At 66.9% G+C, this 56,749-nt stretch carries 54 protein-coding genes (1 of these 54 cut by a window edge); 23 read left to right on the plus strand and 31 right to left on the minus strand.

Translation table 11 applies throughout. The annotated features are described in order from the left end of the window. Together VGK27_01335 and VGK27_01340 are read left to right on the plus strand one after the other, a co-directional pair. Positions 1–180 (plus strand): hypothetical protein (locus VGK27_01335; GenBank protein ID HEY3488744.1); only part of this gene is annotated, 180 nt, incomplete at its 5' end. A gap of 19 nt (positions 181–199) precedes the next feature. Beyond that, a complete protein-coding gene (locus VGK27_01340; protein ID HEY3488745.1) occupies positions 200–2,596 on the plus strand; it encodes a multiheme c-type cytochrome in 2,397 nt (798 codons plus the stop codon). A gap of 128 nt (positions 2,597–2,724) precedes the next feature. Here the strand turns inward: VGK27_01340 and VGK27_01345 are convergent, their stop codons facing one another. Further along, positions 2,725–3,513 carry an enoyl-CoA hydratase-related protein gene (locus VGK27_01345; GenBank protein ID HEY3488746.1) on the minus strand — a complete coding sequence of 263 codons (789 nt, stop codon included), beginning with the start codon at positions 3,511–3,513 and terminating at the stop codon, positions 2,725–2,727. Continuing rightward, complete coding sequence (locus VGK27_01350; protein HEY3488747.1) at positions 3,510–4,394, minus strand: Mrp/NBP35 family ATP-binding protein; 885 nt, start codon at positions 4,392–4,394, stop codon at positions 3,510–3,512. The genes VGK27_01345 and VGK27_01350 overlap by 4 nt, the downstream gene beginning before the upstream one ends. Before the next feature lie 150 nt (positions 4,395–4,544). Between VGK27_01350 and VGK27_01355 the strand changes: the two genes are divergently transcribed. From VGK27_01355 to murJ, 5 genes are read left to right on the plus strand one after another with little or no spacing between them, the layout of a single operon-like run. Beyond that, the gene (locus tag VGK27_01355) at positions 4,545–6,089 is read left to right on the plus strand and encodes a PDZ domain-containing protein (GenBank protein HEY3488748.1); all 1,545 of its coding nucleotides are present in this window, start codon (positions 4,545–4,547) and stop codon (positions 6,087–6,089) included. Then, entirely contained in the window at positions 6,086–7,408 is a 1,323-nt protein-coding gene (locus tag VGK27_01360; protein ID HEY3488749.1) for a tetratricopeptide repeat protein, read from the plus strand. The genes VGK27_01355 and VGK27_01360 overlap by 4 nt, the downstream gene beginning before the upstream one ends. Continuing rightward, the gene (locus tag VGK27_01365; GenBank protein HEY3488750.1) at positions 7,405–8,724 is read left to right on the plus strand and encodes a tetratricopeptide repeat protein; all 1,320 of its coding nucleotides are present in this window, start codon (positions 7,405–7,407) and stop codon (positions 8,722–8,724) included. The genes VGK27_01360 and VGK27_01365 overlap by 4 nt, the downstream gene beginning before the upstream one ends. 16 nt (positions 8,725–8,740) lie before the next feature. Beyond that, positions 8,741–10,054 (plus strand): hypothetical protein, encoded by a 1,314-nt coding sequence (locus VGK27_01370; GenBank protein HEY3488751.1) that lies wholly within the window; start codon positions 8,741–8,743, stop codon positions 10,052–10,054. Positions 10,055–10,084: 30 nt separating this feature from the next. Next, positions 10,085–11,668, plus strand: a complete 1,584-nt coding sequence (murJ, locus tag VGK27_01375; protein HEY3488752.1) for a murein biosynthesis integral membrane protein MurJ — start codon at positions 10,085–10,087, stop codon at positions 11,666–11,668. A gap of 9 nt (positions 11,669–11,677) precedes the next feature. On the opposite strand, the gene VGK27_01380 is transcribed toward murJ, so the two are convergent. The 5 genes from VGK27_01380 to VGK27_01400 all read right to left on the minus strand — a co-directional run bounded on the left by VGK27_01380 (position 11,678) and on the right by VGK27_01400 (position 17,687). After that, on the minus strand, positions 11,678–12,409 hold the full coding sequence (locus tag VGK27_01380; GenBank protein ID HEY3488753.1) for a SprT family zinc-dependent metalloprotease: 732 nt from the start codon (positions 12,407–12,409) through the stop codon (positions 11,678–11,680). A gap of 35 nt (positions 12,410–12,444) precedes the next feature. After that, a complete protein-coding gene (locus VGK27_01385; protein ID HEY3488754.1) occupies positions 12,445–12,861 on the minus strand; it encodes a hypothetical protein in 417 nt (138 codons plus the stop codon). Between the two features lie 7 nt (positions 12,862–12,868). Continuing rightward, the gene (locus VGK27_01390; protein ID HEY3488755.1) at positions 12,869–13,084 is read right to left on the minus strand and encodes a hypothetical protein; all 216 of its coding nucleotides are present in this window, start codon (positions 13,082–13,084) and stop codon (positions 12,869–12,871) included. Positions 13,085–13,168: 84 nt separating this feature from the next. Then, a complete protein-coding gene (gene fusA / locus VGK27_01395; GenBank protein HEY3488756.1) occupies positions 13,169–15,193 on the minus strand; it encodes an elongation factor G in 2,025 nt (674 codons plus the stop codon). Positions 15,194–15,197: 4 nt separating this feature from the next. Beyond that, positions 15,198–17,687, minus strand: coding sequence for a U32 family peptidase (locus VGK27_01400; GenBank protein ID HEY3488757.1), 2,490 nt, complete (start codon positions 17,685–17,687; stop codon positions 15,198–15,200). A 121-nt stretch (positions 17,688–17,808) separates the two neighbouring features. On the opposite strand from VGK27_01400, the gene VGK27_01405 reads away from it, so the two are divergent. From VGK27_01405 to VGK27_01415, 3 genes are all read left to right on the plus strand, one after another. After that, complete coding sequence (locus VGK27_01405; protein HEY3488758.1) at positions 17,809–18,348, plus strand: LemA family protein; 540 nt, start codon at positions 17,809–17,811, stop codon at positions 18,346–18,348. Positions 18,349–18,363: 15 nt separating this feature from the next. Beyond that, entirely contained in the window at positions 18,364–19,494 is a 1,131-nt protein-coding gene (locus tag VGK27_01410; protein HEY3488759.1) for a M48 family metalloprotease, read from the plus strand. An 86-nt stretch (positions 19,495–19,580) separates the two neighbouring features. After that, positions 19,581–20,060 (plus strand): ferritin family protein, encoded by a 480-nt coding sequence (locus VGK27_01415; GenBank protein HEY3488760.1) that lies wholly within the window; start codon positions 19,581–19,583, stop codon positions 20,058–20,060. A 122-nt stretch (positions 20,061–20,182) separates the two neighbouring features. On the opposite strand, the gene VGK27_01420 is transcribed toward VGK27_01415, so the two are convergent. From VGK27_01420 to VGK27_01495, 16 genes are all read right to left on the minus strand, one after another. Next, entirely contained in the window at positions 20,183–20,566 is a 384-nt protein-coding gene (locus VGK27_01420; protein ID HEY3488761.1) for a hypothetical protein, read from the minus strand. 4 nt (positions 20,567–20,570) lie between these two features. Continuing rightward, the gene (locus VGK27_01425; protein HEY3488762.1) at positions 20,571–20,885 is read right to left on the minus strand and encodes a hypothetical protein; all 315 of its coding nucleotides are present in this window, start codon (positions 20,883–20,885) and stop codon (positions 20,571–20,573) included. Then, the gene (locus VGK27_01430) at positions 20,875–21,435 is read right to left on the minus strand and encodes an RNA polymerase sigma factor (GenBank protein ID HEY3488763.1); all 561 of its coding nucleotides are present in this window, start codon (positions 21,433–21,435) and stop codon (positions 20,875–20,877) included. The genes VGK27_01425 and VGK27_01430 overlap by 11 nt, the downstream gene beginning before the upstream one ends. A 28-nt stretch (positions 21,436–21,463) precedes the next feature. Further along, positions 21,464–22,942, minus strand: coding sequence for an efflux transporter outer membrane subunit (locus VGK27_01435; GenBank protein ID HEY3488764.1), 1,479 nt, complete (start codon positions 22,940–22,942; stop codon positions 21,464–21,466). Between the two features lie 26 nt (positions 22,943–22,968). After that, the gene (locus VGK27_01440) at positions 22,969–26,094 is read right to left on the minus strand and encodes a multidrug efflux RND transporter permease subunit (GenBank protein ID HEY3488765.1); all 3,126 of its coding nucleotides are present in this window, start codon (positions 26,092–26,094) and stop codon (positions 22,969–22,971) included. Continuing rightward, a complete protein-coding gene (locus VGK27_01445) occupies positions 26,091–29,198 on the minus strand; it encodes a multidrug efflux RND transporter permease subunit (GenBank protein HEY3488766.1) in 3,108 nt (1,035 codons plus the stop codon). Before VGK27_01445 ends, VGK27_01440 begins: the two co-directional genes overlap by 4 nt. Beyond that, positions 29,195–30,493, minus strand: a complete 1,299-nt coding sequence (locus VGK27_01450; GenBank protein HEY3488767.1) for an MdtA/MuxA family multidrug efflux RND transporter periplasmic adaptor subunit — start codon at positions 30,491–30,493, stop codon at positions 29,195–29,197. The genes VGK27_01445 and VGK27_01450 overlap by 4 nt, the downstream gene beginning before the upstream one ends. 197 nt (positions 30,494–30,690) lie before the next feature. Further along, positions 30,691–31,179 carry a retropepsin-like aspartic protease gene (locus VGK27_01455; GenBank protein HEY3488768.1) on the minus strand — a complete coding sequence of 163 codons (489 nt, stop codon included), beginning with the start codon at positions 31,177–31,179 and terminating at the stop codon, positions 30,691–30,693. 248 nt (positions 31,180–31,427) lie between these two features. Continuing rightward, entirely contained in the window at positions 31,428–31,871 is a 444-nt protein-coding gene (locus tag VGK27_01460) for a hypothetical protein (GenBank protein HEY3488769.1), read from the minus strand. A 10-nt stretch (positions 31,872–31,881) separates the two neighbouring features. After that, positions 31,882–33,162, minus strand: coding sequence for an OmpP1/FadL family transporter (locus tag VGK27_01465; GenBank protein ID HEY3488770.1), 1,281 nt, complete (start codon positions 33,160–33,162; stop codon positions 31,882–31,884). Beyond that, entirely contained in the window at positions 33,162–35,306 is a 2,145-nt protein-coding gene (locus tag VGK27_01470) for an alpha-amylase/4-alpha-glucanotransferase domain-containing protein (protein ID HEY3488771.1), read from the minus strand. The genes VGK27_01465 and VGK27_01470 overlap by 1 nt, the downstream gene beginning before the upstream one ends. Further along, positions 35,306–35,719 (minus strand): methylmalonyl-CoA epimerase, encoded by a 414-nt coding sequence (gene mce / locus VGK27_01475; GenBank protein HEY3488772.1) that lies wholly within the window; start codon positions 35,717–35,719, stop codon positions 35,306–35,308. The genes VGK27_01470 and mce overlap by 1 nt, the downstream gene beginning before the upstream one ends. Positions 35,720–35,766: 47 nt before the next feature. Continuing rightward, positions 35,767–37,392 (minus strand): tetratricopeptide repeat protein, encoded by a 1,626-nt coding sequence (locus VGK27_01480; protein ID HEY3488773.1) that lies wholly within the window; start codon positions 37,390–37,392, stop codon positions 35,767–35,769. Then, positions 37,361–38,422 (minus strand): inorganic phosphate transporter, encoded by a 1,062-nt coding sequence (locus VGK27_01485; GenBank protein HEY3488774.1) that lies wholly within the window; start codon positions 38,420–38,422, stop codon positions 37,361–37,363. The genes VGK27_01480 and VGK27_01485 overlap by 32 nt, the downstream gene beginning before the upstream one ends. After that, the gene (locus tag VGK27_01490) at positions 38,415–39,032 is read right to left on the minus strand and encodes a DUF47 domain-containing protein (GenBank protein ID HEY3488775.1); all 618 of its coding nucleotides are present in this window, start codon (positions 39,030–39,032) and stop codon (positions 38,415–38,417) included. Before VGK27_01490 ends, VGK27_01485 begins: the two co-directional genes overlap by 8 nt. 4 nt (positions 39,033–39,036) lie before the next feature. Further along, on the minus strand, positions 39,037–40,065 hold the full coding sequence (locus VGK27_01495; protein ID HEY3488776.1) for a nitronate monooxygenase family protein: 1,029 nt from the start codon (positions 40,063–40,065) through the stop codon (positions 39,037–39,039). Positions 40,066–40,183: 118 nt separating this feature from the next. Here VGK27_01495 and VGK27_01500 point away from each other — a divergent pair, with 118 nt between their 5' ends. The 4 genes from VGK27_01500 to VGK27_01515 are packed head-to-tail and all read left to right on the plus strand — an operon-like array spanning position 40,184 to position 45,279. Continuing rightward, positions 40,184–41,155, plus strand: a complete 972-nt coding sequence (locus tag VGK27_01500) for an NAD(P)/FAD-dependent oxidoreductase (protein HEY3488777.1) — start codon at positions 40,184–40,186, stop codon at positions 41,153–41,155. A gap of 34 nt (positions 41,156–41,189) precedes the next feature. Beyond that, a complete protein-coding gene (locus VGK27_01505; GenBank protein ID HEY3488778.1) occupies positions 41,190–42,095 on the plus strand; it encodes a diacylglycerol kinase family protein in 906 nt (301 codons plus the stop codon). 58 nt (positions 42,096–42,153) lie between these two features. Beyond that, on the plus strand, positions 42,154–42,939 hold the full coding sequence (locus VGK27_01510) for a substrate-binding domain-containing protein (GenBank protein ID HEY3488779.1): 786 nt from the start codon (positions 42,154–42,156) through the stop codon (positions 42,937–42,939). Between the two features lie 30 nt (positions 42,940–42,969). Next, entirely contained in the window at positions 42,970–45,279 is a 2,310-nt protein-coding gene (locus VGK27_01515; protein HEY3488780.1) for a methyl-accepting chemotaxis protein, read from the plus strand. 21 nt (positions 45,280–45,300) lie between these two features. Here the strand turns inward: VGK27_01515 and VGK27_01520 are convergent, their stop codons facing one another. Then, positions 45,301–45,603, minus strand: a complete 303-nt coding sequence (locus VGK27_01520) for a cupin domain-containing protein (protein HEY3488781.1) — start codon at positions 45,601–45,603, stop codon at positions 45,301–45,303. A gap of 29 nt (positions 45,604–45,632) precedes the next feature. Further along, complete coding sequence (locus VGK27_01525) at positions 45,633–46,679, minus strand: permease (protein HEY3488782.1); 1,047 nt, start codon at positions 46,677–46,679, stop codon at positions 45,633–45,635. Between the two features lie 128 nt (positions 46,680–46,807). Here VGK27_01525 and arsB point away from each other — a divergent pair, with 128 nt between their 5' ends. From arsB to VGK27_01540, 3 genes are read left to right on the plus strand one after another with little or no spacing between them, the layout of a single operon-like run. Further along, positions 46,808–47,881 carry an ACR3 family arsenite efflux transporter gene (arsB, locus tag VGK27_01530; GenBank protein HEY3488783.1) on the plus strand — a complete coding sequence of 358 codons (1,074 nt, stop codon included), beginning with the start codon at positions 46,808–46,810 and terminating at the stop codon, positions 47,879–47,881. 16 nt (positions 47,882–47,897) lie between these two features. Next, complete coding sequence (locus VGK27_01535; protein HEY3488784.1) at positions 47,898–48,179, plus strand: hypothetical protein; 282 nt, start codon at positions 47,898–47,900, stop codon at positions 48,177–48,179. Positions 48,180–48,189: 10 nt separating this feature from the next. Further along, on the plus strand, positions 48,190–48,885 hold the full coding sequence (locus VGK27_01540; protein ID HEY3488785.1) for a cytochrome c biogenesis protein CcdA: 696 nt from the start codon (positions 48,190–48,192) through the stop codon (positions 48,883–48,885). A 17-nt stretch (positions 48,886–48,902) separates the two neighbouring features. Here the strand turns inward: VGK27_01540 and VGK27_01545 are convergent, their stop codons facing one another. The 4 genes from VGK27_01545 to VGK27_01560 are packed head-to-tail and all read right to left on the minus strand — an operon-like array spanning position 48,903 to position 50,737. Continuing rightward, positions 48,903–49,595 (minus strand): aromatic aminobenezylarsenical efflux permease ArsG family transporter, encoded by a 693-nt coding sequence (locus VGK27_01545; protein ID HEY3488786.1) that lies wholly within the window; start codon positions 49,593–49,595, stop codon positions 48,903–48,905. Continuing rightward, the gene (locus VGK27_01550; protein HEY3488787.1) at positions 49,595–50,086 is read right to left on the minus strand and encodes a nitrophenyl compound nitroreductase subunit ArsF family protein; all 492 of its coding nucleotides are present in this window, start codon (positions 50,084–50,086) and stop codon (positions 49,595–49,597) included. The genes VGK27_01545 and VGK27_01550 overlap by 1 nt, the downstream gene beginning before the upstream one ends. Before the next feature lie 4 nt (positions 50,087–50,090). Further along, positions 50,091–50,327 (minus strand): thioredoxin family protein, encoded by a 237-nt coding sequence (locus VGK27_01555; GenBank protein ID HEY3488788.1) that lies wholly within the window; start codon positions 50,325–50,327, stop codon positions 50,091–50,093. Next, positions 50,324–50,737, minus strand: coding sequence for a thioredoxin family protein (locus tag VGK27_01560; protein HEY3488789.1), 414 nt, complete (start codon positions 50,735–50,737; stop codon positions 50,324–50,326). Before VGK27_01560 ends, VGK27_01555 begins: the two co-directional genes overlap by 4 nt. A 155-nt stretch (positions 50,738–50,892) precedes the next feature. Here VGK27_01560 and VGK27_01565 point away from each other — a divergent pair, with 155 nt between their 5' ends. Further along, complete coding sequence (locus VGK27_01565) at positions 50,893–51,309, plus strand: metalloregulator ArsR/SmtB family transcription factor (GenBank protein HEY3488790.1); 417 nt, start codon at positions 50,893–50,895, stop codon at positions 51,307–51,309. Between the two features lie 19 nt (positions 51,310–51,328). Here the strand turns inward: VGK27_01565 and VGK27_01570 are convergent, their stop codons facing one another. Continuing rightward, a complete protein-coding gene (locus VGK27_01570; protein ID HEY3488791.1) occupies positions 51,329–51,493 on the minus strand; it encodes a hypothetical protein in 165 nt (54 codons plus the stop codon). Between the two features lie 54 nt (positions 51,494–51,547). Then, positions 51,548–51,946 (minus strand): methylglyoxal synthase, encoded by a 399-nt coding sequence (locus tag VGK27_01575; GenBank protein ID HEY3488792.1) that lies wholly within the window; start codon positions 51,944–51,946, stop codon positions 51,548–51,550. A 96-nt stretch (positions 51,947–52,042) separates the two neighbouring features. Here VGK27_01575 and VGK27_01580 point away from each other — a divergent pair, with 96 nt between their 5' ends. The 5 genes from VGK27_01580 to VGK27_01600 form a co-directional block, all read left to right on the plus strand. Further along, positions 52,043–52,735, plus strand: a complete 693-nt coding sequence (locus VGK27_01580) for a response regulator transcription factor (GenBank protein HEY3488793.1) — start codon at positions 52,043–52,045, stop codon at positions 52,733–52,735. Between the two features lie 7 nt (positions 52,736–52,742). Further along, the gene (locus tag VGK27_01585) at positions 52,743–54,527 is read left to right on the plus strand and encodes an ATP-binding protein (GenBank protein ID HEY3488794.1); all 1,785 of its coding nucleotides are present in this window, start codon (positions 52,743–52,745) and stop codon (positions 54,525–54,527) included. 65 nt (positions 54,528–54,592) lie between these two features. After that, the gene (locus VGK27_01590) at positions 54,593–55,054 is read left to right on the plus strand and encodes a chemotaxis protein CheW (protein HEY3488795.1); all 462 of its coding nucleotides are present in this window, start codon (positions 54,593–54,595) and stop codon (positions 55,052–55,054) included. After that, the gene (locus VGK27_01595; GenBank protein HEY3488796.1) at positions 55,044–56,438 is read left to right on the plus strand and encodes a CheR family methyltransferase; all 1,395 of its coding nucleotides are present in this window, start codon (positions 55,044–55,046) and stop codon (positions 56,436–56,438) included. Before VGK27_01590 ends, VGK27_01595 begins: the two co-directional genes overlap by 11 nt. Further along, positions 56,435–56,749, plus strand: partial view of a chemotaxis protein CheW gene (locus tag VGK27_01600; protein ID HEY3488797.1) — the 5' portion only. Its footprint extends 252 nt past the window's final position; only the first 315 of its 567 coding nucleotides appear in the window; its start codon is at positions 56,435–56,437; the stop codon falls past the right edge of the window. The genes VGK27_01595 and VGK27_01600 overlap by 4 nt, the downstream gene beginning before the upstream one ends.

The following is a 56,749-nucleotide window of genomic DNA, read 5'->3' on the forward strand; positions in this document are numbered from 1 at the left end:
CGAGAGGCCCGACGCGACCTGGCCTCCTGCCAGGCGTGCCACGCCGACGGAGACACCTGCCTCAAGTGCCACAGCTCCAGGACCGGGCTCAAGATCAACCCGCATCCCGACAACTGGGGGTCCATCCAGGGCAAGCTGAACCGCGCCGCAGGCAAACGCACCTGCGTCAAGTGTCATTAACCGAAGGAGGCCAAATTCCATGAACCGATATCGGATATCCGCCTTGTTCATGATGCTCGCCGCAACCGTGCTGCTGGCCGGTTGCTGGGGATCGAGCAAAAGCACATCGCTTGGCCTCACCGGCGCGCCGCAGCCAGGCCTGGTCGGCTCTGCGGTCTGCATCAACTGTCACACCACGACGTTGGCGACCGACCCCAGCGGACAACTCATCGTCGCCCGCTGGCAGTCGACCACCCATACCACCGTTCAGGGCGTCGAATGCGAAGCGTGCCACGGCGGCGGGCAGGACCACTGGGGCGTGGGGCCGATCCCGTTCCCGATCCCGGGCGGCCCCCAGTGCCAGCGGTGCCACGGAAAGAGCGGCTTCGACAACACCGCCCACGCGAACCTGCACTTGGCCAGCGGCCCCTTCGGCCCCGACAAGTTCTTCTTCCAGGGCGATGCCGGGACGGGGCAGGCAAACAACCGGGGCGCCCTGGAATTCCGCCCCGACAACGTCACCCCGGTGACCAAGGCCCAACACATCGAGCAGTGCTCGGTCTGCCACAATCCGAACCAGCCATTCGTTTATAACGCGGGCGGCGTACTCGGCAAGCCCGATCCCAACAACATGCCGAATCCTGCCCCCTCGTGCGCCGGCTGCCACGACGCGCACCACACGCAGGAGTTGACGACCATCCCGCAGCGCACAACCGCGGCCGGGGTTCCGGCCAAGGTCGGAATCCAGGTGTTCCGGCCGTACCTGCTGGACAACGTCACGGGCGCGCAAACGGACTGCGCCGCTCTGGGCGCCTACGTCCGCGGCGCGTTGTACCAGCCGAATGGAGCGGTCACATCGACCGGCGCCGTAAACCTGGCGAACGTGTCCGGGACCAACAACGAGCTCAACTTCGAGCGGTTGTGCGAAGCCTGCCACACGGCCGGCAAGTATAAATACGCGCAGACGACCACCCACCAGAGCAACGTCTATCCCCAGTGGCTCCTGTCGGGCCACGCCGACCGCCAGGCCCCCGCCTTCGGCGAATTCGCGGCGAACCCGGCGGCCTACGGGCCGGCGCCGGGCTTCCCCGTCGGGGCGGGCTCGCACCAGTCGCTCTACCCGTACGATATCGGGATCGGCAGCACGACGGGCGGCGCCGGCGCAATCGCGGCGACGGCCGACAACACGCACAATGCCGCGGTTGCGGGATCCTCGGCCGGCAGCTTCAACGACAACTACCAGTGCTACAAGTGCCACAGCGGCATCGGTGCGACCGCCTACATGTCCGATTCACAGGGCAAGCCGGGCGCCGAGCTCATCTTCGGCGACGAGCCGATCATGTGCTATACCTGCCACTCCCCGCACAGCCAGCCGACGGGCACGCAGTTCAACCTGCGCGTGCCGCGGGTGATGAGCAAGTACACCGGGAACACCCCGTCCAACAAGAGCCCCCGCGTGCCCTTCTCGTTCTCCGGCAACGTGTTCTTCGACAACACGCCGGTCCCCGGCGTCGCCGTCTCGAGCAACGCCACGGTCTGCATCTTCTGCCACCAGGGCCGCGAATCGGGCTTCACGCTGTACAAGTCGAGGCTGTTCGACAACCTATACGTGGACAACAACAGCTTCCAGAATCCGCATTACCTCGGCACCGGCGCCATGCTCTGGGCGAAAAACGGCTACGAGTTCATCGGTGCCGGCTTCGACAACGCCTACGGCTTCAACGCGGCGCACCAGGGGGCGAACTGCACCACCTGCCACATGGACAACGCGACCACGCCGGCGGCCAACGGCGGCCATACCTGGAAGCCGAACGTCGCCAGTTGCAACGCCACCGGATGCCACGGCGCAGCCGGAATCGCACCGGCGATCGCGGTGGACAACGCCGATCCCCTCGCGCCCTTCCTGCCGCTCGTTGACAGCTATCGGGCCACCTTCGACAACAACAACTACACCGGCGACGTCGGGGGAAACACCGTGTCGATCGCCGCATCGATCCAGACGCTCGCGCAGAAGCTGATCCTGCTGCTCGCCAGCCAGGCGACGCCGATCTACTACGACGACATCGCCTATCCGTATTTCTTCACGACCCAAGACCCGGCCACCCACACGAACGCCAACGCGTTCAAGGCCTGGACCCCGGCCACGCTCAAGGCCGCTTTCAACCTGCAGTATGTGATCAAGGGGCTCCCGTCGGCCGGAGCCGGGACCAGCGTGGTCTATCTGATCGGCGGCGCGGCGCCGGCGAGCGTCAACGACGTCGGGCTCCCGAACACCTCGAGCGTTCTGGCGCCCAACGCCTCGGCGGCCGTCCACAACCACAAGTACACGATCCAGCTGCTGCAGGATTCCTACTTCGCGGTCGCCGGAGCGCGGATCACCGGCGCTTTCCGCCCCTCGACCAACCGCGCGGCGACGGTCTACGGCGCCAACCAGTAACCCCCCCCCTGAACCCGCCAAAGGGGCGGGACGCGTAAAAAAACCGGGGGACGGGCATCACGCCCGTCCCCCGGTTTCCATTCCACCTTCACCTGACCGGGTAACCGCCCCGAAAGCGCGGCCCGTGGCTATCGTCCGCGAAATTCGGGCTTCCGCTTCTCCTTGAACGCCGCCTTGCCCTCGGCGAGATCCGCGCTGTCCATGCACAGACGGATGAGCGCCTCGGCCTCCTCCGCCTCGTCGGGCGGCAGGCCGCGGAATTCCATGCACATCGCGAGGATCCGCTTGGTGCCGCGGATCGAAAGGGGTGCGTTCGCGGCGATCTCGCGCGCCACCTCCCCCACGACCTGGGACAGTTCCTCGGGCGGGCAGGTGCGGTTGACCAAGCCGATCTCCTTCGCACGGAGGCTGCCGATGCGGCGGGCGGTGTAGAAAAGCATCTTCGTCGCCGGGAGGCCGATCGCGTTCACGAAGCGCATGAGCCCCGCCGGGCGGTAGATGATGCCCAGTTTCGCGGGCGTCATCCCGAACGAGGCGTCCTCCGACGCGATCCGGAGATCGCAGGCGATCGCGAGCTCGAGACCGCCGCCGAAGGCAAAACCGTTGAGCATCGCGATGACCGGGGCGGGAAACGACTCGACCGTGCGGATCATGTCGTCGAACGGGTTGGATGAAAGAAGCACCTGCGCCTCTCCCGAACCGCCGGCGGGGATCTGGGTGATGTCGTAGCCGGCGCAGAACGCCTCGTCGCCCTCCCCGCGCAGGATGACGCACCGGACGTCTCTGGCCGGGAGATCGTCGAAGGCGCCCGACAGCTCCGCAAGCAACCTCGGGTTGAGCGCGTTCTTCTTCGACGGGTTCGACAGGGTGACGGTCGCGACCGGGCCGTCGAGCGTGACGGTGACTTTCCCGCTCATTCCGCCGTTCCCCCGCCGATCGCGTCGAGCGCGGCCATCGTCGCCGCAGCCGTCGTCGCCACCGTCTCGATCGCCTTGGTCACCGGCGAGTCCGGATGGGCCAGGACGATCGGGGTGCCGGCATCGGACGCCTCGCGCAGCTCAATCTGCAACGGCACCTCGCCGATGAAGCGGAGCCCCATCTCGACGCACGCCTTCGCCGCGCCGCCGTGCCCGAAGATCTCGCTTCGCCCCGCGCAATGGGGGCAGATGAAATAGCTCATGTTCTCGACGACGCCGATGACGGGCACGCCGACCTTCTCGAACATCTTGACGGCCTTGCGCGCGTCGATCAGCGCGAGATCCTGCGGCGTGGTCACGATGATCGCGCCGGAGACGGGCGTCATCTGCACCAGCGAGATCTGCACGTCTCCCGTCCCCGGCGGCAGGTCGATGACGAGATAGTCGAGTTCCCCCCACTTCGCCCCGTGGATCAGCTGTTCGAGCGCCTTCATCAGCATCGGCCCGCGCCAGATGACCGGCGTGTCCTCCTCGAGCAGGAAGCCGACGGACAACAGCTTGATGCCGTCCTTCTCGACGGGGAGGATCAGATCCCCTTCCGCCTCGAGCCGGTGCCCCTTCAACCCGAACAGCGTCGGCACCGACGGCCCGTAGATGTCGGCGTCGAGCAGGCCGACCCGCGCGCCCGATTTGTGCAGCGCCACCGCGAGGTTCGCGGCGATCGTCGACTTGCCCACACCGCCCTTGCCGGAGGCAACCGCCAAGAGGTTCCGCACGCCGGGAACCGTGCGGCGGTGGTCGGTCATCGCCTTGTGCTGCGGGGGTGCCGCGGCCTCGCCGCCCGTCTCCCCCTTCTTGTCCCTCTTTCCGAAAAAACCCATCTCGCTCTCCTTTGCGGGTACTTCCCGCAGGATACCACCGCCCGGGAAAGCGGGACGCCCCCTGATTTTTTTCGGCCATTCTGCCGATACGGTGTTATGTATTTCAATGTTTACCGCCGATCCGAACTTTCGAATATTGAGGAGATCCTCGTGACCAGGTCGCCGAAGAAGCAGGGAATCCGAAACCGTCTCGCCTTCCTGCTGGCAGCAGGGCTTGCACTCCAGGGATGCGTCCCATACACCAGCAACTACATGCCGGACCCACGAACCCGGAATACGACGACGGGGATCGACCGGGCCACGGCAAATGAGGGACCGGCCCACCTGACCCTTTTGACCCAGCCGGGCCCCGCCGATCCGTTCGTCCCGTTTTCCGCGAGGCTGAGCCGGACGCTCACCGGCCCCGAAGCGACGATCACGACCTTCCGCGAAAACAGCTACAAGTACCATTGGACGCCGTTCCTGATCCCGGTGGGACTGATCATCGTCCCGTCCGCCCCGTTCGCGTTCCTCGGCGGGATCCTTTCCGGCGACGGCGACAAGGCCGTCAAGCTGATCTTCGGGGGCGACCCCGATCCGTGCAGGCACGGCATGTTCGCGTTCGGACTGCATGCGATCGTCGGCATCGATACAAGCTGCGCCGTCGTGGACAGCCGCACGGGCGAGGAAAAAACGCCGACCGGGAAGACCGTCACGCAGGAAGTTTCCCTGGGAGGCAAGCCGGTCGAGATCCGACTGGCGGCCCGGGGGGAAGCTCCGATTGTCCGGACGATCGTCACGGATCCCGAGGGCAACGCTTCCCTGGCGCTGAATCCGCTGTTCGTCAAATATCGGGACACCCCGACCGAACTCGAGGTGGTCCTCCGGGCCGCCGGCGAAGCAGGTTCTACCCAGACGATCCGGATCGACGATGCGACCTCCCGACGGATCTACCAGCCCGTCGCCGAGGAGCGGGAAGGCGATCGGACGCTGTCCGAGGGCAAGGGGCTGGTCGCGCTCGACCATTTCAGCCGGGCTCATGAGCTCTTGTCGTCCGCTCGCGGAAATGAGGAAAGCCGGGCTTTCGTCTGGCAGAAGATCGCCGCAACCTACCGCTCGTTGCCCGTGAAACCGCCGGTCCCTGAGGACGCGCGACGCCTGCTCGTCCAGGCCCAGACGCTTTCGAACAACAACGACGCCGCGGGCGGGATCGCGAAACTGAACGAAATCCTCTGGAAGACGCCGTGGCTCCCCATCGCCTGGTACAACCTCGCGATGGCCGAATCGATGGAAAAACATTATCCGGCCGCCATTAACGCGATGAACGGCTACCTCAAGCTGACGCCCGAATCTCCGGATGCGCGCATGGCGAAAGACAAGATCTACGAATGGGAGACGATGAGCCCCGCTTCGGCCCAGCCGGGCGAAACATTCTCGGGAATCGGTCTCGAGCTCGGGAAGACGGACGGGCGCATCGTGGCGGCCCGCGTCATACCGGGGGGCCCTGCATCCGCGGTCGACATCCAGCCCGGGGACATCCTGGAGCAGATCGATCGCACGTCGACCGAAAACATGGAAGTGGCCGATGTCATCCGGCTGGTCCGGGGAAGCAACGGCACATCGGTTTCGCTTCAGATGCTGCGGCCCGGGAACGGCAAACGGATTCGGCACAACCTCAAGCGGGCCGTCATCTCGACCGGCGGAAGAAATCGATGACCGGGAAGAATGCAACGACACGGGCTGCCCGGAGCGGAGCCATCATCATCAGCGCGGTTTTCGCGCTCCAGGCGTGCGTCCCGTATACAAGCAACTACAAGCCCGACCCGACGCGCACCGCCGTCGTCACCGGCATCGAACCATCGGCGGCCACCACGAAATCGACCGCGCTCGAATGGACCGGGATCCCGTCCGAATCGGCCCCCGACGCCCCGATCACGATCCGGGCGATCCAGAGACGGACCGGTCCGGCGATCGAGACAACCCGGCTGTTCGAACAGCAATATCAGAACTACTGGACGCCCGCGATCATTCCGCTCGGCATCATCGGCGTCGCCATGGCGCCCGCCTTCCTCATCCTCAGCCCGATCATCGACTATGGCCCCGATCGGCCCGGTAAAATGACCGTGTTCGGCGGCTGGAGCGAAAAGCATTGCGACCCCAAGGGGCTGATGCTCGGCTATCTCATCTTTTCCGTCGGATATGTCCCGACCTGCCAGCCGCTGGGCGATCCGCGCATCACGGAAAGCACCAGGCCCCTCGGGCGCGAGACCACCGAGTCGCTTCCCCTTCCCGGCGCCAGGCTGCGGATCGCGCTCGCCGAACAGGGAGGAGCGGTCGCGACGCCTGCGCTCACCCTCGAGACCGACGGGAACGGGCTGGCGACGGTCCCGCTCGGGCCGCTGTTCCTCTCGTTGCCCGACACGGTCCGGAACGTCGAGGCCGTCGCATCGGTCGAGGGCGCGCCGACCGTCGTCGCGCGAGCCCCGATTTCCGCGGGCGTCGTCCAGGCGCTCGCGGGCCCGGCCCGCGCCGAGCGCGACGGCGACCGGGCGGCGGCGGGGGGGAACGGCCTGATCGCGCTCGAGCATTACACCCGCGCCGCCACGATGGGCCGCGGAACCGCCGTCAACCGAGACTTGCGGAAAAAGATCGCCGCGACCTATCGCGCGCTTCCCGTGAAACCGCCCGTTTCCGAGGACACGCGTCGCCTGGTGGTCCAGGCCGAGACGCTCGCGAAGGCCAACGATGCCGTCGGCGCCGCCGAAAAACTGTCCGCCGCGATCCGGACGGCGCCCTGGCTACCGGTCGCCCGGTACAACATGGCGATGGTCCATGCGATGGCCGGCGACTACGACGCCGCGATCGACGCGATGAACGTCTACCTCGAGCTTGCCCCTGACGCCAAGGATGCCCGGCAGGCCAAGGACAAGATCTACGAATGGGAAGCGCTGAAGCCGGCGACGCCGGCGCAGGACGCGGCGGATTCCGGCGGAAGGCTTCCCCCGAACAACCGACCCGGGAGAAACCGACGATGACACTTCGTCCCATCGGGACCCGAGCCCGGCGGCTCGTGCCGCCCGCGCTCGTCCTTGCCGCCACGATCGCCCTTCAGGGATGCGTCTCCTACACGAGCAACTACAAGCCCGACCCGCGAACCAGGAAAACTGTGGTCGGGCTCGACCGGGACTCCGCCCAGGCGGGGCCGACGCGGCTTTCCGTCGAGACGATGCCGACGGCCGGCGCCCCCTCCGCTCCGCTGGCGTTTCGCCTCGTCCGGACCATGACGGGCCCCGAGGCGAACATCGAGCGCATCACGGAAAACGCCTACAAGCGGCAGTGGACACCCTTCATCATTCCCCTCGGAGCCTTATTCACCGCGATCTCCCCGGTGATCGTCACCTTCGCCGCTTTCTCGCCCGACGACAAGGTCCTCGGCAAGATCCTCGGCGTCGACGACCCCGACCCGTGCAAGCACGGCCTGTTCGCGTTCGCAACGATGGGGCTTGTCGGGATCATCGACAGCTGCGACATCGTGGACAGCCGGACCGCCGAGGAGAAGGAACCGACGGGCAAGACAGTGTCCGAGGAAGCCGGAATCGCGAAGGCCGACCTCGAGGTCCGGCTCCAGGCCAAGGGAGAGGAACCCGTCGTCCGGACGCTGAAAACGGATGCGAACGGACGCGCCGCGCTGTCGGCCGCTCCGCTGTTCTGGTCGTTCCGCTCGGATCCCGGGGGCGTGGATGTGGTCGTTCGCGCCGCGGGGAACGGCGGCATCGTCCAGGAATCCCGGCTCGATGCCGAAACCGCCCATCGCCTTTACCTGCCCGTTTCCGAGGAGCGCGCGGGAGACCGGGCGCTCGCCGACGGCAAGGGGTTGATCGCCCTCGAACAATTTTCTCGGGCCGCCGAATCCACGCTTGAATCCCCCGGCGACCCCGCGCTCCGGAAAAAGATCTTCGAGACGTACCGTGCGCTTCCCGTGAAGCCGCCCGTGCCCGAAGACACGCGCCGCCTCCTCGTCCAGGCGGAGGCCATGGCGCAGGCCAATGACTCCGGCCGGGCAATCACGATGCTCGAGGACGCGATCCGCAGGACGCCCTGGCTGCCGACCGCCCGCTACAATCTGGCGATGACTCATGTGATGAACCAGGACTACGGCACGGCGATCGAATCGATGAACGCCTACCTCGCGCTTGCGCCGGATGCTCCCGACGCCCGGAAAGCGCGCGACCTCGTCTACCAGTGGGAGGCCGTGCGGGACAAGGGCGGCGCAGCAAGCCCCGACCCGGAAAGTTCAGCCCCGGCACGGCCGGCTCCTCCCGGGAAGACCGACCGGAAGGGACGCCGGTGATGGCGGAGGAAACCGAATGACGCACAGTCCACTCTCGTCCCGGATTGCCGTACTGGCGGCGATCGCTTTTCTGACAGCCGTGCCGGCTGTTTTCGCGCCCTCCCGGGCCGATGCGGGCTGCACCGTGGTCTATTCCCAGGATTTCGCCAGCGTGATGCAGACCACGTTCCACCAGTCGTTCCCGACGCGCCAGCCGGCGCCTGCGAACATCACGACGCAGGCGCAATGCGAGTCGGCGCTTCGGTCAACCGATACCTGGCGGAACGATTTCCGCTTCCGGCAAACCCGGTGCGAATGCACCGATTCGCCTTCCGGAGGCGGCGGGGGCGGCTTCTCCATGCCGAGCGCGCCGTACGGGTCCCATGCGTTCGGACAGCAACTGGCGTTGGGGATCGTCCAGCAGGGGCTGGAATCGCTTCTCGCCCCGCCCAAGGGCCCGAGCCCGGAAGAGATCGCTCGGCAGCAGGCGGCCGAAGCCGAAGCACGCCGGATCGCCGACGAGGAAGCCCGGCGGAAGGCCGAGGAAGAGGCCCGGCGCCAGGCGATCGAGAAGGCCAGGCGGCTCGCAATCGCAGGGGGGATGAAGAATCCCGACGGGCAGGCGCTCGTCACCGCCTCCGTCTCCGGCCCCACATCGGGCTGGAAGGGCCTCGACGCCGACGACATGGCCTCGCCCTCGGCCGCATCGGCCATCGTGCCGGGAGCCGGCGGGAATGCGGGGAGCACCACGTTCGATCGTCTCCGATGCGCGCAGGCCTTCTCGAGCGCGGCCAGGGAGTACGCTTCGATGGTCGGTCCCGGGGCGGCCGAGAAGGCGCGCTTCTTCGCGCAGCAGTCCGAAAACGCGCTAGCGGGCAGACCGCTCGACGCCGAGTGCCCCGCCTTGGCGAGTCTCCCCGAAGTCCCGATGCCCACCGGCATCGAGATCGTCCACCTCGGCGAAGGGACCCGGGAGGAATTGATCCAGAAGGCGACCGTCGACCTGGCCGCACTCAACACGGTCCACGCGAAGAAGCAGGAGCTGACCGAACGGAAGGCCGCCCTCGAGGCCAAAAAGAAGGAAATCGAGGAAAAGGCCGCGAAGCCGCCCGAACCGCCCCCGGCCGACGCCCCCGCCCCCACCGCCGCCCCCGCCGACACCGACACCGACAAGCTGAAGGCCGAAGCCGAGGCGCTGCTCCGCGAATCCCAGGCCGAACTCGCCGAGATCGAGAAAAGCGAAAAATCGCTGGCGGACGAGGAGACGCGCCTCTCCGACAATCTGAAGCGGTATGAGACCAAGGCCCGCGCGCTCGAGGCCGCCGCGGGGGGCGCACCACCGCCCAAGTGACGCCCCCGCCCGCTTCCGGTATAGTCGTCGATGATGATGACTGACACCACCGGAAGACAGATCCGCATCGCGTCGATCGTCATGATGGCGTCGGTGCTCCTGAGCCGGATCCTCGGCTACGCGCGCGACGCCGTCATCGCCTGGGGCCACGGCGCCACGGGCGCCACCGACGCCTACTTCGCCGCCTTCACGATCCCCGACTTCCTCAACTACCTGCTTGCCGGCGGTTCGCTGTCGATCACGTTCATCCCGATCTATGCGCGCTACCTGGCCGAGGGCCGGGAGGACGAGGGGCGTCGCGTTTTCTCCACCGTCATCACGGCGATGGGCATCGTCATCGCGCTGTTCGTCATCGCCGGCGAGCTCTTCGCCGAGCGGCTGATCCCGCTCATCGCCCCCGGCTTTCCGCCCGCCCAGGTCGAGATTGCCGCCCGGCTCACGCGCATCGTCCTGCCCGCCCAGACCTTCTTCTACTTCGGCGGGTTGCTGATGGCGGTCCAGTATGCGCACAAGCGGTTCCTGATCCCCGCGCTGGCGCCGCTCGTCTACAACGCGGGCATCATCGTCGGCGGCCTGACGCTCGGCGCCCGCTACGGCATGGACGGCTTCGCCTGGGGCGTGCTCGGCGGTTCATTCCTCGGCAATTTCGCGCTGCAGGCGTGGGGGGCGGCGCGCACGGGGCTGCGCTACTCGCCGCGGCTCGACCTGTCCGATCCCGGGCTGCGCGAGTTCGTGAAGCTGTCGATCCCGATCATGCTCGGCTTCTCGCTCACGGTCGTCGACGAGTGGATGCTGCGCGTCTTCGGGTCGCTCCTCGTCGTCGGCACGATCACCTGGATCAACAACGCGCGGCGGCTCATGCAGGTGCCGGTCGGCGTGCTCGGGCAGGCGTCCGGCGTCGCCTCCTACCCGTTCCTGTCGGCGCTGGCCGCCCGGGGCGAGACGGAAGAAATGTGGAAGACGCTCTCCTCGACGCTGCGATGGGTCTTCTTCGTCTCGTGCGCGCTCTCGGCGGCCACGTTCGTGCTTTCGAAGGAGGTGGTGCTGCTGGTGTTCCACCGCGGCGCGTTCGGGATCGCCGACACCGCGAACACGGCGCTCGCCCTGTCCGCGTTCGCCATCGGGATCCCGTTCTGGTGCGCCCAGTCGATCGTCGCGCGCGGATTCTTCGCGATGAAGGACACCTGGACGCCGACGATCGTCGGCACCGGCGCCCTGTTTCTCACGCTGCCGCTCTACTGGTTCTTCCGGAAATGGATGGGATTGTTCGGCCTGTCGCTCGCGAGCAGCGCGGGCATCGTGCTGTACGCCACGGTGCTGTACGGGAGGCTGATGCGGAAGACGGTGGGCGCGAAGGGGCTGGCCGACGCCGCCGAGTTCGGCCGCATCTTCCTCGCCTCCGCGGCGGTCGCCGTGCTGGGGAGCACCCTGTTGCCGGGTGCCGCGTGGTTGCCCGACTGGACAACCGTGACGGGCGCCCTGCTCCGGATCTCTGCGGTGGGCGTCCTGGTGGTCGTCGCCGTCTTCGCGGTGGCGTTCGCGCTGGGCAGCACGACCGTCCATGGCATCCACCGGCTGAAGGACCTCATACGCCCGCCGGCCACCGGGGCGTAACGTGCCCGGTCACCCCGCGCCGGCGTTCAGCCGTTTCCGCCGCTCGGCATAGTCGGGCATGTAGCGGCCCACCATCCGCCAGAACTTCGGCCCGTGGCTCTTCACCTTGAAGTGGCACAGCTCGTGGACCACGACGTAGTCGATGCAGTCGACCGGCGCCTGGACGAGCCAGAGGTTGAGGTTGATCCGCCCCTGCAACGAACAACTCCCCCAACGCGAGGTCATCTTCCGGATGCGCAGCTCCGGGTACGAAATCCCCTCCCCCGCCAGCAACCGGTGACCGGCCGCCAACCGCTCCCCGAACACGACCTCGGCCTGTTCCCGATACCAACGGTCGAGCTGGTGTCGCACGCGCTCGGGCGTCGGCGCCATCCGCGTCGTCACGCAGAGACAGCCGACCAGCAGCTCGACGGCGTCGGACCGGCCGTGCGCGGCCACCAGCCGGTATTCCTGGCCGAGATAGCGGTGCATTTCCCCGGAGTGGTAAGCGGGAGGGTCCTTTTTCGGAGGGCGTTGCTCGAAGTGGCGGCGCGCCTTCCCGATCCAGGCGGCGCGTGCGTGGACGAAGGTGCGGATGTTCGAGAGGGAGACGCGCAAAGGCGCGCGGACGACGACCGAGCGATCCGGGTGCACGGTGATCCCGACGGTCCGGCGCTTGGTGCGGAAGATAACGTATGGCACTTCGTCGGCGTCGCAGACGATCGTGCCGCCGCCCGCCTCGAACTGGTCTGTTTTCGGCATTCCTTCTCGACCGCGCTTTTTTGTGGAAACGCCCGCTAGAGCGTGACGAAGGTCCGCCCGCCGCCCAGCGCCTCCGCGAGCGCGGCACGGTCGAGCACGTTGCGGCCGATGTTGCAGTCGCGTCGCCCGAAAAGCGACTTGGTGCCGCCGATGATCGGGACGTGCGCGAGCTCGATCCGACGGGTGCGCAGGAACATCAGCTTCTTGCCTAGTTGGCGACCCTTGAGCAGCATGAGCGCCAGCCACACCTTCTTCGCGCGGCCGCGGCAGACGACGCCGACGATCCGGACCGGATCGGTCGTGCCGCGCGCCACATGGCGGCGAACTTCCGACAAGGCCGCCGAGGTGGACCGGGCGACGACCACCACATAGCCGTTTGCATCGGCCAGGGCGGACGCCATCGCCAGCTCCTCCCTCGAAAGGCAGAACGGAAGGAGCAGGATCTTCTTCAACCGGCCCCTACTTTGCGGAAAGCGCGGCGTTGAGCTCCCGAACGACCTGCTTCGGGTCGAGCCCCTTGTGCCAGGCGGTGTAGACGATCGTTTCCCTCTGGTTCGACTTGCATTGCAGGCAGGTCGGCCCGAACAGCACGCTCACCTTGTCGCGCACCGCCGGGTATTTCTGCAGCACGTCGCCGACGAACATCTCGGCCTTGATCGGCCCTTCCTTCGCCATCTTTAGAAGCCCCCCCTTGCCCGCATCGAAGCGGAACGTCCATTATACCGCACCCATCTTTGCGGCCCCCGGCGATCGGCTGCCTTACGCCCGGTCGTAGTGCGAGAACGTCATGACGAACGTGGCCCGACCCTGGGTCAGCGAGCGCAGCGCGGTCGCGTAGCCGAACATCTCGCGCAGCGGCACCTTGGCGGACAGGAGCGTCGCGTCGTCCCGGCGATCGACGAAGGACAGGTGCCCGTGCCGGGCATTGAGGTCGCCGATCACGCCCCCCGAAAATTCGTCGGGCACGGTGATCTCGACCGCCATCACCGGCTCGAGCAGGTAGGGCTTCCCCTTCCCGAACGCCTCGGAAAAAGCCATGACGGCCGCGACCTTGGCCGCCTGCGGCATCGGCGTGCCGGAGAAGAACTCGACGCGGAGGACGTCGACCGAGACGTCGTCGACCGGGTAACCGGCGACGCCGGAATAGAGCCCCTCGCGAATTCCCGCCTCGACGGCCGCCGCCACCTCGGGCTGGATGCCTGCTAGCGCCGCCGGATCGCCCACCCGCACGCCGCTCCCCCGAATCGCCGGCGCGACCGACAGGGCGACCGCGACCCCGACCTGCCGCTCGGCGATCTCGCGCTCGAAGCGCGCCTCGGCCTCGGCGGGCTGGCCGACCGTCTCGCGACAAAGCACCTGCGGGTTGCCGGTACGCACCTCGAGCCCGTGCTCGCGCCGCAGCCGGTCGAGCAGCACGTCGAGATGCAGCTCGCCCATGCCGGAAAGGATCATCTGCCCGGTATCGGCGTCCTCGCGCGTCTCGACGGTCGGATCCTCGTCGGCCATCTGCTCCAGCAGCTCCTTCAGCCGGTCCATCTCTCGCACCGTCTTCGGCTCGACCACGATCGAGACGACGGGCTTTCGGATGTCGATCGATTCCAGCAGCAGCGGCGCGGAAGGATCGCACAGCGTGTCGCCCGTTCCCGCGTTGCGGATGCCGCGCGCGGCCACGATGTCGCCCGCGACCGCCTTCTCGATCCGCTCATTCTTGCCGGCGTGCATGCGGAACAGCCGGGACACCTTTTCCTCGGTGCCCGTCGCTGCGTTGCGCAGCGTGTCGCCCTCGGACACTGTGCCGGAGTAGATGCGCAGGTAGACGGTACGGCGCCCCTCCTCCATCACGACCTTGAACACCAGCGCGGAAAAGGGGGCCGAAGCCGACGGCAGCCGCGTGACACGCTCGCCGCTACGCGGGTCGGTTCCCTCGACGGGCGGCGCGTCCTGCGGCGCGGGAAGATAGTGGACGACCCCGTCCATCGCGGGCTGGACGCCCCGGTTGCGGAGCGCGGAGCCGGCGAACACGGGGAAGATGCGCGACGCGAGCGTTCCCTTGCGTATGGCCTCCCGCAGCAATCCGGACGGAACGTCTTCCCCGGCCAGGAACTTCTCGGCCACGGCGTCGTCGAAATCGGCGGCGGCCTCGACCAGCGCCTCCCGGTAGGCGAACACCGCCTGCAGCTCCGAAACGGAGAGGGGCGACCGGACCACGCCTGCCCCCTGGCTCTTCTCGTCGAAGTCGACCCGTTCCATCGTGACGAGGTCGGCCACGGCGCGGAACGCATCGCCTTCGAAGATCGGCACCGTGAGGGGGACGCCGTGGGCCGACAGCTTTTCGGCCATCTGGGCGACCACCCGGTCGAAATCGGCCCCGGGCCGGTCGAGCTTGTTGACGAAGGCCAGCCGCGGGACGCCGTGCCGGCTCGCCTGCCGCCAAACCACCTCGGACTGCGGCTCGACGCCGGCCACGCCGCAGAAGACGGCGATCGCCCCGTCGAGCACGCGAAGAGACCGCTCGACCTCGATCGTGAAGTCGACGTGCCCCGGCGTGTCGATCAGGTGGATGTCGGCGCCCAGCCAAGGGAAATGGGTGACCGCGGCGACGATCGTGATGCCGCGCTCGCGCTCCTGCGGCAGGTAGTCCATCTGGGTGTCGCCGTCGTGCACCTCGCCCATCCGGTGCGTCACGCCCGCGTAGAAGAGCATCCGCTCGGTGAAGGTGGTCTTCCCGGCGTCGATGTGGGCGATGACGCCGATGTTGCGGACCTTCGAGGCCGCGGCGGCCATGGCGCTAGAAGTTGCTGTGGTGCAGGTTGAAGTGGCTGGTGCCGGGGATGTGCCGGTCGGCCTCGAGCGCCGCCATCACCTCGGGAATCCGGTCGTCGGGCGTGCCCGAGAAATCGACGAGGAAGTCGTCGATGCCCGCCCCCCGCAGCTCGTGCAGGATGCCGGAAGCCGAATAGGCCGCGACCGGCCGGACGGTCGAGCCGTGCTCGTCGGCCTCGATGACGAATCGCTCGTCGCGCGGGCTGACGACCTCGCCGCGCCGGACGCCGGACGCCGGGAGCGCCCGCGAGATCATGAGCGGCAGCGCGCCGTAGGCGACCGCGATGCCCAGCCCGTGCAGGTATTTTCCGACGGCGCGCAGCGACGTGAGCGTCGCCTCGACCGGCAGGATCATCCGCGACGCGCCAAGCCGGGAAAGGACCGAGAGCGCGGCGAGGTTGAAGCCGTAGAGGTAGTGGTCGCTGACCAGATGGAGCTGCCGCCGCTCGGCCCCCGGCGGGAAGAAGGCGAAGTAGCCGATGTCCGGCAGGATCCAGCGCGAATAGCCCTTCTTGAGCGCCTCGCGCACCGTCCGCCGCCAGAAGGCGGCGTCGGCTTCGAGCAGCGGCGCGGGCAGGCGGAAATAGCCCCGCTCGCGGAACCCCGCGCCAAGCCCCCCGGGCTCGCGCGCCACCGCCTTGGTGAACTCGACCACGGGCACGATCGACGGCGCCTTGGGAATCATCGAAAGTTGGGAAGGCCTGCAGGCGACGTAGAAGACGGCGGGTGCCTCCTCCTTCCGGTTGCCGCCGACCCGCAGCGTCGGCAGGATCGACAGCCGCAGCTCCTTCCCCGCCAGATGGAAGTCCTTGTCGAACTGACGGGCCGCCTTGCCGAACAGCGCCTCGACATCGACCCAGGCGACCGACGGGTTGTGCGACTCGACGCGGATCTCGCCCACGGGAAGGTCGGTGCGGCACACCGCGGCCAGGCGCCCGGACGCGTTGGGCGGCACCTGCACCTCGGCGCGGCCGCCGTGCCCGCCGACGCGGTAGGACATCTCACGCCGGAACCGACCGTAGGACGCCTCGACCGCGACGAAGCCGTCGCCAACGATCACGTTGAAACGGATGCCGCCGGGCGGCAGCGCGTCCATCTCGCGCTTCGCCGCGCGCGCGAAATCGGCGCGCCCGGTGGTGCCGACCCGGAACACCAGGTCGCCCGCGGAGACCGCGAACGGCACCTTGACCCGAAAACCCCCGTCCCCCGGCTTGATGTGGAGCGCCGTGAATGCCCGGCCCGAGCCGTCGCTCATGAACTGGATGCGCAGCCGATCGCCCTGCTCGAAGGACGGCTCGGCCGCGACGAACGCCCACTCGTCCAGAATCTCGACGATCGGTCCCAGCGGGGTGCCGATGCTCCCCGTGCCGCCGCCCGATGCGATCTCGCCCGGCGCGGCGCCGCCGAGCAGGCCGGCCGTCTCCTCGCGTCCCATCGCCCCGGAGAGCAGCCGCTTCCCTTCCGCAACCCCTTCTTCGGGACGGCCCGCCTTGATCAGGTCGAGCGCCTTGCGATAGGCGCCGACGACGGCCGATACGTATTCGGCGCTGCGCATCCGGCCCTCGATCTTGAACGAGGAGATGCCGAGCGTCGTCAGCTCGGGCAGCTGTTCGATGAGCGACAGGTCGCGCGTGGAAAACAGGGCGTCCTCCGCCCCCTCGTGCCCGTAGAGACGGCGGCACGGCTGCACGCAGGCGCCCCGGTTGCCGCTCTTCCCGCCGAGGAACGAGGAAAAGAAGCATTTGCCGGAGTAGCTGTAACACATCGACCCGTGGATGAAGACCTCGACGCCGATCGGCGACTTGGCGGCGATCCGCTTGACCTCCGGCATGCGGAGGTGGCGCTCGAGGACGACGCGCGAGGCGCCGAGCCGGGCAAATTCCTCGGCCGCGTCGGCGGACGCGCAGCCGGCCTGGGTGCTGATGTGGACGGGCAGGTCGGGAAAGTGCTCGCGCAGGAGACGCACCAGCCCGAGGTCGGCCGCGATGACGGCGTCGGGGCCGAGCGGCGCAACTTGGTGCAGCAGCGCGATGGCGTCGGGCAGATCGGGCTCGGTCAACAGCGTGTTGATGGTGAGGTAGATGCGGACCTTGCGGCTGTGGGCGTGGGGAAGGATCCGGCAAAGGTCGGACAGCGTGATGTTTTCGGCGCGTTCGCGGGCATTGAACTGCTGGAGCCCCAGGTAGACGGCGTCGGCGCCGGCGGCGACCGCCGCGAAATAGTTCTCTACGGAGCCGGCGGGCGCCAGCAATTCGGGGAACGCGGGCTTCGCCTCGGAAGGGGCGCGCCAGGAAACGGCCGGTTTCTTCGGTGATTTCGGAACTTCGGCGCGCCTTGCGGCGGCCGGCTTGCGAACGGGGTAACGGCCGGCGCTTTTCGCGGGGGCCGGGGGGGACGGGGGGGTAAAGGTGCCCTTCTTGCGCAGCACCACCTTCTTCGGACCTTCGGAATTCACGGATACCTCTCGATAATCATCGGTTTTTCGGCAACTTGGTTTCGTTTGACATCTATCATACATCCGTTAGACTGGCGGGTGAAACAGCGATTCCCCGAACGGAGGACGTAGCGTGTACTGGATGCCGTTGGTGCTGCTGGTCGTGTTCGTGCTCTGGTTCGCCGTCACCTATAATCGCCTCGTCTCCCTCCGCAATATCTTCAACAACGCCTGGCACCAGATCGACGTCCAGCTCAAGCGGCGCTACGACCTCATCCCCAACCTGGTCGAGGCGGTCCGCGGCTACCTGACCCACGAGCGGGAAACGCTCGAACGGGTTATCGCGGCGCGCGGTGCGGCCGTCAACGCGCAGGGGGCGGCGGCGCAGGCCAAGGCCGAAAACGTGCTGACCGAGTCGCTCAAGAGCCTCTTCGCAGTCGTCGAGGGCTACCCGGACCTCAAGGCCAACCAGAACGTCATGGCATTGCAGGAAGAGCTGACCGCCACCGAGAACAAGATTTCCTTCGCGCGGCAGTTCTACAACGACTCGGTCATGGGGTACAACACCGCCATCCAGTCGATCCCCGCCAACGTCATCGCTTCGCTGTTCAACTTCGCTCCGGCCGAATACTTCCAGGCCGACGAGGCCGACCGGTCCGTCCCCAAGGTCGATCTCCGGTAGTCCGGAGCCGCCCCCATGCCCACGACGGAGCACACCTGCCCGAAATGCGGCGCGCCCAATCCGGCCGAGGCCGGCTGGTGCTACCTCTGCCAGGCGCGCTTTGACGGCGACCTCTCAGGCGACGCGCCCCCCCCGGCGCGCGAGGGGCAGCCCATCGAAGGATTGACCGACGCTGCCGAACCGCCGGCCGCCGTCCCGGTCTCCGAGTCCGCGTCGAAGCCGCCGTTCCGGATCGACCGCCCGATTTCATTCTACGAGGCCGCCTCCGAGAACGTGCTGCGATCGCAGTTCCTGTTCCTCGTTCTGTTCGGCCTCTTCTTCATCCTGGGGGGGGTGATCGGCCAGGCGTACGGCCGCTGGCAGGACGGCCTCGCCGTGGCGATGGTCGTCTACGTCATCCTCGCCGCGGTCGCCTGGTTCAACGGGTCGTCGATCGTCCTGTCGCTCCACGACGCCCATCCCGCCGATCCGGTCAACGACCGGCAGCTCATCAACGTCGTCGAGGAGATGGCGATCGCCGCGGGGCTTCCGCCCCCCAAGGTCTTCGTGATGGAAACGCTCGGGATGAACGCCTTCGCCGCGGGGCGCAAGCCCGAGGAAGCGGTCGTCGCCGTGACGCGCGGGCTGATCGAGAAGGTCGATCGGGCGGAACTGCAGGCCGTCGTCGCCCACGAGCTGGCGCACATCAAGGGGCGCGACACCCTTTACGGCATCTGCGCCGCCGTGCTGGTCGGCGCGGTTGCCCTGCTCTCCGACATGTTCCTGCGCGGCACCTGGTTTTCCGGCCGCCGCCGCGGCAGCGACGGGAGCCGCGGCAACCCGGTCTTCCTGCTGCTCGGCATCGCCCTGGCGCTGCTGGCGCCCCTGGCTGCGAAGATCCTCCAGATGAGCATCTCCCGCCAGCGCGAATACCATGCCGACGCCGGGGCCGCCGAATTCACGCGCAATCCGCTCGCGCTCGCGTCGGCGCTCGAAAAGATCGCCGACGGCGGCGCGCACGTGCCCGGCGAGAACCGCGGCACCCAGCACCTGTTCATCGTCAACCCGCTCCAGGCGTTCACCGATACCTCGTCCGCGCTCATGTCCACCCACCCGCCGACCGTCGAGCGCATCCGGCGGCTGCGGGCGATGGCCGGTGCTGGGTAAAGGGGGCTCGACGCAGGTTTCGTGTTAAACTGGGCTCGCGCAGCAAGGACGGCGCTTTCAATTTCCGCATACGGAGGTCTTAAACGATGAAATTCACGGAAGACGCGCTCAAGTTCCTCAACCTGGGAATCGAGTCCGAGCTGGCCGCCTATGTCTTCTACAAGAAGGCCCTCAAGCTCATCACCGACCCGGCGCTCAAGGAGACCGTCGAGAAGCTGGCCGCCGACGAGAAGGGGCACTTCCTCTCGCTCGAAGACGAATACGACGAGAACGTCCGGTCCGAGTGCTGGGCGCCCTACCGCGACATCATGGAGAAGCCCGGCCTGCCCGAGATCGACGAGATGCTCCAGGAAACCCATGTCTATCTGCTCGACCGGGTGAAGTCGATGAAAACCCGGAAAGAGTTCCTGGACATCGCGCTCATGCTGGAAAAAGAGGCACTGAAGCTGTTCACCGACGCGGCAGCCACCGTCACGAACCCCGAGTTCAAGAAGGTGTTCGAACATCTCGCGTCTTTCGAGCAGGGGCATGTCCAGATCATCGAGCGGGAACTCGCGAACCTCTAGGCCCGCCGATCGGAATCAAAGGCCCGCCGATATTTCGCCGGGCCGCCAACGAACACGGGGAGGACCGCCGCAAGGCGACCTCCCCGTTTTGCGTCCGAAAACCTCTGCCCGGCACGCGCCGGTCAGCGCGGATCACGCTCCTTGCGGGCGCGGCGCTCGGCCTGGAGCCGGTCGAATTTCGCCTGCTGGTCGGGCCGTAGCAGCGCCCGCACCCGGGTCCGGGACCGGTCGATCGCCCCCTCGACCTGCTGCTGGAGCGGTTTCCGGATCTCGAGAATCTCCTTGTGCGTCTCGGCGACGATCGCGCGCACCATTTCGCGCTGGGCCGCGTCGAGGTCCAACGAGCGGGTCAGCCGCCGGACGATCACGTCACCCGTCTCGTGCCCCCGGCCCGCAAGAAACGCCTCGAACCCGTGCCGCTCCGCATGATACACGGCGAAGCCGCCGGCCGCCGCGCCGAGCAGGAATACCATCAAAACCCCGAGAATTGCCTTGAACCGTTTCATGCCGTCACTCTCCCGTCAACGAATCGACCAGCGCAACCTGCTCGGGCCCGGAGAAGAGCAGGGCCGGATCGCCCATGCGGAATGGATCGTGATAAATGGTCCAGCCCCCCAGCAGCAGGGTGATCGCCAGGAACAGGGGCATCAGCCGCCAGCCCCAGGCGTACCAAGGCTCGCGGCCGACGCTCCGCTCGCGGATCCGGGCCAGAAGCCGGGTTTCGAAGTTGCGCTCGACCACGGCCGTATCGACCGGCGCTTCCCGCGCCAAGGCAAAAAGCCGGTCAAGCCGCGCATCCGTACAAACGTTCCGGTCATCCTTCATCTTGCCCTCCGAGAATCCTCTTCAATGCCTTCCGAGCCCGGAAGGCGCGCACCTTGACGCCCGTCTCGCTCCAGCCGGTCAGTGCGGCCACCTCCCGGATCGTCCGGTCCTCCAGCTCGAACAGCGTGATCACCAGCCGCTGATCGGGCTTGAGCTGCGCCATCGCGCCTTCGAGGATCAGCCGGGCCTGTTCCGCCGGACGGTCGGTCTCGGTGGACGGATCGACCGGGGGAAACGGCATCGCGTCGAGGGAGATGTTGCCCTCTTCCCGCCGCCGCTTCCGCAGGAAGTCGTAGCAGGCGTGGACCGCGATACGGGAGAGCCAGTGGCCGAATGGCGCATCGCCCCGATAGGACGCCAGCGACTCGAAGGCCCGGATGAAGATCTCCTGGCCGAGGTCGTCGAGCTCGGCGTTGTTGCGCGCGAACCGCCAGGCGATACGGAGCACGTCGCGCCGGTGACGGACCACCAGCTCCGTGAATGCCCCTTCATCGCCCGCCTGGGCCGAACGGACGATCGCAGTTTCGGATGGCTCTTCCATCCTTTCCATTATATGGGCGACTTCGGCCATCGAAAGGTTACGGTGTCCCCGCCGGCGCATCTTTCAGGGAGGACGCATTCCACCCGCCCCCCAGCGCCCGGATCAGCTGGACGCTCGCCACCATGCGGCGCCCCTGGATGTCGAGGGCCGTCCGCCGGTTCCCCAGCGCCGTCGCCTGCGCGATGATGACGTTGAGATAGCTGACCGTCCCCGCCTTGTACTGGTTGATCGCCATCTCGACGGACTGTTCCGCCGACCGGACCGCCAGATCCTGCGTCTTGGCCTCCGCCTCGAGGATGCGCAGCGCCGAAAGCGCGTCCTCGACCTCCTTGAATGCCGACAGGACGGTCTGGCGATACGCTGCCACCGTGCCGTCGTAGGCGGCGCGCGCCGATGCGGTCTGCGCCTTCCGCAAATCGCCGTTGAAGACCACCTCGGAGATCGACGGGCCGAGCGACCAGAAGCGGGCGGGCCAGGTCAGCCATTTGGCCAGGCTGAGCGCCTCGAGCCCCGTCCCGGCGCCCAGACGGACCGTGGGGTAGTAGGCCGCCTCGGCCACGCCGATCTGCGCGTTGGCGGCCGCCATCCGGCGCTCGTCCCCCGCGATATCCGGACGCCGTTCGAGCAGCGCGGACGGGAGGCCGGCCGGCACGGGCGGCGGCACCGCATCGAGCGGCGCATCGGCAAGGGAGACGACGGAGGGGGGCTTCCCCACAAGCAGTGCGATCGCATGTTCGAACTGGGCCCGGGCCACCCGCGTGTCGATCACCTGTGCCTGGATGGTCCTTAGCTGGGTGTCGGCCTGGAGCACCTCGGATTTGGCCGCGACGCCGGCCTCGTATCGATTCTGCGTCAACACGAGCGATTTCCGGTACGCCTCGATCGTCTCGTCGAGGATCTTCTTCTGGGCGTCGAGCGCGCGCATCTGGAAATAGTCCTGCGCCAGCTCGGCGCGGGCCGACAGGGTGATCGCCTCCACATCGGCCCGGCTCGCCTGGACGCCCGCCGTTCCCGACTCGACGGCGCGCCGGATCTTCCCCCAAAGATCGGGTTCCCAAGATGCTGATATCGGCAGCAGGTAGTCGGTGGTGCGACTGCCCCCCCCCGCGACTTCCCGGGACCGTTGTCCCCCGGTGATCGAGGCGCCCGCCGTCACCGTCGGCATCTCGCCCGACCGCGCGATCGTCACCAGCGTTTGCGCCTGCCGATAGCGCGCCTCGGCGGCCGCCACATCCTGGTTGGCGATAACGACCTGCGCCTCGAGCGCGTTCAGCCCGGGATCGCCGTAGATTTCCCACCAGGGGCCGCGAAGCACGTTGTCGCCGGGAGAGGCAAGCTTCCATTCGCCGGTATCCTTCCATGCATCCGGCGACTTGAAGGCAGAAGGCGTCGGCGCCTCGGGCCTCACGTAGTTCGGGCCGACTGTCGCGCACGCGGAAAGCAGCGCCAGCGCACCAGCCATCGCGAGCCGTTGCCGCCCCTTCGCCGCCCTCCCGCATTTATCCCCTCGAATCATGGAACGATCCCCCCTTGTTTTCCCGTTCATGAAGCGGCCGTCCGCGGTGCTCGCGGCCGGAACAGCCGCTCGGCGAGCCGGTTCCGCGCGGCCCCGGCCCAGAGCCGGAACCGGTCGAGATACAGGTAGATGACCGGCGTCGTATAAAGCGTGAGCATCTGGCTGACCAGCAACCCGCCCACGATCGAGATGCCCAGGGGCCGCCGCATCTCCGAGCCGACGCCCATCCCGAACGCCAGCGGCAACGCGCCCAGGAGCGCCGCCATCGTCGTCATCATGATCGGACGGAAACGGAGCAGGCACGCCTCGTGGATCGCTTCCCGCGGCCCCTTTCCCTCCCTGCGTTCCGCCTCGAGGGCAAAATCGATCATCATGATCGCGTTTTTTTTCACGATGCCGATCAGCAGGATGACACCGATCAACGCCATCACGCTGAAATCGATCCCGCAGATCAGAAGTGCGAACACAGCGCCGACGCCTGCCGACGGAAGCGTCGACAGGATCGTCAACGGGTGAACGTAGCTCTCGTAGAGCACCCCAAGGACGATGTAGACCGTGACCAGCGCGGCCAGGATGAGGTACGGCTCGTTCGCAAGCGACGCCTGGAATGCCTGTGCCGTCCCCGAGAAGCTGCCGCGGATGCCTGATGGAAGCCCCATCCGGTGAGTCGTGTCCTCGATCGCGTTGACCGCGTCGCCGAGCGCCGTTCCCACCGGGAGATTGAACGAGATCGTCACCGCCGGGAACTGCCCCTGGTGGTTCACCGAGAGCGAAGTGGCGGTCGGCCCATAGCGCGCGAACGCGGCGAGCGGCACCGGCGTCCCGCTCGCGGCGCGGACCCGGAAGTCGTGAAGCACGTCGGGCCGCTGCCAATAGCTCGGCGCGGCTTCCATCACGACGTGATACTGGTTGAGCGGGGTGTAGTTGATCGACACCTGCCGCTGCCCGAAGGCATCGTAAAGCGCCTCGTCGATCTGCTGCGGGGAAACGCCCAGCCGGGACGCGGTGTCGCGGTCGATGGCGATCGTGGCCTGCAGCCCCTTGACCTGAAGGTCGCTGCTGACGTCGGCCAGCTCGGGAAGCTGCCGCAGCGCGGCCTCGACCCGCGGCGCCCACGCGGAGAGCGCCTTGAGGTCGTCTCCCTGGAGGGTGTACTGGTACTGCCCGCCTCCGAACCGGCCCCCGATCCGGAGGTCCTGCACCGACTGGAGCAGCGTCTGCGCGCCCGGGATGTGCGACAGCTTCTTCCGGAGGCGGGCGATCACCTCGTCGGCCGTGGCCGTGCGCTCGTCGGACGACTTCAGGCTGACGAACATGCGGGCGCTGTTCGCGGCGTTGCCGCCGGAACCGCCGGTGAACCCGGTGACGGTGTCGACGGCGTTGTCTTTCCCGATGATGCCGACCACGGCGGTCAGCTTCTGTTTCATCGCCTGGAACGAGATGTCCTGCGCCGCCAGGATGGTTCCCGTCAGCCGGCCGGTATCCTGTTGCGGGAAGAATCCCTTCGGGATCGCCCGGAACAGGAAGACATTGGTGGCGACCGCGCCCGCGACGAGCAGCATGGTGAAGCGGGGGTGTCGGAGCGCCCAGGAGAGCGTCGTGTCGTATGCCGCGCGCGTCCGGTCGAACAGCCGCTCGCTGAACCGGTAGATCCGGCCGTGGCGCACGGCATCGTCCTTCCGGAGCACCAGGGCGCACATCATGGGCGTCGTCGTCAGCGAGACGGCGAGAGACATGCCGATCGCCATGGATAGCGTCACCGCGAATTCGCGGAACAGCCGCCCCACCATCCCCCCCATCAGCAGGATGGGGGTGAACACCGCCACCAGCGACAGACTCATGGACAAGACGGTGAAGGAGACCTGCTTCGCCCCCTCAAACGCCGCCTGCCGCGGCGCCATCCCTCCCTCGATATGGCGGGTGACGTTTTCGAGGACGACGATGGCATCGTCCACGACGAAGCCGGTTGCGACCGTGAGCGCCATCAGCGACAGGTTGTCGAGGTTGTATCCGCAAAGATGCATCAACGCGAACGTCCCGATCAGCGACACCGCGACCGCGACCGCGGGAATGACGGTCGAGCGAAGGTTGCGCAGGAAGGCGAACACGACCAGGATCACGAGGACGAACGAAATGATGAGCGACCGCTCGACGTCCCGGAGCGAGCTCCGGATCGTCGGCGTCCGGTCCATGACCACGTCAAGCTTCACGGTCCCGGGAAGCGACGCTTCGAGCCGGGGCAACTCGGCGCGGACCCGGTCGACCGTCTCAATGATGTTCGCGCCCGGCGCCCGGAACAGGATCACCAGGACGGCCGGCTTCCCGTTGGCGAGCCCCGCCGACCGCAGATCCTCGACCGAGTCCTGGACGTCGGCCACGTCCTTGAGCTGGATGGCCCGCCCGCCCCGGTAAGAGACGATCAGCGGAAGATACTCGTCGGCGGTCCGGATCTGGTCGTTGGCCTGGATCTCCCAGCTCCGGGCGCCGTCGGAGAGCTGCCCCTTCGGCGTGTTCGCGTTGGCGGCCGCGATCGCCCGCCGGACGTCGGACAGGCCGAGGCCGTAATGGTCGAGCGCAGGGGGGTTGAGATCGACGCGCACGGCCGGCAGCGAGCTTCCGCCCACGATTACCTGCCCGACGCCCTCGAGCTGCGAAAGCTTCTGGGCGAGGATGGTGGATGCCGCATCGTACATTTTAGAGGTGCTCACATTGGGAGAGGTGAGCGAGAGGATCATGACGGGTGCGTCGGCCGGATTTACCTTCCGGTAGTTCGGGTTGGCGGGGAGGTTGGCCGGCAGGTAGCCGCGGGCCGCGTTGATCGCGGCCTGGACGTCTCGGGCGGCGCCGTTGATGTTCCGGTCGAGGTCGAACTGCATCGTGATGTTCGTCGACCCGCGGTTGCTCGCAGACGTCATCTCGGTCACGCCGGCGATCCGGGAGAACTGCCGCTCGAGCGGGGCGGCCACCGACGTCGCCATCGTCTCGGGGTCCGCGCCGGGTAGCGAGGCGGAGACCGAGATCGTCGGATAGTCGACGGGCGGCAGCGCCGCGACGGGGAGCAGCCGGAAGGCGATCGCCCCGGCGAGCACCACGCCGATCGTGAGCAGCGTCGTCCCGACCGGACGCCGTATGAATACCGAGGAGATGCTCATGGCGCCACCGGATCGGTTTCCGCAATCTCGCTCGCCGCGCTCCGTCCCGTGACGCGCCGCGCCAGCCGATCGAACGCCAGGTAGATGACCGGCGTCGTGTAGAGCGTGAGGAGTTGGCTGAGAATCAGCCCGCCCACGATCGCGATCCCCATCGGCCGGCGAAGCTCGGAACCCACGCCCGACCCCGCCGCCATCGGCAGCGCGCCCAGGAGCGCCGCCATCGTCGTCATCATGATCGGCCGGAAGCGCAGGAGGCACGCCTGGTAGATCGCCTCGTCGGGGGGCTTCCCCTCCTTGCGCTCGGCCTCGAGCGCGAAGTCGATCATCATGATCGCGTTTTTCTTGACGATGCCGATCAGCAGGATGAGGCCGATCAGCGCGATGACCGTGAACTCGATCCGGAACAGGAGCAGCGCCAGGATGGCGCCGACGCCGGCCGACGGAAGGGTGGACAGGATCGTGACCGGGTGGATATAGCTTTCGTAAAGGACGCCCAGGACGATGTAGACGGTGACCAGCGCCGCGAGGATCAGGATCGGCTCGTTGGCCAACGAATCGTGGAACGCCGCAGCGGTCCCCTGGAAACCGCCCCGGATGCTGGCCGGAATGCCCAGCCCCGCCGTCGCCGCCGTGACCGCCTTCGACGCCGCGCCCAGCGACTCCCCCGGCGCCAGGTTGAACGAAAGCGTCGTCACGGGGAACTGGCCCTGCCGGCTCACCACGAGCGTGCCGGTCGTCTCCTCGATTCGCGCGATTGCGGAAAGCGGCACCTGCCCGCCGCCCGCGCTGCGGACCCGGATCGCGTCGAGCCCCGCCGGGCCGCGGCTGAAGTCGGGCTTGACCGCCAGGACGACCCGGTACTGGTTGAGCTGCGTGAAGATCGTCGAGACCTGCCGCTGGCCGAACGCGTCGTAGAGCGCGTCATCGATCATCTGCGGGGTGATGCCCAGCCGGGACGCCGTCGCGCGGTCGATGACCAGCGACGCGCGAAGCCCCTGGTCCTGGATGTCGGCGCTGACGTCGCGCAGTTCCGGCAGGGCGCGCAGACGTTCGACCAGGCGCGGCGTCCAGATGGCCAGCTCCTTCATGTCGGGGTCCTCGAGCGTGTACTGGTACTGGGTCCGGCTCACCCGGTCCTCGACGGAGAGGTCCTGCACCGGCTGGAGGTAAAGCATGATCCCGCCGAGCTTCACCAGCGCGGGCTGGAGCCGCCGGATGACGCCGGTCGCGTCCGCGTCGCGCTTGTCGAGCGGCTTGAGGTTGATGAGTACCCGTCCGCTGTTCAGCGTCGCGTTCGTGCCGTCGACTCCGATGAACGACGACAGGCTCTCGACCGCCGGATCGGCGAGGATCACCCCGGCCAGCGCCTGCTGCCGACGGGCCATTTCCGTGAACGAGATGCTCTGGGGCGCCTCGGAGACGCCCAGGATGACACCCGTGTCCTGCACGGGGAAGAAGCCCTTCGGAACGAAGACATAAAGTGCGATGGTCAGGACGAGCGTCCCCGCCGCCACGAGCAGCGTCAGCCCCTGGTGCCGGAGCACCACCCGGAGCGTTCTGCCGTATCCGGCGACGACCCGGTCGTAAAACTTGAACTTGGAGACGGCCTCAGCATCTTTCGGGGGATGGTGCCTGAGCAGCTTCGCGCACATCATCGGCGTCAGCGTCAGCGAGACGACTGCCGAGATGAGGATGGTCACGCCCAGCGTCACGGCGAATTCGCGGAACAGCCGGCCGACGACGTCGCCCATGAACAGCAGCGGGATGAGCACCGCGATGAGCGAGACCGTCAGCGACAGGATCGTGAAACCGATCTGCGCGGAGCCCTTGAGCGCCGCCTGGAGTGGCGTTTCCCCTTCCTCGATATAGCGCGAGATGTTTTCGATCATGACGATCGCGTCGTCGACCACGAACCCGGTCGAGATCGTCAGCGCCATCAGCGACAGGTTGTTGAGGCTGTAGCCGAGCAGGTACATCACGCCGAAGGTGCCGATGAGCGACAGCGGCACGGCGATGCTGGGGATGACCGTCGCCGGCAGGTTGCGCAGGAAGAGGAACATGACGAGGACGACCAGGAAGACCGCCAGCATCAGTTCTAGCTGGACGTCGTGGACGGAGGCCCGGATGGTCGTGGTCCGGTCGGTAAGCAGCGACACCTCGATGGACGCGGGCAGGGAGTTCTTGAGCTGCGGAAGCAGCGCCTTGACGCGATCGACCACCGCGATGACATTGGCGCCCGGCTGACGCTGGATGTTGACGATCACCGCGGGCGTCTCGTTCATCCACGCCGCCTGGTTGACGTTCTCGGCGTCGTCGACCACGTCGGCGACGTCGGTCAGGCGGATCGGCGCGCCGTTCCGGTAGGCGATGATCAGCGGCCGGTATTCGCGGCTGGACAGCAGCTGGTCGTTGGCGCCGATGATGGCCGACTGCCGCGGCCCGTCGAACCCCCCCTTGGCCTGGTTGACGTTGGCGGTGCCGATCGACGCCCGAAGATCCTCGAGCGTCAGGCCGTATGAGGCCAGGGCGGTCGGATTGACGTGGATCCGGACGGCCGGACGCTGCCCGCCGCTGATGCGGACGAGCCCCACGCCGGGGAGCTGCGAGATCTTCTGGGCAAAGCGGGTGTCGGCGAGGTCCTCGACCTGCGGCAGCGTCAGCGTCTTCGAGGAGAGCGCCATCGTCAGGATGGGGGCGTCGGCCGGATTCACCTTGCTGTAGACCGGCGGGTTGGGCAAGTCGCGCGGCAGGAAGTTGAAGCCCGCGTTGATCGCGGCCTGAACCTGCTGCTCGGCGACGTCGAGGTCGAGGTCGAGGCTGAACTGGAGCGTGATGACCGAGCATCCGCTGGAGCTGTTCGACGTCATCTGCTTGAGCCCCGGCATCTGGCCGAACTGCCGCTCGAGCGGCGCGGTGACGGAGGACGCCATGACGTCGGGACTTGCGCCGGGATAGAAGGTGGTCACCTGGATGGTGGGGTAGTCGACCTGAGGCAGCGCCGACACCGGCAGCAGTCGGTAGGCCACCCCCCCGGCCAGGAGGATCGCCGCCATCAGCAACGTGGTGGCGACCGGCCGGACGATAAACGGGCGGGAAAGGTTCATCGGCGTCCCTTTTTCGCGCCGCGCTCCTTCGCCGTTCCTCCCCCCGCGCCGAGGATGTCGACCTTGGCGCCGTCCCGGAGCCTGTCGGCCCCGTCGACGACGACGCTCTCGCCGACCGCAAGCCCGGACGCGACGGAAGTGTCGTCCTCTTGCGACGGTCCGGGGACCACCGGCCTGGACGTGACGGTATTGTCCTGCTTCACCACATAGACGAAGGCGCCTTGGGGGTTGCGCAGGATCGCCGCGGACGGGACCACGACGGTTCCCTTGCGGACCTCGAGGAGAAGGCGGGCGTTGACGAACTGGTTGGGAAACAGCGCATTGCCCTGGTTCCCGAAGATCGCCTGGAGCTTGACGGTGCCGGTCGCCGGGTCGATCTGGTTGTCGATCATCTGGAGATAGCCGGTGGCCAGCAACTTCTTCCCCTCGCGGTCGTACGCCTCGACCTGCAGACGGCGGCCCCCTTTCATCCGGGGCAACAGCTGCGGAAGGGCGTCCTCGGGGATCGAGAAGATCACCTTGATCGGCTGGAGCTGGGTGATGACGACCAGCCCCCCGGGATCGCCGGCGTGGACGATGTTCCCCGCGTCCACGAGACGCAATCCGAGCCGCCCGGGAATCGGGGCGGCGATCCGGGAATAGGACAGCTGGAGCTTCGCGTTGTCGACGACCCCCTGGTCGGACTTGACGACGCCTTCGTACTGGCGCACCAGCGCCTCCTGCGTCTCGGGCTGCTGCCGGGCGATCGAATCCTGCTTGAGGAGGAGGCGATACCGGTCGAGGTCGAGCCGGGCGTTCTGGAGGAGTGCCTGGTCGCGGGCCAGTGCGCCCTCGGCCTGCGCGAGCTGCGCCTCGAAGGGCCGCGGATCGATCCGCGCCAGGAGCGTCCCCGGGGAAACGACCTGGCCCTCCCGGAATAGCACCTCCAGCAGTTGCCCGTCGACCCGGCTCCGGACGGTGACCGTGTTGACCGGGACGACCGCCCCCAGGCCGTTTAAATAGACCCCGACGTCGCCCTTTCGCGCGGCCGCCACGCTGACGGGGGCGCTCCGGGCAGCCGGGGCGGCGCCCGATTTCGGCAAGGCGGCTTTCCCCCGGTCGCTGCAGGTCAGGAAGATCGCGCCGGCTGCAACGACCACAGCGATCGCCGCAGCCGCGGTCAAAAGCCGCTTGCGGGCCAAGGGCGACGGGGATGCGGGGGACGTGCCGGAAGTTTGCGCAGCGTGGAACCCGGGCGAGGTCGGCGCCGGAACGGTCTCGCGGGATGGCTTTCGGGACTTTTTCTTCCGTTGCATGGGGTTCCTGGCCTCCAAAGGGACGAGCCCGCCTCCTCCGGGAAGGAAGCGGGCGACCTGATATTTTGGCGACGAAGGGTTCCGTCTCTTGAGTAGGTGCCTCCCGAGAGCAAAAGGTTACCGCCCTCCCCTGAAATAAACGGGGGGCACGGGAGATTTCTCTCCGGCAAGCCGATGGAAGATGCCGAGGAGGGGGATCAGGGAGATCGCCGCTTCGGCGCTTCCGGGGGCGCCCAGCGGATGACCGAACGGTCGAAGTCGATCTTGTAGTCGCGCCTTCCGAGAAAGTCCATGCCCAGCAGCCCGTCTTCCCCGGAATCGCGCCCCGTGCGGTTCATGACGATCGCCTCCACGTCGGCGGCGACCCAGGGGCCGACCTTGATCGTATCGAGCCGGACCAGGAGGGTCGCCACCCGGTGGCCGCCCGCCAGCTCGCTGACCACCCTTTCGGCGCGGTCCAGGTCGAGTTCGCCGACCGACTGGCGATACAGCAGCGTGTTTGTCGAACCGGTATCCAGGACGAGCTGCACCGTGAGCGTCCTCCCCCCGTACCCGATCTCGACCGGGACCAGCACCTGGTTTCCCCGGATGGTCACGGGCGTCTCGAGCGATCGTTCCATGGCTTCGCGCGCCTTCCGCGCTTCTTCCGCAGTGCGCTGCGACGCCTGTTCGGCATCCTCGCGCATTCGCCTGGCCTTGAGCTCCGCCTTCTCGCCGGGCGGGAGAAGATCTTCCGGTTCGGCGTGTCGGGTGGCCTTGGTCCGGTACTCGGGGGGGACGAGCGACTCGTCGTCGACGAAATGGATCGTGCCGTTCCGGTCGACGTATTTGAAGTAACCGGACCAGGCGGGAGGGGGCGGGCAAGCGCAACACAGCAGGAGCAGGACCGCCGCAGCGGCCGGGACGCCCGTCGGCCCTTTGTGGAAAAGGGAGCCTATCTGGAGATCCTCATCTCCGACTGCGCGATCGTCTTCGTCCGTTTCGATCCTGAGGCGGACTCGATCTCGAGCTCGACCTCGACCCCGAACTTCGACGGGTCGTACCCGGACTCGTCCGACACGGTGATCTCGGGAAGCATCGAGGAATTAAAGATGGCGTATTCCCGGTTGGGGCTGGAGCAGGACATCTCGTCTTCCACCCCGGGGAAGCCGCCGGCCTCGCATTCCCAGGTCCGGGGCCGGAACACGCTGACGACGGAGCCGCCCTTGACTCTGACCTTCACCACGGTGATCCCGTCGTTGGGCGCCATCGAAAAGGCGGGGAGGCGGAGGAGCATCCGCTTCCCCCCCGCCTTCCCGCCGGCGACCGCCCCCGAGGCGCAGGCAACCAGGACCGCAATCAAGATGACCGACAGCTTCCCGGCGCCTGCGAGGGACATCTTGCGCCTCCTAGAACCTGTAGCCGAGGTCGAGCGACACGAGGTGGGCGGTGCCCTTCCACATGCCGTTCATGCCGATCGGGTTCCCGTTCTCCTCGAGCCGGACATTGTTCAAGGTGCGGTTCTTCTTCTGCAGGTAGAAGTAGGAGGCATCGAGCGTGAGCGGGCCGATCTTGTAGCCGGCGCCGACCATGTAGTTGAGGCGGTTGGCGTCGGGCAGCTCGGCCCCTGTCGTCTCGAAGGGAGCGGGGGTCGGGTCGTAGGCGAAGCCCAGCCGAAGCGCGAGCGGGTCGGTCACCTTGTATTCGGTCCCGACGCGGACGGCGCAGACGTCGTTCCACTGCTTGTTGCGCCCCGTGGGAGTCGAGCTCAGCTGCGGGACGGTACGGTTGACGACGTTGAGCTCCCGATACGCGCTCCAGAAGGTCCAGTCGAGGTCGGCCTCGACAGTCAACCGGTCGACCGGCCGGATCGCGATGCCGAGGGCGGCCGTGGCCGGCATCGAGATGACGGCGTCGGCCTTCGAACTGACGGGAAACGGGGTCAGGTTCTGCGACAGCGTCAGATCGGCATCCTTGGCCTTGAGATCGAACGGCGACCGGTAGCTGAAGCCCGCCTGCCAATACGGGGACGGCGTCAAGAGGATGCCGGCGTTGTAGCCCCACGCATCGCCGTCGCCCTTGAGCTTGGAGTAGGCCAGGTTGGTCCCCGTCCCGCCCACGGCGAACTTCTCGAGGTTCGCCCAGCCCATCATGTAATCGATGCCGACGCCGACCGACAGGGCGTCGCCGATCTTGAACGCGACCGTGGGATTGATGACGACCGTCTTCAGGTCGATCCGGGTGGCCTGATTGCGGAAGAAGCTCGTGCCCTTGTCCTTGTATTCCTGGCCGAGGCCGAACGGCGTGAAGACACCGATGCCCCAGGCGACGGCGCTCCCCTTGGTCTTGTGCGTGGCATAGGCATTCGGGATGAAGAAGTCGAGCGTCTTCTGGGTCTCGGTGATCCCCGCACCGCCCGACAGCGGGGTCGTGCCGGCGAACTTTCCGCCGTTCTCCCGGACGGCGGTCACGCCCGCCATCGCGTTGTTGCCCTCGAGCTGGGTGATGCCCGCCGGATTGTAGTAGATCGCGGAGGGATCGTCGGCCTGCGCCGTGAAGGCGAAGCCCATGCCCATCGCCTTGGCGCCCGCCTCGGGAAGCCGGAAGCCCGCGGCCATGGTCCCCGTCGCGGCGACCGAGGTCGTTAGCATTGCAGCCGCGATCGCGGCCAGCGTCGAATTCTTTTTCATCATCCCCCTCCTTGGATAAATGAGGCGACGTCCCACGTCACCGAGAACTGTGCGCTTTCCCCCGGGTGCAGGTGGATCGGGAAGAGAAGCCGCAGGCAAACCCCCTGGTGGATCTTTTCGGCGCCCGCCTCGGACAGCGAGGCCGTCTCGACGGGGTAGCGAACCAGCGTGAACGGGCGATCGGATTGCGCGCCCACCGAGATCTTCCGCCAGACGTCGAAGATCCGGAAGCCGTTCGATTCGGGAGCGACCTCGCGGCCGGAAAGCGATACGTCGCCGTCGCCGCCTCCCGCGATCCAGCGGTCGTAGCCGCCCGACAGGAAGTTGAGGTTCCATTCGGTGGCGAAGGTTCCGGCCGACCGGCTCTTGCCGTGGTTGACAAGCCGGTAGCGAACGATGAACCGTTCGGCGCCGGCGGCGGCCTCGACCGACTTCTCGACCGTCAACGATGCCTGGTCGCAGCACATCGGGACGTCCTGCGACACGAGGATCGTCCCGTCGTGCTCGGCCACGGCGATACCCGCCTCGCAGCCGGCGGTCGTGCAGAGCGGCGCCGCCCCGGCCAGGATCTCGGCCGGCGTCACACCCTCGCCGAAGAACGTCTCGCGCAGCGAGGCCCGCTGGCAGGGGTCGGTCTCGAGCGCATCGAGCACGCTGGGATCCTTGAGGACCAGGACGTCGTGGATGCTGGTCGATCCGTCGAAATGCCCCCCCGCCTGCCGGAACCGGGCGTGGTACGCCTCCTCCCGGCGGGTGAGGACGTGCCCGAGCGCGATCCCGCGCCGGGGAAGGGAGATTTCGGTGATCGACCCGCCGTCGTGCGAGTGGAACAGCAGCGTCAGTTCCGGCGTCTTCAGCAGCAGTTCGGCGCCGTCGTCGGCATCGAGGTCGCCCCGGACCGCCTGCGTCCAGCCCCCCTCGCCGGAAAGGAGCCGGTCGGCCGCGCTCTCGGCGCGCAGCAGGTGCGTCCAGGCCGCCTCCCGGAGATGGTTGAGGTAGATGCCGCCGAAGACGCCGTGCCAGTAGACGTCGTTGCTCTGGGAGCAATAGAGGTCGTTGCGCATCGCCGCAGCGGCGGCCTCCCCGGCCCCCGCGCATGCCGCCTCGACCCGCGCGCTGACGCCCCACATCCGCTTGTGGAGCAGGTTGCTCTCCTCGTACTTGCGCAGGAAGTTGCGGAAGGTGCCGCCCTGGGCGAACGGCTTCAGCTCCGGGTGGTTCCCCTCGCGAAAGGACCGCAGCAGCTCGTCGAAGCGCGACGCCTGCTTCGGCGGAAGCGCCCATTCGCCCATCTCGACGTAGGAGCAGGTGGGCAGGTAGATGCGCCCGCGCACCGGCGCCTGGTCGACGTACTCGCCGAACGTCATCGTCGCCAGGCCGTCCTGCCGACGGGCCTCGATCCCTTCGAAGAAGCGCGACAGCCACCCTTCCTCGTAGACGCTGTGGTGCGTCCCGGGCCACACGCCGAACTTCTCGCCGTCGTCGGCAAAGATCGCGGCGGGACACGGCACGTCGCGCGAAGTCATCCGGTCGACCGCGGCCAGCGACTCGTCGACGCTGCCGAACGGGATGAGATAGCGCAGCGCCTCGCTGCCCGGGAACACCTTGAGCGTGGCGCCGTCGGATTCGGTGAGCCAGACGCCGTCGAGCTCCTCGGGCGAAAGCCCGGCGCGCAGGAAGTGGTAGTCGTCGAGCGGCAAATATTTCACGCCGGCGGCGGCGAGCGTGGGCACCAGCCCCGGTTCCCAGACGCGCTCGGCCAGCCAGATGCCGTCGGGACGCTTGCCGAACGTCCCCTCGAGGCGCGAAGCAAGCGCCTGAAGCTGCCCCTGCCGGTCGCGCTCGGGGAGCAGCGTCAGGATCGGCTCGTACATGCCGCCGCCGAGCAGCTCGACCTGCCCCGACGCGGCCATCGCGCGCAGCAGGTCGACGACGTCGGGCGCGTTCCGGATCAGCCAGTCGAGCAGGTAGCCGGTGTAGTGGAGCGTCGCCTTGACGCCGGGGTACCGGGACAGCGTCTGGAGGAACGGACGGTACGACTTGTGCGTCGCCTCTTCAAGGACGGAATCGAAGTTGCCCACCGGCTGGTGGTTGTGGAAGCACAGGACGAGCGTGCGGCCGGATGAGCCGGAAGCTGCTGACATCAGTGGGAATCCTCGCCTTCCTGGGCGAATTCGGTGAGCACGCCGAAGGTCGATTTCGGATGGAGGAAGCCGATCTTCATGCCGTGCACGCCGTCGCGGGGCGTCTCGTCGATGAGGCGGGCGCCCTTGGCCTTCGCGTCGGCCAGCGCCTGCGCGGTGTCGGCGACGTCGAAGCAGAGGTGGTGGATCCCCTCGCCGTTCTTCTCGACGAACTTGCCGACCGGACCGTCGGGCGACGTGGACTCGATCACCTCGATCGTGCTTTCGCCGACGCGGAACACCGCCGCGCGGATCTTCTGCTCGGCGACTTCCTCGATGCCGACAAGCGCGAGCCCGAGAACATCCCGGTAATACGGGATCGCGGCGTCGAGGCTTTTCACCGCGACGCCGATATGCGCAATCTTCCGGATCATGCGGCCTCCGTTCGATGAATCGCTAAGTTGCCGTTGCATAGTATCCGCTAATGACGGCCCCCTTCAACGAGCTTTTTGCGTAGCGAAACCGCGTCTTGCACGCCCGGGAAGGACGTCGAGGCCGCGAGTGCGCGCTCGACGGCGGCCAGCGCCTCCCGGGCCCGCCCATTGCGGTAGAGCGCTTCCGCATAGTGGTAGAGAATGGCGGGCTCGCCGGGCGACAGCCGGACTGCTTTTTCGAGCGGGGGAAGCGCCGCGGTCCGGTCTCCGCGTCGCAAGAGGATCCAGCCCAGCCGGTCGTGCGCCGTCGCGAAGCCGGGATTTGCGGAAACCGCGCGCCGGGCGGTCTCTATCGCTTCGCCGTGCCGGCCCGCCTCGTCCTGCAGCTCGGCCAGGTCGGAGAGCGCCGCCGGGTCGGTGGGGTGGCGCGCCACGAACGCCCGGTAGAGCGCAATCGCTTCGCTCCCTTTCCCCCGGTCGCGCAGGAGGACGGCATTCATCGCGACGCTGTCGGCGTCGTCGGGCCGCAGCCGGAGGAGGCGCCGGGCAGCCTCCTCGGCGCCGGCCGCGTCTCCCGATCGGCGGCAGGCGACCGCCAGGGCGCGCGCCACCGAGGCGTCGTCGGGCGCCAGCGCCTGCGCCTTGCGGAACTGCGCCGCCGCCTCGGCGGGGTGGTCCTGGAGGCCCAGCACGACGCCGAGCCGGAAATGGGCGGAGGCGCTGCCGGGCACGCGCGCCACGAGGTCGCGCAACACCTTCTCGGCCCCCCGGGGCTGGCCCGCCTCCTCATAAGCCGCGGCCAGCGCGCCGGCCAGCTCGGGATCGGCCGGCGTGTTGCGGCGGAGCGCCTCGAGCGCCGCGATCGCCGCCGGGTAGTCCTTCATCGCGAGGGAAACATCGGCCAGCCGCCGCCGGATCGCGACGGGGTCGCCGCCGGCGCTTTCGGCCTGCCGGTAGTGGCTCTGGGCACGCGCGAATTTTCCGGCGGCCGCCAGCGACTCGGCGAGCTGGAAGTGGGCGGAGGAATCGCCCGGGAAAGCGCGCGCCGCCTTTTCGAGCGTCCCGATGGATTCGTCGTATCGGCCCAGCGCCCGCAGCGCGGAGCCGGCCGCCAGCGCGCCCCGCAGCGAGGCCGGTTCGAGGGCCTGCACGATCCGGAACTGCGCGAGCGCCCGGTCGGCCTTCCCGGTGGCGAGCCATGAGGCGCCGTAGACGAGGTGGGCCGTGGCGTCGCGGTCGGCGTCGGCGACCCGGCCCTCAAGTAGCCGGAGCGCCCGGTCGGAGTGGCCGGCCAGGTTGTAGAGCGATGCCAGGTTGATGCGCAGACGGTCGAAGCCAGGGGGGGGATTCCGGAATCCCTTCTCGTAGGCCTCGATGGCCCGCGCGGGGATTCCTTCCTTTTCGTAGAGGAGGCCGAGCTGGAGTTGCGCGCGGGCGTCGCCCGGCCTGGCCGCAACCGCTTTTTCGAACGCCGCGCGCGCTTCGGCCAAACGGCCTGCGGCCAGGAGCGCCTCGGCCCGGGTGCGCCAGTCGACGGCCTGGGCCTTGGCCTTGCCGCCGGCCTTCGGGCGTGCCAGGGCGTCCGGGCCGCCGGAAATGCCCAGCCCGAGCGCCAGGATCAGGACGAGCGGGAAGCGGAAGCTATTTCCCGAGAACCGGGGAGAGGAGATCATAGGCGACGTACCCCGCCACCGCCGAAGCGGGGATGGTCAGCACCCATGCCCACACGATGCGGATGCCCACCTGCCAGTTGACCTTGCGCCGCCCCTGGGAGAGGCCGACGCCGAGGATCGCCGAGGTAATGACATGGGTGGTGCTGATCGGGATGCCCATTGCCGAGGCGGTGAGGATGACGGCGGCCGAGGAGGTTTCGGCGCAGAAGCCGTGGACCGGCTGCAGCTTGACGAAGTCGGTGCCGACCGTCTTGATGATGCGCCATCCGCCCAGCGCGGTGCCCGCCGCCATGGAGAGGGCGCAACAGACGATGACCCACAGGGGGGGAATGCCGATCGCGGCCGAGCTCGAGATGAACGACGGAAGGTGGATGGGGTGCCCCGTGGCTGCGAGCCCCATGTAGGAAGCGATCGCCATGGTGATGACGCCCATCGATTTCTGGGCGTCGTTGGAGCCGTGCGAGAACGCCATGAACGCCGCGGAGAGGATCTGCAGCTTCTTGAATTTCCGGTTCAGCGGCGACGGGTGGCTCTTCCGGAAGAGCCAGAAGATGCCCAGCATGAGCAGGAACGCGACGAACGTGCCGAGCAGCGGCGAGATGACGATGGCCAGCAGCGTCTTGTAGATGCCGCCGCCCCATCCCCACTTGAGCGCGTCGAATCCCTTGCCGGCTCCGACCGCGCCGATGAGGCCGCCGATGATCGCGTGGGACGACGACGACGGGATGCCGAAGTGCCAGGTGATCAGGTCCCAGAAGATGGCGCCGAAGAGCGCGGAGATGATGACGACCTGGGTGATCGCCCACGGCTCGACGATGCCGGTGCCGATCGTCTTGGCCACGGTGGTCGAGATCAGCGCCCCGACGAAGTTGAGCCCCGCCGCCATGAGGATGGCGTTGCGGATGGAAAGCGCCCGCGTCGAGATGCAGGTGGCGATGGCGTTGGCGGTGTCGTGGAAGCCGTTGATGAAGTCGAACGCGAGCGCGGAGACGATGACCAGGATCAGGAGGTTGAAGGAAACGTCATGCATTCTTCATTGCCACGCTTTCGAGCACGTTGGCGGCGTCTTCGCACCGGTCGGTGGCCGTCTCGAGCGTCTCGTAGATCTCCTTCCACTTGAGGATCGTGATCGGGTCCTTCTCGTGCTCGAACAGGTGCGCGATGGCGTCGCGGCAGACCCGGTCGGCCTCGTTCTCGAGCGAGTTGACCTCGACGCAATGGTCGTGGATGCCGACCATCTGCTTGGACAACAGGCCGATCGCCCGGTTCAGCTCGCGCGTGGACTTGAGGATGAGGAAGCCCAGCTCCTTGGCCTCGGGCGTGCTCTCGGTCACCTTGTAGAGGATGATGCGGGTGGCTGCGCCGTGGATCAGGTCGATGACGTCGTCGAGCGAGGAGGCCAAAGCCAGGATGTCCTCGCGCTCGATGGGCGTGATGAAGGTGGTGTTGAGCTTCTTGATGATGTCGTGGGTATAGGTGTCGCCCTTGTGCTCGATCTCTTCGATCTGGCGCGCCTTTTCCTTGACGTCCTCGAAATTGTCGAGCATGTCCTTGAGCATGGCCGCGCCGTCGTGGATGTTCTGGCCGGCCTTCTCGAACAGGACGAAGAATTCCTGGTCCTTTGGGAGAATACGAAACATGGGTTCAGCTCCTGGAATCGAAGGATTTCGCGGTTTCGGCGAGCGCCCGTTCGGCGCCCTCGACCAGCTCGTCGATGATTTCCTGCACAGGTTGCACTTTCTTGACGAAGGCGACGCTCTGGCCCGCCATGAGAGACCCGTGCTCGATGTCGCCGTTGACGACTGCGCGGCGCAGCGCGCCGACCCAGAACTCCTCGAGCTTGACCTGCGCCTCTTCCTTCGGCATCTCGCCCGACTTGACCTTGGTGATCAGCTCGAGCTGGAGATGGTTGAAGTCGCGCGTTCCCTCGTTGAGGATGGCGCGCACGGGGATGGTGGGAAGGGACGGGTCGAACTGGGCGGTGGGCATCGCGTCGCGCGCCGCGGCGCGGACGTAGGCCTCCTTGAAGCGCGGGTGGGCGATGCACTCCTCGGCCGCCACGAAGCGGGTGCCGAGCTGCGCGCCGGCAGCCCCCATGAGCAGGTAGTTGGCGATCATCTCGCCGGTGCCGATGCCGCCCGCCACGAAGACGGGCACGTCGGGCATGTTGAGAAGGATGTCCTGCACCAGGACGGACGTGGCGACGGGGCCGATGTGGCCGCCCGCCTCGTTCCCCTCGATGACCAGCGCGTCGGCGCCCTGCTTGACGAGCCGCTTGGCCAGCGCGAGCACCGGGGCGAACGCGATGACCTTGCAACCGGCTTCTTTCGCCCTGGCGATGTCCTTGCCCGAGGGGATGCTGCCCGCGAAGACGACGAACGGCACCTTCGCGGCGCAGACGATGTCGATATGGGCCTGATAGGACGGCGCCACCGTGATGAGGTTGACGCCGAACGGGAACTTCGTCTTTTCGCGCGTGAGGGCGATTTCCTTCTCGAGCAGCTCGGGCGGCATGTTGCCTGCCGCCAGCACGCCGAAGCCGCCGGCGTTGGAAATGGCGGAAACGAGACTGGACTCGGATACCCAGGTCATTCCCCCGCACAGGATCGCGTAGCGCACCCCGAGGAAGTCGGTCCCGCGCTTCCAGGCCTTGGGCAGATAGGTCAACTCCATGCACACCTCTCCCGCATCGTGTTCACATTAACCTGATATTTATAGCACACGTGCGCGCCGAATCGGCCATCCAAAAGGAAGTGGCGGCCTTCCGGACCCGTCTGATATATTGGCGGCCATGGTCCGCCAAAGCGAGTTATACGACATCACGGTGGTGGGGGCGGGACCGGTCGGCCTCTACGCCGCCTACTACTCCGGGCTCCGCGAGTGCAAGACCAGGCTCATCGAGATGTACCCGCAGGTCGGGGGCCGCCTCATCTCGATGTACCCCGAAAAGGAGATCTTCGACGTCGCCGGCCACCTCCGGATCGTCGCCGCCGACCTCATTTCCGAACTGACCGCCCAGGCGATGCAGTACGGGCCCACCGTCGTGCTCGACGAGCGGGTCTGCGGCCTGCGCGTCCTCGACGAGCGGCTCATCGAGCTCACCACCCAGGAAGGCGCGACCCACTACACGCAGGCGGTGGTGCTGACCGTCGGCGCCGGCGCGGCGCTCCCCCGCAAGCTCGACGTCCCCAACCTGATCTCCCTCGAGGGCAACGGCATCCACTATTACCTGCCGGCCTTCGAGCCGCTGCGGGGGCACCGGGTGCTCATCGTCGGCGGAGGGAACAGCGCTGTCGACTGGGCGATGGCGCTCGTGAACGTCGCCTCAGAGGTCACCCTGCTCAACCGCTCCTACACCTGGACCGCCCACGAGGCGATGGTCGAGAAGCTGCTCTCGTCGCGGGTCCGGGTCCGATACCCCTACTACGGTCTCAAGGCGGTGCTCGGGGACGACCGCGTCACCGGCGCCGTCATCTGGAACGAAAAAAGCGGCCTCGAGGAAACGATCGAGGTCGACGATATCGTCCTGTCGATCGGGATGCTCGCCAACATCGAGCCGTTCCGCCAGTGGGGCCTCGACATCGAGGGGGGCGGGATCAAGGTCAACACCGACATGTCGACCAACCTGCCCGGGATCTTCGCCGCCGGCGACATCGTCTCATACCATGGCAAGGTCCAGCTCATCGCCGCAGGCGCGGGCGAAGCCGCCACCGCCATCCACAGCGCCAAGGAATACATCCTCGAGGGCGTGTTGGGCCGCTAGCGATCCCGCTTCCTACCCAATCGACAATCCACCCATGATCCACGTCATCTACAACCCCGTCGCGGGGCCGAAATCGGTTCGGAAGATCGACCGGGTCCGCGGCTTTCTCTCCCGGTCGGGCGAGCCGTTCGTCGTCCTCGAGACGACGGGACCCGGCGACGCAACGCATTTCGCGCAGGAAGCGGCTTCCACCGGGGCAAAGGCGGTCGTCGCGGTCGGGGGCGACGGCACGATCAACGAGGTCGCCAACGGACTCGCCGGCAGCCCCGTGCCGCTGCTGATCCTCGCCCACGGGACGGGGAACGTCTTCGCGAAGGAGCTTTCGCTCCCGGCCGGCGTCGAGGCGACGCTCGCCCTGCTGAAATCGGGGCGCACGATCACCATTCCGCTCGCGAAGGCCGAAGGGCGCTACTTCGCCATCGTCGCCTCTGCCGGCTTCGACGCCGAAGTGGTCGAGCGCATGCGGTCGAGCCACAAGAACCGGCTCGGCATCGCCGCCTACGTATTGATGGGCATGCGCCACTTCTTCCGGTCGCAGCCGTCGCTCTGGCTCGAGTTCCCCGGGCGGGAGCGGATCGAGGCGCAGGCGGTCATCCTGTGCCGGGGGCGCATGTATGGAGGCGGGGTGGTCATGGCGCCGGACGCCGACCTGGAAAGCGAAGACCTGCATGTGATCATCCTGAAGAAGAAGGGGCGGCGGGCGCTGCTCTTCTTCGTCCTGAACGTGCTCCGCGGTAAGCACCTGGCCTCGAAAAACGTGACGCACCGCGTCACGCGGTCGCTCTGGGTGCGCAGCACGATCCCGTCGGCCGCCCAGATCGACGGCGAATACCTGGGACCGCTGCCGGCCCGCTTCGAGATGACGGACAAGACGCTGACGCTGTTCGTCCCGGATCATCCCCCGTTCCCCACTGAATTTCTTCCCCCAACCTGCCGATAACAACGCAGGGAAAAGTTTTCGCATATGCGCTTTCCCGTAATAATTTCAGGAGGGTAAGATGAAGAACAGATCGTTCCGCGTTCCCGCGCCCGCCGTCGCATGCCTTTATGTCATGATCGCCCTCGCATCGATCGCCACCCGGGGCGTCGCAGCCGAGATCAAGATCGGCGGCGGCGGCGCCGCAATGAGCACCGTTTTTGCCCCCGTCGCGGAACCGTTCGAAAAGGCGACAGGAATCCACCTCGTCGTCCTCCAGAGCACGCCGAAGGACGGTCTCGTCTCGCTGCTCAAGGGCGAGACGCAGGCGGCCGCCGCCGCGGTGCCGATCGAGAGCATGGTCAAGGGGGCCGAGGCCGACGGCCAGAAGGTCGATACGGCAACGCTCAAGTCGAATCCGGTCGCCACTAACCGGACCATCCTCCTCGTCCACAAGGACAACCCGGTCGGCAAGCTGAACAAGGAGCAGATCAAGGGCATCTTCACCGGGAAGATCGTCAACTGGAAAGAGGTCGGGGGCAAGGATCTGGCGATCATTGTCGTCTGGGGCAAGAACACGCCCGGCCAGAACGCCCAGCTCGTCAAGACCATGCTCGACGGCGCGACGGTGACCAAGGAAGTGCTCGAGAGCGGCAATTACGCCAAGGTGCGCAGCGACGTGGCGGCCAATGCCGAGGCGGTCGGAATCGACCCGCTGGGCATGGTCGACGGAACCGTCAAGGCGGTCGAGACCGAACCGGCCATGACCAGCCCGATCATCGTCGTCACCAAGGGAGATCCTTCTCCCGAGGTTCAGAAATTGATCGACTTCGTCAAGGGCGACGGCGCGAAATACGTCCGCAAGTAGACCGGACTGCGCGCCAATATCGGAGTCGGCATGAAAATCCGCACCAAGCTTTTCCTCAACATCGGCGTCACGGCGGTGGGCATCGCGATCATCGCAGGCGTGGGGTACCTGGGCATGCAATTCGTCCAGGGGAAGCTGTCGCAGCTGGTCGAGCGCTCAACGCCCTACCAGCTCAAGACGATCGAACTTCAGCGCGCACTCCAGGAGCAGACCGCAAACCTGCTCAAGGTGTCCGCCGCCTCGTCGCAGGCCGAATTTTCCGCGGCGAAAATCGATGCCGTGAATACGCACGAGGAGATAAGGCGAATCGACGGGGAGCTTGCGGCGCTCAAAACCGACGGGGGACATTCGTCGGGCGTGGGGGAGCTTGAGACGCTGACGGGGGAACTGGTCAAGACCACCGCCGACCGGCTTGCGGCGGAGGAAGGCGCCCGGGCGGCCGGGGCGCTGATGTCCGCACGCATGTCCGGAATTTCGTCGAAACTCGGCATCCTGGCAAGGCAGAGCCGGACCATCCAGAAGACGGGCACCGCGCATCTGTCCAAGGCAAAGGACAGCGCCAAGTCCGCGACAAGGCGGCTTCGCAGCGTCCAGGCAATGATGGACGCCCTGAAGGACGCCGACTACGCCTTCGCCGATATCCGTCGGGCCGACAGCAAGCGTCCGGCATTGATCGCGAAGGGAAAGTTTGCCGGCGCCATCGAACGGTTCCGCACCAGCGAGCTGACATCGGACGCGACGCCCGCCATCCGGGAAATGTTTGAAACAATCGATGCACAGGACAAGGCGGTCATGGGCTCGGGCGGGCTGCTCGAGCGGAAGAACGCGCTGCTGTCGGGCGGCAGCGACGCCGCGAAGAGGCAGTTCGATGAGGACGCGGACAAGGTCCGCCAGAAGATCAACGACGTCTCGCTCCGCGTCGACCAGGAAGTTGCGCTCACCGCCGATCGGTTCGCAGTCGAGAACCGGTCGCTCGACGACTCGCTCGCTGTTTCGAATGCGGCGGTCGACACGTTTGGCTTGGCCGGGGATCTGCTTTCGACCGGGCTTACGATCCGCAACCTCGTCGCCGGTTGCTCCACCGCGGCGACAGACAACGAACTGAAATATATCGACGGCCGTCTCAAAGAACAGTTCGCCGCCGCGACGACGCTATCGAAGTCGCTTGCCGCGCGCCTCGGCAAAGAACAAGCGGACGAGTTGAAATCCGTCAGGGCAGTCGATGCCGAATTCGGAGAAATTCGCCGGCAGCTATGGGAGGGCGATGGCGCAATTCCGAAACTGGCGCGCAAGATCTCGGTGACGGCCCGGGCCGCCGCCCTGAACGAAAAGTTGAAATCGCTGGTCGCGGCGCAGCGGGAAGCGGGCCAGAAAGGGGTCGTCGCGGCGCGTTCGGAGCAGGAGCAGGCCATCATCACCATCAACCGGGTCGTGCGATCGGGAAAGGCGACGCTCGTCGCCATCGGATTGATCGTATTCGTCGCCGGCACGCTTTTCAGCCTCCTCGTGGCCCGTGCGGTCATGAACCCTATCCAGGAGCTGGCCGACCTGGCCGAACGGTTCGGCGGGGGAGACTTCAGCGCCCGGCTCGACGATCGGCGCAACGACGAATTCGGCCTTCTCGCCGTGCACTTCAACCAAGCGTCCGGCATGCTGGGGGAAATGACCTCGCAAATCGGGTGCGCATCGCAAACCCTGGCCGGCGGTTCCGAGCGGCTTTCCGCCACGGCCGACGACCTGACGCGCGGAGCGGCCGACATTTCCGCTTCAACCCGTACCAACGCCGGGAATGCGACCGAAGCCGATCGCCTGATGGGCGACGCCCGCAAGCTCATCCAGTCGTCGAACGGGTTGATGGTCGAACTGACGGCATCTATGGAAACCATTCAGCAGGCCAGCGAACAGGCGCAGGAGATCATCAAGACGATCAATTCGGTCGCATCGCGCACCAATCTGCTGGCGCTGAACGCCGCAGTCGAGGCGGCACACGCGGGAACGGCAGGCGAAGGCTTTGCCGTGGTGGCGGAGGAGGTCAAGCGGCTCGCGGCGCAGGCGGGAGAAGCGGCAAAAAACACCGACACGCTCATCCGCGACATCGTCCGGAAGGTGCACAACGGCGGAGATCTCGTTCAGCAGGCTGCGGGCGCCTTCGGCCAAGTCGATCAGATCTCCGGCAAGATCGGGCAGATCGTCGGCGAAATCGCTGGGGCCTCGCGCGAACAGGCCGCCGGAATCGAAAAGATGCACTCGGCCGTCGAAGGGCTGGACCGGATCGCCCAGGAAAATGCCGCGGGTGCCGAGGAGCTGGCGGCAAGCGTCGCCCTGTTCCGGACGGAGTAGCGCGCTTCCGTCCGGGAGAAATCACCCCGCGCTGACGGAGACGAACGCCAGTTGCGTTCCGGCCCGCATCCCGTGCGCCTCCCCGGCCGGGGCGAATACCACGCTGCCCTTCTCCACAGGATGGGCGTCTTTTTCGGTCAGGAACCACCCTTCCCCCTCGACGACGGTCCAGACATGATCCCCGGCATGGACGTGCGGGTGAATCTCCTGGCCCGCCTCCAGGCACCACAGCGCCGTCTTGCAATGGGTTCCTTCGGCGACCGGGTGACGAACGGGACCTGTCGGATCGAACCTCGTCAATTCTCCAACCTGTCGAATCAGCATGCCTTCCTCCTTCGATGGCTTCGAACCGGCTACAGCAGAAAGTTGAACAGGTAACCTACCACCAGAATACCGGTCCCCACCACCCCGATGAAAGTTGCGATCAGCGTCGGCTTCAGAACCTTTCGCAGGATAATCATCTCGGGAAGCGACAGCGCGATGACCGCCATCATGAAGGCGAGCACGGTGCCGAGCGCGGCGCCCTTGCCCAGGAGCGCCTGGACGACAGGGATGATGCCCGCCGCGTTCGAATACATCGGGACGCCGATGAGGACCGCCAGCGGCACGGACCACCAGGCCTCGCGCCCCATGATCGACGCCATGAAGTTCTCGGGCACGTAGCCGTGGATGCCGGCGCCGACGGCGATGCCCAATATCACCCAGGGCCACACCTTGCCGACGATCTCCCGCTCCGCGTCGAGCCCGCCCCGCACCCGCTCCCGCCAGGTCATCTCGTCGTCGTCCCCATCCTCGCCCGAGGCTCCGCCTACCTTGTAAATCCAGTCCTCGACGTGCCGCTCCATCTTCAATCGGCCGATCGTCCACCCGGCGACCATCGCGATGAGCAGTCCGGTGCCCAAGTAGAGGGCGGCGACCTTCCAGCCGAACAGGCCGAAGAGCAGCACCAGCGCGACCTCGTTGACCATCGGGGTGGAGATCAGGAAGGAAAAGGTGACGCCCAGCGGGACGCCCGCCGTGACGAAGCCGATAAAAAGCGGCACGGCCGAGCAGGAGCAGAAGGGCGTGACGATCCCGAGCAGCGCGGCGGCGACGTTCCCGAACGTCTCCCGCCGGCCGGACAGGATCCGGCGGGCGCGCTCCGGGGTGAAGAACGTCCGGACGACGCCGACGCCGAAAACGACCAGCGCGAGCAGCATCAGCACCTTGGGCGTATCATAGAGGAAGAAATCGACCGACGAGGCGAGTCGCGACCCGGGCTCGAGCGCCAGCAGTTTGTATGTGATCGCCTTCGACAGGAGCGCGAGCCGCCTGTAGACCATCCACCAGAGGATGAGCGACAGCACGCCGACGGAAAACAGCTCGGGGAATCCGACGGTCGATCCCTTTTCGTTTTGCATCGCATGCCCTCCCCATCCAATGGCGCTCAAATGGCGCACCGGGGTTCAGGCTACCTTTTCATATCGTCATATGTCAATATGACATGGATACGAAAGCCGCATCGTGAACGGAAACGGAGGCACGACGCATGTCCGAAGGCATCTCGGGAAAACTTTCCTTCCTCGACCGCTGGCTCACGTTCTGGATCTTCGCCGCCATGGCGCTGGGCGTGGGGCTCGGCTATTCCATACCGGGCATGGAGGACTTCGTCAACGGGTTCCAGGTCGGCACGACCAACCTCCCCATCGCAGCCGGGCTGATCCTCATGATGTACCCCCCTTTCGCCAAGGTGAAGTACGAGGACATGCCCGAGGTCTTCCGGAACAAGAAGATCCTGGGGCTTTCTCTGGTGCAGAACTGGCTGGTCGGTCCGGTGCTGATGTTCGTCCTCGCCGCGCTTCTGCTGCCCGACAAGCCGGACTACCTGGTGGGATTGATCTTGATCGGCCTGGCGCGCTGCATCGCCATGGTCATCGTCTGGAACGAGCTGGCCAAGGGGAACACCGAATATGCCGCGGGGCTGGTCGCCTTCAACAGCATCTTCCAGGTGCTCTTCTACAGCGTCTACGCCTGGTTCTTCATCACGATCCTCCCGCCGCTGGCGGGTTTGCGGGGCGTCGAAGTGAATATCGGGATCGGGCAGATCGCGAAGAGCGTGTTCATCTACCTCGGTATCCCCTGCATCGCCGGTGCCCTGACCCGCCTGATCGGGGTGAAGGTCATGGGCAAGGAACGCTATCACCGGGAAGTGGTGCCCAGAATCAGCCCGCTGACGCTGGTCGCCCTGCTGTTCACGATCGTGGCCATGTTCAGCCTCAAGGGAAAACTGATCGTGCAACTGCCCATGGACGTGGTGCGGATCGCGATCCCGCTTTGCATCTATTTCATCGTAATGTTCCTCGTCTCCTTCTGGATGGGAAAAAGGATGGGGGCCGACTACGGCAAGACGGCCACGCTGGCCTTCACCGCCGCCAGCAACAATTTCGAGTTGGCCATCGCCGTGGCGGTGGCGGTCTTCGGCATCAACTCGGGGGCAGCTTTTGCGGCCGTCATCGGACCACTGGTCGAGGTGCCGGTGATGATCGGGCTCGTGAATGTGGCATTCTGGTTACAAAGACGCTGGTTCGCGCCGGCGGGATCCTCCGCATGCGCAAGCCGATGATCGAAAGGAGAAAAGCATGACCATGGAACAAGAAGAGAAAGGGACTACCTCCCCGGGCACGGTCGAGGCGGACTCGACGGAAAGCACGCAGGACTGCGGGCCGGGTTGCTGCTGCGGGGCACCGGGTGGGAAAGGCCACAGGACCCTCAAGATCGCCGTCTGCATCGCGGTGATCGCGGCGGTCGCCGCAATCCTGTTCTACAAGACGACCAGCGCCCGTCCCAAGGCGGGAAGCGGCCTGTGCTGCCCCGCGTCCGGCGGCAACTGCGAAACGAGCAACCCCGCCCCCCGCAAGTGAGGGGATGACCGTGGTCGGTCATTTCGTTTCCCTGCTGCAGGGTTCGGCCGGCCGGCCGGTCGGGTTTTTCTTCGCCCTGGTCCTGGGCACGGTGAGCGCCGCCGCCAGCGCCTGCTGCACGCTGCCTGCGATGGGCATCCTCATCGGCTACTCCGGGGCGCGGCAAGAGAAGGACCGCCGGACTGCGGCCATCTCCGCCCTCTCCTTCATGGCGGGAACCATCCTGTCGCTGATGATCATCGGCGCCCTGGCCGGCCTGTTCGGACAGGTCGCGCAAAACTCCCTCGGGGGCTACTGGAAGCCGTTCGCCGGCATCGTTGCCATCGTCTTCGGTCTCGCGACGCTGAAGCTGCTCCCCTTCGACCTCTCGCCGGCATTCCTCGGAAATTCAGCGAAGGGGTCCGGAAAGCTGGGAACGGCGACGGGGGGGCTGCTATTGGGAGGAGGGCTGGCTGCCTGCTCCCTGCCCTGCAACCCCGGCATCTTCATCGTGATCGGGGCGGCGGTCCTGCAGGGGCAGGTTCTGTGGGGCGCGCTGATGCTCGCCATGTTCGCGGTCGGATTCAGTCTCCCGATGGGTGCAGTATTGCTCGGTGTCTCCCTCGGCAAGACGGCGCTGCCGGACCGGAACGCGGAAACGGCAATCCGCCGGATTTCCGGGGGCATCCTCCTGGCGGCGGGATTCTATCTGCTGGCATCTTCCTGAACAAATTCGAACCGGATTCAGAACAGCTCGAACGTGTAGCGCAACGTGAAAAAGACGCCCGCGGCGATGAAGACGGCGCCGGTAACCTTGCGCGCCACGCCTTCGGCCCTCCCGACCTTGTCGAAGAGCGACCCGACCGACTTCGCGCCCATCGCGATGAGCAACGCGAACAGCGCCGCCGGGGCGCCTGTGCCCACGCCATAAAGCAGCGGGAAGAGCACCGGTGCGTTGTGCGTGACTGCCAGCGGAACCAGGCTGCCCAGGAACAGGGCACCCGAGATCGGGCAGAAGGAGAGCGCGAACAGCGCCCCCAGCAGGAACGCACCCGGCACGCCCCCCTGCGCCGCCCATTCCTTGAGGCGCGCGCCCCGCGCGCTGCCCGAGCCGGCCTCGAACGCCAGCAGCCCGAGCAGCAGCATCCCGACGAGGATGAGAATCGGTCCCAGGATCGCGTTCATCCAGCGTTGCAGGAACGTGGAAAGCGACGGGGCCGAAAGCAGTCCTCCGGCGAGAAGCACGCCGAGCGCGACGTAGGTCGCCACCCGACCGGCGACGTAGGCGAGCCCCGCGAGCGTGACCCGCAACGGGTGGGAATATTGACGCCCGATGAAGGAGACGGCGGCGATATTGGTGGTCAGCGGACAGGGGCTGATGGCGGTCAGGACCCCCAGCCACAACGCCGTTCCCGCGCCAAGGGCATAGCCGTCCATCATTTTCCTGCGCCGGCGAGGAAGCCGGAAACGTTTTCGCGGATGTATTTCGAGAACGCCGGCGCGTCGTCGAGCAAGGTCCAGACCTGATCGAGATTCTTCCAGCGGCCGCCCGCGCCGGCGCGGCCGTCGACCAAGACGACCGCGGAGCCGGTCAGGGCGTAGTCCTTGACGTAGTGCGCATTGCCCGGCTGGTCGACGTCGATCACGACCTGGGCAATCCGCCCCGCCGAAAGATCGGCGGCGAATGCTTCCTCGATGGTCTTATTCGAAAGCGCCTCGATCCTGTTGCAGGAGACGCAGCGGACGCGGCCGTGGAAATAATAGACGACGACCCGGTTCGCGATCGTCGCGCCGGCAGCCGCCTTGTTTCCGGCGGAAACGGGCGCATCGGGCGGGGCGGCCTTGCGGGACGCCCGGACGCCGACCCATGCGATTCCTGCGGCGACGAAGAGAAGCAGCAGCACGGTCAGGGCTTTCCTCGGGTTCATGGCGTCAGCCCGCCAGGATGGCGGCCAGCTCTGCCGCATCCGGAATGCGCCCGGACACCTTGATCACGCCGTCGACGGACAGCGCGGGCGTCAGCATCACGCCGGCCTTGACGATTTCTGCGATGTCGGTGACCTTGTCGAGCGTATAGGGGATGCTTCCCTGCTTCGCGGCGGACTCTGCCGCTTCCGCGAGTTTCTTGCACTTTGGGCATCCGGTTCCGTAGACGAGCAGTTTCTTCATTTCCGCTTCTCCTTGATGCCCATCCGGGCGAGCTGGTCGCGTATTTCCTTGTAGGGCAGCGGGCCGACCTTGCGGAATGCCTCCTTGCCCGTCGCGTCGAAGAATACCAGCAGCGGGATCATCTCGACCTGGTACCGTTCGACCAGCGCGCCCTCGAGATTCACGTGGACCCACCGGACGGCAACCCGGTCGCCGTAGGCCGCCTCGACCTCCTTCAGCGTTGCCGTCTGTTGCTTGCACTGCCTGCAGAAGCCCAGGCCGAAGTCGGCGACGACCGGCTTGTGATCTTCGCGGGCGATGGCCGCGGGGTCCCTTCTTTCGGTCTCGGCCGAAAAGGATCCGGTGACCGAAGCCGCGACAAGGATGAAGGGCAAAAGAAGCAGGAACGCCCAGCGTCGTAAAAAGACCAAATGATATCCCCCCGTGACCTCAGGCTACGGCCATGGTCCTTCATAGCCGGGCCGATGTCAATTCGTCATTTGGCGATACGACGTGAGCAGCGCTTGTCGCCCATGGCCGTCCGGGTTATCGTAATGGAAGAGACGGATTCCGCGAGGAGTGGACCATGAGCTTGCGCGCATATGAAACGGCCATGAAGGCCGCCGCCGACCCGACCCGCGTCCGCATCCTGAAGATGCTCGAGGACGGGGAGATGTGCGTCTGCCAGATCATCGCCGTCCTGTCCTTGAGCCAGTCGACCGTGTCGAAGCACCTCTTCCTCCTGCGGGCGGCAGGCTTCGTCCGCGACCGGAAGGACAAGAAGTGGATCTATTACACGCTCGACCGGGAGCAGGAGAATCCGTTCGCGGCCAAGGTGCTCAAGTCGCTCCGGAAATGGCTGGACGATGATCCCGTCATCGCCGCCGACCGGAAGCGCATGGCGCTCGCAAGGGAACTCGGGCCCGAAGGGGTGATCGCCGGGCAGATGAAAATCGGCCCGTGCGGCCCCGGGTGCGCTCCGGGCAAACGGAAACCCAAATAACGCCGGGAACGGATACCCTTCACGCGGGGTAGACGTCCGACTCCTCGCACGCCCGGCAGTAGCCGGCCTGGCCCTCGATCGCCGTTTCGGCGTCGTATTCGATCGGGATTCCACACCCGCAGCAAAGGCCCGTCGGTAACTCGTCCGTTTCCTCGTACAGGATGCTCAGGTCGATCGCTTCCATGGCATGGCCTCCCGTCTCTCTTCGATGCCGCGCAGAAGGGCATCGTTCCGGAAGCTACGCGTGGCCCTCATGGGCGCGCCGCCCATTGAACAGCGGCGACGAGATGAGGAAATCGGCGGTGCGCCGGTTGCAGGCGGAGGGCAGGTTGTGCAGCACCGCCAGCCGAAGCAGCGCCTTCACGTCCACGTCGTGCGGCTGCGGCGCCAGCGGGTCCCACAGGAAGACCAGGAAGTCGACCTTGTGCTCGGCGATCATCGCACCGACCTGCGCGTCGCCCCCTTCCGGCCCGTGCATCAGCAGGTTCACGGGGAGCCCGACTTCCCGGATAATCTCCTCGCCTGTCGATTTCGTGGCCCAAAGCTCACGCGTCGAGAGCGGTTTCCGGTTGTACTCCACCCACTCGATCATGTCTTTCTTCTTCGCGTCGTGCGCAATCAGGACGATCCGTTGCATGGCGCCTCCCTTGGTCTGCCGCGATCCGGGCACGGAATCGATTATCGCGCGATATTTATGAATATAATGTGTGAACCGCTGCCGTCGGAGGAACCGTTGGCCAAGACCGTCCTCATCATCGAGGATGAACAGGAGATCCGGGACCTCCTCGCGCACTACCTGCGCAAGGAAGGGTTCCTGCCCATCGTCGCCCCGGACGGGGAGACGGGGCTCGCGCTCGTCCGCTCGGAGCGCCCCGACATGATCCTCCTCGATATCATGCTGCCGAAGATGGACGGCCTCGAGCTGCTCCGGATCGTCCGCGCCGATCCCGCCGTCGCCCGCACGCCGCTGCTCATGCTCACCGCCAAGGGCGACGAGACCGACCGGGTCGTCGGCCTCGAGCTGGGCGCCGACGACTACATCCTCAAACCGTTCAGCCCGCGCGAGGTGGTCGCGCGCATCAAGGCGATCTTTCGCCGGAGCGGCGGGCCGCCGCCCGATCTGCTGGCCGACAAGGTCTACGCCTACCGCGGTCTCCGGATGGACCTGGCGCGCCACGAGGTCCGGGACGACGGCCTTCCTGTCTCCCTCACCACCAAGGAATTCCGCATCCTCGAGGCGCTGCTCGGCGCCGTCGGGCGCGTGCTGTCGCGCGAAGCGATCCTGCAAAAAGTCTGGGGAGGAGACACCTACGTCACCGACCGGACCGTCGACGTCCATGTGGCCAAGCTCCGCCAGAAGATCCCCCTGCTCGTGAAAGCCATCGAGACCGTCAAGGACGTGGGCTACAAGCTGAGGGAGGACTGATCCCGACGTGCCGCGACGCTCCTCGCTCGCCTTCAAGTTCTTCCTGACCTATTTCGTCATCACGGCCGCCGCCCTCGGCATCGCCGGCACGGCCGGCTACCTCCAGTTCCGCAGGTTCGCCCTTGAGGAAACCGACCGGCAGCTTTTGCGCCAGGCCCGGGTGCTTTCCGAATCGGTGCGTCCGATGATCGAGTCGGTCCCCGCCGATCCGGCCCGGATCGCCGCCGAGGTGGACCGGCTGGGGCGGGGGCTCGATCTCCGGATGACGGTCGTCCGCCCCGACGGCGTGGTGATCGCCGATTCCGCCATCGGCGCCGCCGGCGTCCCCGACATGGAGAACCACGGGGACCGCGAGGAGATCCGCGAGGCGCTTTCGGGGACGGTCGGCTACGCCTCCCGCCGAAGCATCACGGAGAAGACCGACGAGCACTACGCGGCGGTTTCCATCCGGGCCGCCGGGAAGATCGTCGGGGTCGCCCGGGTCTCCCTGCGTCTCGCCGGCATGGAGACGGGACTCGCCCACATCCGCAACTACACGCTGGCGACCGGCTTCGCCGCCCTGCTGGTCATGCTGGCGGGCACCGCGGTGCGGGCCCGGCAGGTCACCGGCCCCCTCGACACGATGCGCGCGGCCGTCGGCGCGTTCGCAGGAGGAAATCTGGCGCAACGCGTGTCGGTCGATACGGGCGACGAGCTCGAGGAGATGGCCGACGGACTCAACGCCATGGCCGACCGGCTCGAGCAGACGATCCTGCAGCTCGACGCGGGGAAGGCCCGCCTGGCGACGCTGCTGGAAAACCTCTCCGAAGGCGTCCTCGTCATCGGGCAAGACCGATCGGTCCGGATGGTCAACCGGGAGGCGATCGCCCTGCTCGGGATCACGGGAGAAGTCGCGGGCCACCCGTATACCGATATCATCCGAAGCCCCGAGCTGCTTTCGTGCCTCGACGCGCTGCAACGCGGCACCGCATTGCATGCCCGGGACATCACGCTCGCCTCCCGGGACGGCAAGGCACGCACGCTCCGGGTAACCGGCACCTCCGTCTCCTACCGGGACGACGAGATCCGGGACCTGCTGCTGACGCTGCGCGACATCACCGAGGAAAAACGGCTGGCACAGATCAAGAGCGAGTTCGTCTCGAACGCCTCGCACGAGCTGCGGACGCCGCTCACCAACATCCGGGGCTACCTGGAGGCGGTTCAGGACGCCCTGCGGGAGGGGCAGCCGGTGAATACTTCCTTCCTCGACACCGCCCACGCGAACGCCCTGCGGATGGAACTGCTCGTCGGCGACCTGCTCGAGCTGTCGCGGGCCGAATCGGGCAGCATCCCGCTGATGATCGAGGAGCTGCCGATCGTGGCATTCCTCGAGAGCGTGGTCGCCCCGATGCGCCCGGCGATCGATCGGGCGGGGGTCACCCTGGTCGTCTCCGGCGCCGACGCCCCGCTCCGGGCCGATTTCCGGAAATTGTCCGTGGCGCTGTCCAACCTGCTCGAGAACGCCGTCAAGTACGGCCGGCCCGAGGGGACAATCTCGTTGAGCGGAGAGCTCTCGGGGCATGAGTGCCTGTTCGAGGTCGCCGACGACGGGCCCGGCATCGCCCCCGAGCATCTCCCGCGCATCTTCGAGCGGTTCTACCGGGTCGAGAAGGGGCGTTCTCGCCAGTTGGGGGGCACGGGCCTCGGGCTCTCGATCGTGAAGCACATCGTCGAATCGCACGGGGGCGCCGTCTCGGTCGAGAGCCAGGTCGGGGTCGGCACGCGCTTCCGGATCCGGATTCCGGCGGGATGACCCGGGCCGAGAGAAAGTCCCCGTTTACGATAAAGAAATTTCCCCCTCATGCCGATAGAGACTAGATGGAGCCCCTTTTCCTGTTCTCCATCGAAGGCCGGCGTTTTGCGCTCGAGCTCCCGTGCGTCGAGCGGGTCGTCCAGGCCGTTGCGGTCACGCCGCTGTCCGACGGACCCGAGGCCGTCCTGGGCGTCGTCAACGTCCACGGGACGATCATCCCCGTCGTCGACCTGCGCCGGCGGCTCGGAATCCCTCCCCGGACGGTCCGGCTCGACGACGGCATGGTCATCGCGCACACCGCCCGACGCTCCCTCGCCTTTTTCGTCGACACGGCCTTCGGCGTGGTCGAGAGCCCCGAAGGCGGCTACGTCATCGGGAACGACGTCGTTCCCGGCCTCGAATTCGTGCAGGGCGTGGTGCAGATCGGCGACGATCTGGTGCTGATCCACGACCTCGACCGGGTGCTGTCGATCGACGAGCAGGACCAGCTCGACCGCGCCCTGGGGGATTCCTCCGATGCCGGGTGACCTGTCCGCCACGCTGCTGGAGGGCGTCAGCCGGGCCATCGAACGGCGATCCGGGCTCGCGTTCCCCCCCGACAAATGGCCCGATCTGCGCAAGGGGCTCGCCGAGGCATCCGACACGCTGGGTCTTGCCGGCGCGCGCGAGCTGGCCGAGCGCTTCCTTTCACCTTCCGCCCCTTCCGACTGGACGACCGTGCTGCTCGACCACCTCACCATCGGCGAGACCTATTTCTTCCGGGAACCGGATATGCTCGACGGGATCGAGAAGCAGGTTATCCCCCAGCTCCTCCGGGAGCGGCGGGGCGGCTCCCGGAAGATCCGGGTCTGGAGCGCCGGCTGCTCGACGGGCGAGGAAGCGTACACGCTGGCGATGCTGCTGATCCGTTCGATCGCCGACATCGAGGCGTGGGATGTCTCGGTGCTGGCGACCGACCTCAACACCGAGTCGCTTCTGAAGGCGCAGAGCGGGGTTTACACCGCCTGGTCCTTCCGGGGCACCCCCGCATGGGTCAAAAACGGCTTCTTCCGCCCGGCCGGCGAGGGGGCCTGGTCCGTCGTGCCGGAGGTGCGCCGCCTCGTCCGCTTCGAACGACTCAACCTGGGCACCGAACCCTATCCCGCTTCTTGGAACGGCACCGACAACATCGACCTCGTGTTCTGCCGGAACGTCCTGATGTATTTTTCCCCCGAGCGCATCGAGCACGTCCTCAGCGGCCTCCTGGCCTCGCTCGTGCCCGGCGGTTTTTTCGTCGTCAGCGCCAACGAGCTCTCCCTGGCGCAATTCGAGGGGTTCGAGCGGATCGAACACGGCAAGGCGTTTTACTTCCGGAAACCTCTTTCCGGGAAACCGGCGGCTTCCAGGCCCCGGTCGGCCCCGCCGCCGACCGGACGGCCGCCGGCCAACGCCTTGCGCGCTCCGCGCCCTAAAGCCGAAGCCCTCCGCATCCCGGTGTCCCCGGTCCCGCCGCTGGCCGATCCCCTGTCCGCCGCGCGCCGGAGCGCCGACGCGGGCCGATTCGATGAAGCGGCGATCCATTGCCGCGCGGCGCTCGAAGCCGACCCGATGAATCCCGCGGCGTATTATCTTTACGGCGTCATCCTGCAGGAAAAAGGAGACCCGACGGCGGCGGCCCGCGAGTTCCGGCGCGCGATCTACCTCGACTCCGACTTCGTCGCGCCCCACATCTCGCTCGGGCACCTCTTGCACGGCTCCGGCCACCGGCCCGAAGCTTCGCGGTATTTTTCGAACGCACTCGCGATCCTCGCCCGATACCCGGCCGACGAGATCCTCCGCGAATCCGGCGGCACGACCGTCGGGGGACTCGCGGCCATGATCCGATCCATCGCGCCGGAGGCGTCTCCCGGGCGCGGGGAAGGTGAGGAATGACCGAGAAACCCGGTTATCGGCGTCGGGCGACCGACGCGATCGGATTGACCCGCCAGCAATTGCTCGATAAACGGGCGCGCCGGCTCGCCGAACCGCCCGTCGATGCGCGGCCCCTCCAGGGGATGATCGAGGTCGTCGAGTTCCGGCTGGACGCCGAGCGATACGCGGTCGAAACGTCCCGCGTCCGGGAGGTGTTCCAGGCCAGGGCGCTGACCTCGGTCCCGGGCACGCCCCCGTTCGTGGTCGGCATCATCAACGTGCGCGGGAAGATCATCTCGGTCGTCGACATCCGCGGCTTCTTCGGCCTCCCC

The sequence above is a fragment of the Candidatus Deferrimicrobiaceae bacterium genome, assembly GCA_036504035.1.
Lineage (GTDB): Bacteria > Desulfobacterota > Deferrimicrobia > Deferrimicrobiales > Deferrimicrobiaceae > JANXPS01.

Coding starts and splice junctions, on each gene's coding strand:
- VGK27_01340 (HEY3488745.1), top strand. CDS start 200: ATGAACCGATATCGGATATCCGCCTTGTTCATGATGCTCGCCGCAACC.
- VGK27_01345 (HEY3488746.1), bottom strand. CDS start 3,513: ATGAGCGGGAAAGTCACCGTCACGCTCGACGGCCCGGTCGCGACCGTC.
- VGK27_01350 (HEY3488747.1), bottom strand. CDS start 4,394: ATGGGTTTTTTCGGAAAGAGGGACAAGAAGGGGGAGACGGGCGGCGAG.
- VGK27_01360 (HEY3488749.1), top strand. CDS start 6,086: ATGACCGGGAAGAATGCAACGACACGGGCTGCCCGGAGCGGAGCCATC.
- VGK27_01365 (HEY3488750.1), top strand. CDS start 7,405: ATGACACTTCGTCCCATCGGGACCCGAGCCCGGCGGCTCGTGCCGCCC.
- VGK27_01370 (HEY3488751.1), top strand. CDS start 8,741: ATGACGCACAGTCCACTCTCGTCCCGGATTGCCGTACTGGCGGCGATC.
- murJ (HEY3488752.1), top strand. CDS start 10,085: ATGATGATGACTGACACCACCGGAAGACAGATCCGCATCGCGTCGATC.
- VGK27_01380 (HEY3488753.1), bottom strand. CDS start 12,409: ATGCCGAAAACAGACCAGTTCGAGGCGGGCGGCGGCACGATCGTCTGC.
- VGK27_01390 (HEY3488755.1), bottom strand. CDS start 13,084: ATGGCGAAGGAAGGGCCGATCAAGGCCGAGATGTTCGTCGGCGACGTG.
- fusA (HEY3488756.1), bottom strand. CDS start 15,193: ATGGCCGCCGCGGCCTCGAAGGTCCGCAACATCGGCGTCATCGCCCAC.
- VGK27_01405 (HEY3488758.1), top strand. CDS start 17,809: ATGCCGTTGGTGCTGCTGGTCGTGTTCGTGCTCTGGTTCGCCGTCACC.
- VGK27_01410 (HEY3488759.1), top strand. CDS start 18,364: ATGCCCACGACGGAGCACACCTGCCCGAAATGCGGCGCGCCCAATCCG.
- VGK27_01415 (HEY3488760.1), top strand. CDS start 19,581: ATGAAATTCACGGAAGACGCGCTCAAGTTCCTCAACCTGGGAATCGAG.
- VGK27_01420 (HEY3488761.1), bottom strand. CDS start 20,566: ATGAAACGGTTCAAGGCAATTCTCGGGGTTTTGATGGTATTCCTGCTC.
- VGK27_01425 (HEY3488762.1), bottom strand. CDS start 20,885: ATGAAGGATGACCGGAACGTTTGTACGGATGCGCGGCTTGACCGGCTT.
- VGK27_01430 (HEY3488763.1), bottom strand. CDS start 21,435: ATGGAAAGGATGGAAGAGCCATCCGAAACTGCGATCGTCCGTTCGGCC.
- VGK27_01435 (HEY3488764.1), bottom strand. CDS start 22,942: ATGATTCGAGGGGATAAATGCGGGAGGGCGGCGAAGGGGCGGCAACGG.
- VGK27_01440 (HEY3488765.1), bottom strand. CDS start 26,094: ATGAGCATCTCCTCGGTATTCATACGGCGTCCGGTCGGGACGACGCTG.
- VGK27_01445 (HEY3488766.1), bottom strand. CDS start 29,198: ATGAACCTTTCCCGCCCGTTTATCGTCCGGCCGGTCGCCACCACGTTG.
- VGK27_01450 (HEY3488767.1), bottom strand. CDS start 30,493: ATGCAACGGAAGAAAAAGTCCCGAAAGCCATCCCGCGAGACCGTTCCG.
- VGK27_01455 (HEY3488768.1), bottom strand. CDS start 31,179: ATGCGCGAGGATGCCGAACAGGCGTCGCAGCGCACTGCGGAAGAAGCG.
- VGK27_01460 (HEY3488769.1), bottom strand. CDS start 31,871: ATGTCCCTCGCAGGCGCCGGGAAGCTGTCGGTCATCTTGATTGCGGTC.
- VGK27_01465 (HEY3488770.1), bottom strand. CDS start 33,162: ATGAAAAAGAATTCGACGCTGGCCGCGATCGCGGCTGCAATGCTAACG.
- VGK27_01470 (HEY3488771.1), bottom strand. CDS start 35,306: ATGTCAGCAGCTTCCGGCTCATCCGGCCGCACGCTCGTCCTGTGCTTC.
- mce (HEY3488772.1), bottom strand. CDS start 35,719: ATGATCCGGAAGATTGCGCATATCGGCGTCGCGGTGAAAAGCCTCGAC.
- VGK27_01480 (HEY3488773.1), bottom strand. CDS start 37,392: ATGATCTCCTCTCCCCGGTTCTCGGGAAATAGCTTCCGCTTCCCGCTC.
- VGK27_01485 (HEY3488774.1), bottom strand. CDS start 38,422: ATGCATGACGTTTCCTTCAACCTCCTGATCCTGGTCATCGTCTCCGCG.
- VGK27_01490 (HEY3488775.1), bottom strand. CDS start 39,032: ATGTTTCGTATTCTCCCAAAGGACCAGGAATTCTTCGTCCTGTTCGAG.
- VGK27_01495 (HEY3488776.1), bottom strand. CDS start 40,065: ATGGAGTTGACCTATCTGCCCAAGGCCTGGAAGCGCGGGACCGACTTC.
- VGK27_01500 (HEY3488777.1), top strand. CDS start 40,184: ATGGTCCGCCAAAGCGAGTTATACGACATCACGGTGGTGGGGGCGGGA.
- VGK27_01505 (HEY3488778.1), top strand. CDS start 41,190: ATGATCCACGTCATCTACAACCCCGTCGCGGGGCCGAAATCGGTTCGG.
- VGK27_01510 (HEY3488779.1), top strand. CDS start 42,154: ATGAAGAACAGATCGTTCCGCGTTCCCGCGCCCGCCGTCGCATGCCTT.
- VGK27_01515 (HEY3488780.1), top strand. CDS start 42,970: ATGAAAATCCGCACCAAGCTTTTCCTCAACATCGGCGTCACGGCGGTG.
- VGK27_01520 (HEY3488781.1), bottom strand. CDS start 45,603: ATGCTGATTCGACAGGTTGGAGAATTGACGAGGTTCGATCCGACAGGT.
- VGK27_01525 (HEY3488782.1), bottom strand. CDS start 46,679: ATGCAAAACGAAAAGGGATCGACCGTCGGATTCCCCGAGCTGTTTTCC.
- arsB (HEY3488783.1), top strand. CDS start 46,808: ATGTCCGAAGGCATCTCGGGAAAACTTTCCTTCCTCGACCGCTGGCTC.
- VGK27_01535 (HEY3488784.1), top strand. CDS start 47,898: ATGACCATGGAACAAGAAGAGAAAGGGACTACCTCCCCGGGCACGGTC.
- VGK27_01545 (HEY3488786.1), bottom strand. CDS start 49,595: ATGGACGGCTATGCCCTTGGCGCGGGAACGGCGTTGTGGCTGGGGGTC.
- VGK27_01550 (HEY3488787.1), bottom strand. CDS start 50,086: ATGAACCCGAGGAAAGCCCTGACCGTGCTGCTGCTTCTCTTCGTCGCC.
- VGK27_01555 (HEY3488788.1), bottom strand. CDS start 50,327: ATGAAGAAACTGCTCGTCTACGGAACCGGATGCCCAAAGTGCAAGAAA.
- VGK27_01565 (HEY3488790.1), top strand. CDS start 50,893: ATGAGCTTGCGCGCATATGAAACGGCCATGAAGGCCGCCGCCGACCCG.
- VGK27_01570 (HEY3488791.1), bottom strand. CDS start 51,493: ATGGAAGCGATCGACCTGAGCATCCTGTACGAGGAAACGGACGAGTTA.
- VGK27_01575 (HEY3488792.1), bottom strand. CDS start 51,946: ATGCAACGGATCGTCCTGATTGCGCACGACGCGAAGAAGAAAGACATG.
- VGK27_01590 (HEY3488795.1), top strand. CDS start 54,593: ATGGAGCCCCTTTTCCTGTTCTCCATCGAAGGCCGGCGTTTTGCGCTC.
- VGK27_01595 (HEY3488796.1), top strand. CDS start 55,044: ATGCCGGGTGACCTGTCCGCCACGCTGCTGGAGGGCGTCAGCCGGGCC.